This window comes from Sporolactobacillus shoreicorticis (assembly GCF_024125445.1).
GTDB lineage: Bacteria > Bacillota > Bacilli > Bacillales > Sporolactobacillaceae > Sporolactobacillus > Sporolactobacillus shoreicorticis.
The window spans coordinates 1-57,671 of the sequence record NZ_JAMXWM010000005.1 but is presented as its reverse complement, the minus strand read 5'-3'; the positions used below and the strand labels follow the sequence as shown (position 1 = coordinate 57,671).

Below are 57,671 nucleotides of genomic sequence, written 5' to 3'. Positions count from 1 at the left end.
GCGCCATACACCGAATTAATAAATGGTGTTGCGCTTGATTCAGAAAAAGCAGTAATTTCGCCAAACCGAGGAACATTTTTCTCAAGATAAGGAGTACAGTCAAAAGTTAGTGTTGCGCCTATATCTTTATAGGCCTGTCTCGTTCGGCGAATCGTTTGCTCGTCTTCTTTTGAAATGGTCGTAATGCATTGAAAATATTCCAAATTAAAACCTGGGTTCACCGTTGGAGATATTTTACATCTTGCTCCCGCATTTACGAGTTTTTCAACAAACCACAGGTCGGCTTCCTGATTACTCAGCGCTACATGTGTCCGGCTGACCGGGACCATTTTCGGCGCATCAAAAACTTCTCCGAGTGCAACCTGAATTTTCATCGCAATCTGTGTACCCTTGCCGTATTTCCCATCAAGCATTTCTTGTTCTTCAACGGTCAGCTGCATGAAATCGCCTCCTCAAAAATGTGTTTTCTGTATATTTATCTCGTTGCTCATGGTTTTGAAGCTTCTTTGTCAATACCATTCATAAGATTCTGAACTTGATGGATGATTTGTTCTTCATTCAGCGTTTTCAAATTGCCGTGATCAACGGTGCACGTTCCATTAACCACAACATAATCAATAGCAGTCGGCTGCATCGCGTAGACGATATTGGGAAGCACCTGCTCATGTGCATGCGAAATCGGCTGCATGGAAAGATCGTTTTGATTCAATGCCACAAAATCAGCACTAAATCCTGTTTTAAGCTCACCAATCGGTAGTTGTAAAATTTCCGCACCACCCTTCGTTCCCATGGTGAATGCCTGATGATAATTCACCGCAAGCGAGTCTAACTTGCTCACTTTTTGCAACATGGCACACATTCGCATCTCTTCAAAAACGCTGATCCGATTATTGCTGCAAGCGCCATCAGATCCTAGTCCGATCGTCACGCCTCCTTCTATCAATGCGGGAATGTCTGTAATACCATCCGCCAAGAACATATTGCTGGATGGACAGTAGACAAGCGACGCATGATTTTGAGCCATCAGTTGCTTTTCATGATTATCTAACCAGACACAATGAATAGCAGTCATTCGACCATCCGCCATGACGCCGATCTGATCAAGCAGCTCAACCGGCCTCATATGATGATCGCGCAGCACTTGATCCACCTCAAAGGGTTCTTCGGCAACGTGGATATGGAATTTACAATCTAATTCCTGCGCAAGACGATGACCGGCCTTGACCATCTCCACGGATGCCGCATGCAAGCTGTGCGGAGCTGGTACGATCGAAACCATTGAATCATGATCATATTTTTCAGCTAAATACTTTACATTTTTAACTGCCTCATCAATCGTCTCAACATAACCTGCCGGGGCACCGGTCCAGTCGTACATCGTACGCGCCAGTACAAAACGAATCCCCACATCTTTAGCCGCCTGAATGACTGCTTCATCACTTTCAATGCCCTCATTATGGACATAAAAATAATCGCTGACGGTCGTCGCGCCACATTTCATCATCTCACTAAAAGCAAATACAGCCCCGGTATATACATCTTTTGCTTTCAAGTACGGCGAGTACTTATAGAGTGCCTCATCGCGCCATTCCAGGAACGGCCGATCCGCTGCCAGCCCGCGCAACAGACTTTGAAAGGAATGATTATGCGCATTGACAGTACCGGGGACAATAATTTCATCCGGCCAGCTAATCATTTCTGCATCGGGATACTGCGCGACCATCGCATCGCATGCGCCTATGGATACTATTTTCCCTCCATCGGTCACAAGCGCTCGATCCGATTTAAACAGACCTTCTTCAAATAGTAAAAACGGTTTGTACAGCTTCATATCAATCGAGCTCCTTATCCAGTGCAATCACTGTTCGAATAAGCACATTTCCTGCCTTAACGATATCCTCAATCCTCGTCTCTTCCTCCGGACAGTGGCTCTTTCCTTCAATACTGGGAACAAACAGCATGCCTGTCTTTGCAATCGGCACCATATGCACCGAATCATGCCCGGCCATGCTTGGCAAATCTAAATAAAAATCACCGGATGCTTTAATCGATTGTTGTAAAGCCGTCCGAACCAGCGGATCCATAGGGACAGCCTTTTGATCCAGAATAGTCTTTCTCTTAATAATAATCTGTCTTTTGTTTTCGATTTCAGTGCACGTATCCGCTAACTGCGCCCGCAGTTCCTTGAATACTTGATCATTCGATGTTCTCATTTCGAGAATCAAATGAGCCTGACCCGGAATAATGTTCGCCGAGTTGGGGAAAATTTCAAAATGCCCTACGGTACCCACAACATCGGATCGTCCTTGCCCGATGACCGCCTGTTCAACGGCCAGACTTAACTCTGCACCCGCCAGCAATGCATCATGACGATTCTCCATCATCGTTGTCCCTGCATGGTTGGCCTCTCCATCGATCGTAATTTCTTCACGATAAATACCGGTAATGCTTGAAACAACGGCAAGCGACAAACCATGATCCGTTAAGTGTCGGCCCTGTTCGATATGACATTCAAGAAAAGCGCCTACATCATCGCTGGTTAGCAGATGGTTTGCCACGTTCCCCACATCACCCCCCAATCTTTTTAAAGTTTCTGATAATTTTTCATGTGTGTAGACATGAGTTGCTTCCCCAACCTGTTTACTGTCGAGAACACCGGTGATAAGCCGACTGCCCAGCGTTGAAATATTATACGGATTGGGTTCTTCAGCCGAAAATGAGACAACTTTTATCGGATGGCGAAGCTTGTAATTTGCTTCTTTTAAGGATTGAACTACCTCAGTGGCAAGCAGCACACCAACTGCTCCGTCATATTTGCCACCATTGGCAACCGCGTCATGATGAGAACCTAAAACAATCGGTTTTATTTTTTCTTTTCCCTTGCGCTCAGCCCACAGGTTTGCGGCCGGATCAACGGCAACTGCCGCCTGCAGCTCTGTTTTCCATAAGTTCTTAAGCCATTCCCTTGCCTGAATATCGGCTTTGCTGCCGAGTGATCGATCAATCCCCCCTTCCCTGTTCATTCCAAATTTCGCCAGGCAACGTATCCGTTCAGAAATTCGTCGTTCATTTATCCTGATTGGATGAAGACTTTGCAATGATTCATAGGTCACATCGACACCCTCCTTTCACTTCGCTGCGAGTCCGTTATGCTAACCGTTCTTTCATTCCAGTGTCGCGTCATAATGATACGTTTCATAATAAATTTGATCCCTTTTCTCCAAAGACTCCAATGCGGCCATTCGTTTATCTAATCCATCCGTGGCCGTCGCTACTTCTCGAAGCAGCAGATTTAAAAAGAGAATGGGTGTACTGTAAATATCGAAAATAGATGATGTCGTAATCGGAACACTCAGTACCGGATCAGCGACCGCATAAACAGGTGATGTAATACTGTCGGTGATCGAAGAAATTGAAAATCCTTTATGGTGCAAATTCTTTAATTTCTCAAGAAGCTGGTTCGGATATCTTGGAAAGACAAACGAAAAAATGTGCACTCGTGCCGGATCCATTAGTTCCAGTGTTTCCCACGCCGGGGTTCCCGGTGTGACTTGAACAACATTGGCTCGTATTTTGTTCAATATATAGTAGGTATAAGACAATAAAGTTGCCGACATCCGTGCAGATAACAGAATGACTTGATCAGCATGAATGATTTGATCAATCATCTGCTTATACTCCGGACGCTCAAGCAGCGGCTCCAGTGCGTCAATATTTTCATGCTCTAACTTGAGGATGTTTGAGATGTTCTTATTTGAATGCGTTGTAAACTGAAGCCGCTGAGGTGCCGTAATTTCCTTTCGGACAAACTGTTGTAGATGATGCAAAAAGTCATTATAGCCTTTATAACCCAATGCAATGCAGAAACGCGAAACGCTTCCTTGACTTACATCTGCCTGTTCGGCGACTTCTGATGCTGTCATAAAAATAATATGCTTATACCCTTTCTCAATCGTATAGGCTAGTTTTTCGTACGTTGGCGATTCATGGGCCACTCTGGCAATCTTCCCCAGCAGCTGCTGAAAGTCCTTACTGTTCGTCTTAAAATCCATAGTTATCACCGTACCAAATCTATTTAATTTCAATTTCTATGAATGAATCCATTCACAATAACTTTGTTGTGAATAATTATATTCTTGAAAATTAGTACTGTCAACGCGTTTTTATAAATTTTATTCATTTGACAATTTACTGACAAATTGGTATCCCAAAAGCGTATACACTCTCGCCGCCTCAATCACCTCATCAAGTGAAATAGATTCATTCGGCGCATGTGCGGCAGCAAGATTTCCCGGTCCGAATATAAGTGACGGCAAGCCATATCTAGCTAACAACTCCACCTCTGAATAACCGTTAAATCCTGTGTATGTTGCAGGGCGACCATATAGCAGTTTATGAGTCTCATGCAACAGAAGAGTCAAAACATCATCGTGACTAAGCTGCCAACCCGGGAAGCTCAGCGTCCGAACTAAATCCATATGAATGCCGAGTTCAGACGCCTTTTGATACAGCAGGTCCTTCATTTCATTTTCAACTTCGGTAATTTGTTCACCTGGAAGCAGCTGACGATCAAAAGCCAAATCACAGAATTCCGGAACCACTGTGACACCGTACCCACCTTCTATTCGTCCGATATTACATGTCGGACTGCCAAGCATAGGATGATGCCGACGCCTGAGACGATTGCTGTAAGTTTCAATAGCGCCAATCATTCTGGTCATTGAAATGATTGCATTGTCCCCTGTTGCCGCAACTCCTGTATGAGCGCTCCGTCCGTACACGCGAAGTGTAAATTCAATTCCGCCCTTCAAGCAGTCGGCAATATGCAAAGAAGAAGGCTCAGCGACCACGCCATAGATACAGTCATCAATCCAATGGTCATCAATTAAAGCCTGAGTGCCTTTAAACCCGACTTCTTCATCAACAACCGCCGTCAACATCATGCCACGTTTAAATGGAATACCGCTGCAAACCAGTGCCTTAAACGCAAAAATTTGCGCGGCAAGTCCACCTTTCATATCAGCCGTTCCTCTGCCGAACAGCTTATTTCCAATAATCTTTCCACTGAGGGGCGGATTGTCCCATCGCTCAACATCACCGCATAATACGGTATCCATATGGCCGTTAAATAATAGTTTTTCTTTTCTCATTCCTTCCCGCACGGCAATAACATTAAATCGATCATCTTCAACCGTGTGTTTTACTGTATCAATTCCAGAATGATGCAGCTCATCAGCAATTATTTGAGCGACGGTTTGTTCATTTCCCGGCGGATTTTCACTGTTTGTCTGAACAAGACGCTGCAAAAAACGAATCAACCCTTTTTCATCAAGACAGGAAAGCACGTGTTGCTGTTCCTTTGTCAACATTGCGCTGAAACACCTTCCTTATTTAGAGTGATGTACGTTTTTTTTCTGCTTCTTCAACTCCATCAGAATTTCTTTTTTATAGGTAATAAACGGTTCAGATAATTGAATACTCCAATCTTTATCGGCGGACAAATGGATATCGATTTGTTTTGCAATTCTACCCGGATTAGTAGCCATGACATAAACACGGTCAGATAAATAGACCGCTTCATCAACATCGTGCGTCACAAACAGAACGCTCGAACGGGTTTCTTTAAAAATAGTAACCAAAAGATCCTGCATATCACGCCGTGTTTGCGCATCAAGCGCACCGAATGGTTCATCCATCAGCAAAAGTGGCGGTTTAATGACCAGGGCTCTGGCAATGGCAACACGCTGCTGCATACCACCGGACATCTGTGACGGATAAATCTCTTCAAACCCGTTTAGTCCCACAAGATCCAAAAAATGATAAGCAAGTTCTTTTTTCTCAGCAGCGCGCATGTTCTTTTCTTTTTTAAGCGCAAAAGCCACGTTTTGCCAGGCAAGGAGCCATGGGAGCAAACTATATTGCTGGAAAACAACACCCCGGTCGCGCCCAGGTTTGTCGAGGTTGTTCCCATTCATTTGCAACGATCCGGAAGACGCACTGTCAAGGCCGGCTACCAAGCGCAGAAAAGTAGATTTTCCACATCCCGAGGGACCCAGCAAAGAAACAAATTCATGATTGCCAATCGTTAGATTAATATTATCAAGTGCGGTGAATGAACGCTGTTTGCTTACAAAAATTCTATTAATGTTCGTTGCAGTCAATAGATGTTCGTTCATGGTTTTCCTCCAAATTTTTGATGAATGGATCCAGATTCCGATTCTTAATTATTTATCTTTTCCTTTTCATGCCATGGGAACATCACTTTTGCCAGTAAGCCGAAAATAGTGTCTGTGATCAGCCCCAATAAGCCAATGGTTAAAATACCAAGAATGATGGTTTCGGTTGATAAATAGCGTTGTGCCTGCATAATTCTGAAGCCCAGACCGCTCGTGGCCGCAACTAATTCAGCAACAACAAGATAGGTCCAAGCCCATCCCCACACAGTTCTCAGCGTATCCCAGATACTTGGCATCGCTGCTTTGACCACAATATCTTTAATCACTTCAAATCGATTGAGTCCGAGAGTCAAACCGACTTCAACCACAGATTTCTTTACAGTTTTACAGTTGTCAGCCACCATAATGACCTGTTGAAAGAAAACACCGAAAAAAATAATGAAAAATTTCTGCATATCGCTTGTGCCAAACCAGAGAATAGACATCGGAATGAACGCTACAACGGGCATGTAACGTACAAACCCGACAATCGGTTCCCAAAAAGCTTTCCATGTTTTCGATGTCCCCATCATCACGCCAATCGGGAGTGCAAAAAGTGTTGCAAGCAAAAAACCAATTAAAATTCTGTAGAAACTGATCCATATATCTTGAAAGAAAATGCCATCTTCAACCTGCTTTTTCGCTTCAAGAATAACTGCTGTCGGTGTTGGCAAAAAGAGGCTGCCTACCATTCCCGTATAAGTAACAAACGACCAGACAGCAAGAACAAGAATAATTCCCGAAACTGATATTAGTTTAAATCGCATGATGTCCCTCCAAAGACACAGGGCATGTCCACAACATGCCCTGTGCCGCTTTTCTGCAAAGATTCTCATTTTTTTATGCCTGACATGGACTGTTTTCACAGTATTGCTGTTTTTGAAAACCGCCCGGTATGCATTCACTTAATATCAATTAATTCCTCAACATCAATTTCTTTTTTTAACTGTTTCTGTCCTTTAAGAATTTCTTTAATATTAGAGAGCCCTTTATTTAAATTTCCAGAATCGGCGTCCTCTTTTTGCTCATCAAGCGTAAAAAACTTAATTCCATCAAGAATAGTAGGCAGTTCATCGGTCGAGGTACCGGATGCTTCAGCCACAATTTTATTCCCTTCCTCAGGATGTTCTTTCCAATAATCCAATGCTTCATCCCAAACTTTTTGCAATGTAGCTTTAACTTTTGGATTTTTGCTTAGATAATTTGATTTGGCAACCGTCATGTCACTGATTAAGCCAGGTGAATCTTCGCCGGAATAGATACGGTGTACGGATTTATCTTTTTTTATAATTGTGGAAATATACGGCTCATAAGTAACTGCGGCATCTACTTTGTTAGAGATAAGTGCAAGTCCCGCGTCAGAAGCGGCCATGTAGACTACTTTAAAATCATTCATCGACAATCCGGCACTTTTCACCGCCTGGCGGAACAGAAGGTCGGAAGTTGTCCCTTCTTCATAAGCAATTTTCTTTCCTTTAAGAGAATCAAGACTTTTGTATTTACTCTTGGTAATCATTGCGTCTGCCGTTTTTGATTCATCTAGAAAAACAACACCCTTTAAGTTCAAATCGTTGTTTGCTTTCATTTTCATCGCTGTATGTGAAGCAATGTTCGCAAATTGAATTTTATCCGAAGCAAAAGCGGCGTTGATGTCCGAATCCTGTTTGAACATGATGATATTAATATTAATGCCGTTCTTCTTGAAAATTCCGGCTTTATCGGCGATCCACCAAGGACCGTACCCAATCCATGCCTCGGTTCCCATTTTGATATCTATAGACTTTTTACCCGAATCTCCTCCACTTTGACTTGAACTCGAACAACCAGCTAACATCAGAAACACCATGCACAGTGCGACAAGCAATCCAATTGTCTTTTTCATTCTTTTTTCCTCCTAGGGCTGTCCATTTTTTTTAGGCAAATTTAGATTGCCTCTGCTAACTTCTCAATACTTGCTGACAGTGACTGATCTTGCACAATGAAAGGAACCAAGGAACGAATTTTTTGATAAAAACCGTATGTTTCCGCTGCTAAAAGTTCCGGGCCGTGGAAATCAGCAGCCTGGGCAGCGCAAAGTGCCTCGATAGCTACAACTTTTCGTGTATTACCAATTATTTGCATGGCCTTTCGAGCAGCCGTTGTTCCCATGCTCACATGATCCTCCTGATTCGCTGACGATGGAATCGAATCAACACTAGCCGGATGTGCCAGAACTTTATTCTCTGAAACAAGTGACGCGGCAACATACTGAGTAATCATAAACCCGGACTGCAATCCCGGCTCTGCACTGAGAAATGCAGGTAAGCCGTTATTCAATTGTGGATTTACCATACGCTCAATACGTCGTTCAGAAATATTGGCAAGTTCTGCTGTCGCAATTCCAAGAAAGTCCATGGCAAAGGCAATCGGCTCGCCGTGGAAGTTCCCCCCCGAGATGACATGACCACTGTTCGCAAAGATCAACGGATTATCTGTCGCCGCATTTATTTCAATCAGCAAATCCTCCCGGACACGATTCAATACCCGCTGGATCGCGCCATGTACTTGCGGGATACAGCGGAGTGAATAGGCATCCTGTACGCGAAGTTCTCCCTGATGTGTCGTTAATTCGCTTCCTTTTAAATAACCCATCATCGTCTGCGCTACCTGAATCTGTTCGGGAAAAGATCGAACCTGGTGAGACTCACTCCAAAATGCTTCTTCCACACCACGCAGTGTCTCAAAGGTTAATGCTGCCGTTCGATCTGCAGCCGCCGTTAACCGAGTCATATCCATGAACGCCGCGCAGCCCGCAGCCGTCATCGCCTGAGTTCCATTAATAAGCGCCAAACCTTCTTTAGCCTTCAAATGAATGGGAGATAGCCCGGCGGCGTTTAATGCGTCGGCACCGGATAACTTTTTCTCCTTATAGACAGCTTTCCCTTCACCGATAAGTATAAGCGCAAGGTGGGCCAGAGGAGCCAGATCGCCACTTGCGCCTAAAGAACCCTGGCTTGGGACAACCGGAATGACTCCTTTATTCAGGCAATCAATTAAGGCCTGAATAATTTCCGGTCGGACACCCGAATACCCTTTGGCAAGCGCATTGGCTCTCAACAAGAGCATCAAACGCACCACCAGCTCCGAAAAAGCCTCACCAACGGCACATGCATGACTTCTAAGTAAATGAACCTGTAACGTCTCAACATCACGATTTGGAATCAATCGATCACTGAATTTTCCGAATCCTGTATTAATACCATAAATTACATCCCCGGCCAAAATATGCCGTTCAACCGCCTGCCTACTTGACATAATTTTTGGAAGTGCTTTTTGATCAAGCGCGACGGGCTCATGATGATTGATTATTTTATCAATCTGGGCAAAGTCTAATGATGCACCATTCAAATAAATAGTCACCTATTTTTTCTCCTTAACTTATTTTTCTGAAATTACAAATAATATAAGTCATTCACTTCCTTCCCTTTAATAATTTAAAATGCACATATTAATCATTCAATTCATAAAATTGATTATGTGAATAATTATATTCATGAATAGCAGCAATTGTCAACGGAATTTTTAGACAAAACAATCTTTTCAGTCATCAATGTGTGCACTTTTCTCCACCTGCACTATTATTAGAACACAAATAAAGGAAAAAACCATCGCCATTACCATAACTAACAGGACCTTAACCATAGAATTGGATAGAAAGGGAGCAAGCACAAACGGCACATAAGCAACTCCTCGCAGATTCAGCCAACCAACCAACATTCCACTAAAACCGGCAGATATCACTGTACTGATCAAGATCGCCTTGTTTTTGAAATACGGGTAGATTGATTCCACAAATGTGCCATAACATACATTCATAACCAATCCTTTTTTTGCTGCGATTCTATCCGGTTGAATCGTTACAAAAATCGCGGCATTCACGCCCGCCGCAATCGCCACCAAACAAATCAGATCAATAGCACCGAAAAAACTAGTACCCGTCTGAGCGATTTCGATTAAGATAAGCGGCAGGATAAGCGCATGATATCCCTTTTTCAATAGAGACAGCCAGATGAGCATGCCGGAAAGCGCGCCAACAAGCCAACCGTTCCAATTGACAATCATTTCAATGAATTGAACAAGTCCATTTTGTACAAGAGATAGGAATGGCGCGAACACAAGATTAATGATTGTACCGGGAATTAATCCTGATAGAGCACCGGCAATTAAATTACTTGTCGTAATCGGTACTTTCCAGCGGATGCAGATATCAAGTAAATATTGAGCGAAAACACCCGCAGCTAACCCCGCCACAATTCCACCCAATACACCAGAGCTGCTTGCAAAAAGACCGGCCAGCAAAGCAGCAATCAGTGTCACTTCATTTAAATCACTGATTTGCTTTGCAGAGAACATGGCAAGTAGGACGGGAATGCACATAATTGCCAGTTGAAGCAATTGAGACGTTTCATAAATGGGAAAATGTTCGGCAACCGCATAAACAATTGATAAAGCAATGAATGCCGGCAAACCTGCTGTTAAGATACCCGTCAGTTTGAGATTCTTCCATTGAATGTGAGCAGACTGAGTTCTCATTTTCCAATAAGAACACAGATATGAAATCAAGGTACGCGCGCGTGTTCGATTGGTTGTACCGGTGGTTCCCGAAGAGCCAACCACATGGCCACCGATTGATTCGACCCATGCCATTGACGTACCTCCTGTACCGACGATCGGGATCATTTTTTCAATGGCAGCCTTTACAGCCGAGCTATTGACTCCTAAAGGATCAGCACTAATTAAAATAAGGCCATCTATCTGTCCATTTCTGATATTTTTCGCGATTTCTTCATCTGAACACTTTGCTTCCTTATTGATGTGCTCCAGACGCGCATGATTTCCCACTATGATCTGCCCGTTTTTCAGCGTGTAGAGTGCTGCCCGTATCTCAGATTTATTTTGATCCAGCGATTCTTCAGCACCGATGTACTGCACAGCCGTTAAACAACAACCGTTTTGCTTGCATTGTTGGTCAAGTTCTTCTAATAAATTGAGCGGCTGATTTCCGCCCAGATAAAATAAATTCCCTCCACTGCTGCCAATAACTGCAAGTTTTTTCATCATCGCCCACCTTTCTCGCACTATGATTTATTTTCGATCATAAACAATAATTAGCAGAGAAACAATAGGAGCGGCTGAGAGTAAACCTTGTAACAATCAAACAGATTTTATTTCTTAACAATAACACAAAAAGGAATCTTTGCTCTCCGGCAAAAATTCCTTTTTCTGTATGTATTCCTTTGATGGAGCCTAGCGGGATCGAACCGCTGACCTCCTGCGTGCAAAGCAGGCGCTCTCCCAGCTGAGCTAAGGCCCCATAAATGGAGCGGAAGACGGGATTCAAACCCGCGACCCCCACCATGGCAAGGTGATGTTCTATCACTGAACTACTTCCGCAAAGCAAACAAATATAAAAATTAATTAAATGCGGATGAGAGGACTTGAACCTCCACGCCCCGTAAAGGACACTAGAACCTGAATCTAGCGCGTCTGCCAATTCCGCCACACCCGCAAAACTAAATTTTAAAAAATAATAATGGGCCATGAAGGTCTCGAACCTTCGACCCTCTGATTAAGAGTCAGATGCTCTACCAACTGAGCTAATGGCCCACAACACAAATTAATGAATTATGGTGGAGGGAGAAGGATTCGAACCTTCGAACCCGTTGGGAACGGATTTACAGTCCGTCGCGTTTAGCCTCTTCGCTATCCCTCCAGAGAATAAAAGCGTAAATCTAATGGTGCCGGTCAGAGGACTTGAACCCCCAACCTACTGATTACAAGTCAGTTGCTCTACCAATTGAGCTAGACCGGCGGAGTGGAGGATATAGGGCTCGAACCTATGACCCTCTGCTTGTAAGGCAGACGCTCTCCCAGCTGAGCTAATCCTCCAAAGTGACCCGTACGGGATTCGAACCCATGAACCCACCGTGAAAGGGTGGTGTCTTAACCACTTGACGAACGGGCCATGCTTGTCCGTCGCAATCGACGTTTTTTATTATATACAGAATACTATTCCTTGTAAAGCAAAAATAAGAAGCCATTTTATTCAGACTATTTATCAGTATATCAAAGTCAATATTTCAAATTCTTTTTAGAAAAGAAAACGTTCAGAAAAACCGCAAGCGAGCCTGACTATTCCTTTATCGAAACGGATTCATGGTTTTCCGTTTACTGATCTTCTCTGTTTGTGTTCATCATTTGCTCTTTTTCTGTGTCTTCATCATGACACAAAATCTGTTTTTTTATTCTTCAGTACCTGCTCAACAGAAACAAAATCCGATCACATCAGATCTTCTGCATTGATTTATCTTGCGTTCCTGCATGGATCTCACCTTTCGTGCATTGATCTGGCTCAAGACTTGCTCATATGAAACAGATCATTAAACAGACAATTTTCTACAGAACGATACATTTTCTTAAGTGAAAAAGGAATCCACTTATTTATGGGATTCCTTTTTCATTGAGTCAGTTGTTCTCAGGAAACATTTGTTTCTGATGCATCATTTTGTCCATTCTGCCTTTTACGGCATGACCGACCTTATTGTTCGGCTTCATCATCTGATAGCAAGCCGCACCGATGCCGATCGATGCGATCAGCGGCATGATTCCGTTTCCTTGTTTCATCAGTTTTGTCCACCACCATTAAGGATTTTGTCCTTTCGATCCGGACATACATAGCTTAACCGCTAAACCTGATTCAATGAACGCGAATCTTTACCAATTTATTACTAACAGGGATAGTATTCAAATACTCCTCAAGTGTCTGATCATCAGCCACCATTTTCTGCGCGGCGGGCAAGCCCACATAACGAAGATGCCATGCTTCATGCTCATATCCGGTGACGTTCTCCTTACCTTCAGGATAACGGATAATAAAACCATAATCCTGGGCATGCTTCGCCAGCCAGGCTGCCTCCGGCGTTTTGCCAAATTCCTGCGTGGCTGCGTACTTTCCATTAATTCCGGAGACATCGATCGCGAGTCCTGTCTCATGTTCACTTGTGCCTGGACGCGCGCTGTATTTCAATGCCTTCTTCTCTCCATCCCGCCGGACATAATAATTAAACAAGGCAACTTGCGTTTTATGCGAGCGGTAGGCTGACACGCCTGCCAGCTGCACGCCGTCCTGTTTCGCCGCTGTGAACATTTCTTTTAACGGATTTGCTGCCACAGCACGCATTTTCTTCTTTTCCGACTTCCCTGAAAAAGTAAATGGGACATCAAGATCAACAAGGTCTTTCGGTACATAATTGTCCGGAAGTTGGAAATATTTATTGACCAAAACAAGCGTACTCTCAGGATCGGCAACAACGTGCACACCGTTTTGGTTCATCGCGGATACCCTATTCTTCGATGAATTCGCATCGCTGTTTTTTTTCGGGGTCCCGTCCTGAGATGAGGATGATTTTTGTTTTTGCTGCTGCACTGAATCCGGTTCCGATTGATGCGTCCATGGCAGCTGCCCGCATGCAGACAGCCCTAATAAAGCTGCCATCGCACCTGCAGCATAGATTTTTTTATTCAATAGATTAACGCTCCATTATTGTATTTGATTAAAAGTTGAAAGAAGTGATTCATGTGGAATGGTGTCGAATTTTATATGTACACCTATTAATGTATTCGAAATGAGGCTGAAATATCAAGGGATATAGAAAAATATGGAACGAAGGAGGTCCATAACATGCGATGGAATGTTTCGCAGACAATAAAAAACAGATCCAATGTTGGATTCTGCAAGTAATTTACAGGGGTACGTCCTGAAGTATATAAAATCAGCCAAGGAAAAGCTTTACGTTAATGATAATAGACAACGCCAAGGCAATGTTGGTAAGCAATAATTTACGATTCAGCTTGACGGTTGCTTCGTTTTGGGAAAAATCATCCGATTGTTTAAAATCCATGATTTTCATCTCCTCAATCATTCCTTTTATTAATTTAATCATAGGACATTCCTATTAAGAAGATATGATGTCTTTTTTAAGATCATGTAAAGAAAAACCGAGTTCGACCAGGTCTTAGGTGATATCGCTAATTCTCGATCTTATTTTTTATTAAGAAAACCCGGGCAAAAAGCGCCCAGTCCTTACTTCTGCAGGATGCCGTAGCTTTCGCGTTGCGTGCAGGACGTACTTTCACAGGACGTTTCGCTCCAAATGCGGTTTTGAATCATCAGTCTTGAACAGATATTTTTATTTCATAAATCACTTTGGTTCTTCATTAAGTAACGAAGTAAAATTAAAATAAACGGAGATGTTCCGGTTATATGCATCATGGCGCTTCTTTCACGGGTAAATAAGGGTAATTTTTCCGCTTATTCAAAGAAAAACCCTCCATTTTCACGTTTTTCGATTTGATAAGCGGAATTTCTTCGTTTATTTAAGCGATTTTTTCATTCATTTTCGAATTAAGCGGAATTTTCCGGTTATTTCGCAGATTGGGCGCTTACCTGATCGCCCAACTGAGTCTTATGACCTTATCGTTGTATCAACAGGCCAAATGCTAAACTTTCTTATCTTATAAAAAAACGGAAATCCGACACATTCATCGAATTTCCGCTCCCATTCAGTCAGCATTTTTCTTTATATAGTCCGCCGTAAAATCGACAATCGCTCGTTGTGACAAAAGACGAGACGGTGCCTGACCGACGTGGTTCACGTGCAATGCGGCTGCTTCGGGATGACTTGCTTCGAACGCTTTGCCGATTACCTCAAAAGCTTCCTCATGGTACTCTCCGTCTTGGTACTTCACCCATTGCCGGTGTCCTTTTATACGCACAGGGCTTGACCGCTTGACCCTTTCGAGCCTACCAGACATATATTCGCCAAGATGCATTGACGTATTATTACCATAGCCGACGCCAAGCAGCAGCACATAACCATCTCGTTCATATATTTTTCCAAGCGGAGATTCCGTTCCTAATCCGTCGTCAAGCGAATGATGCGCAAGGATAACGTCGTGGCCCTCTCCCCAAGCGGTAAATGAATAGATCGGGTGATTGCTGCGGCGTACACCCGGAAACGAGCGAAAAGTCTCTGCGACCTTCCCCATCCCGAACGTCGGCGTCCGGCGCGGATCAAACGCCGGCATCTCCTGATAAATGCTGTGAAACCAAGTTGAAGGAACCGGAGGACTCTCCCAATCCGCCGGGTCCGATACATCAGCGCTATGGGCTGGCATAACAAGTGTACCTGCGCTTGTTAATACTTCTTGAAGCGCCATGATGAGCGTTACAGAGCCGCCGCATACCCATCCCATCCGACTCAGAGAAGAATGAACGATAACGGTCATTCCGGCATCCAAACCAATTTTCCGCAAATCCCTGATCAGCATTGAACGCGTGACCGCAACCTTGCTTTGCTGAATGACTTCCGATTCAGACATGACCGATAACCATCCTTTAAAGTTACTTTTTTTCTTTGCAACATGAAAAAACACTCCCTCTGCCAGAAATTCCCATAGGGAGTGTCTCTCTTTAAGATGAGCCTCTATTCGTTTCTAAAACAATGGTAACCAATTATTTAACGATCAATACAGGAACAGTCGAACGTTGAACAACTCCGTGGCTGACGCTCCCAAGGAATTCTTTGACCCCGCTCAAACCTCGGCTGCCGATCACAATGAGGTCGTAGCCGTTCTGGTTTGCGAAGTCAAGAATTGTCCGAACCGGCTGTCCCTCTTTCACGAATGTATGTGTCGCATTCGGAAGTGTGTCAAGAACGCTCTCGGTCCGGCTTACCACTTCCTGTCCATACTTGAGTGTTGACTCACGAACCTCGCGGTAAACATCTCCAACGATAAATTGATTCGTTGGAACCGTCACTACATTTAATACGTCCAGATCCGTACTTTCATCGAGCCGTGCCAGATCTGCTGCTCTTTGCAGCGCTTTCTTTGCCAGATCAGAATCATCGTAGGAAACCAGAATTTTCGAGAATAACATACCGGTCACCGCCCCTCTCACATTTAGACGCAGAGCTGCTCAAAAAGAGGGAATCGATGTGCCGCTCTTTGGAAAGCGACCATGAACCTTCATCATATAGATAACACGGTCACCCGGTTCTTGAACATTCCCTGCCCCTTATAGTTTACCACAAATTTCTTCATTTAAAAAAGTGTGACAGGGTGGTTCTAGCTAATAATCAGGTGCCCCTTTTTGCATTCTTCGCTTACCATTTTCTCATATCTGCGTTATATTAGTATGTGAAGAAACAAACGCAGCAAGTATTAATTGGTATCGTTTTCATTCCGTCCTGTGCATGCCGGTCTTTCGCGGCTCTTAGTAAAGCGATCAGATCACCTAAAGTAAACTTGACAAAGTCTAGCCTTCGGCGTGGACTGAGCTTGAGTTGCCTTACACTATTCTTTCTTAATAGTGTTAAAAATATGGTGAGAAATCGAGGTTTTATCATGAAAAAAGGTTTAATTTTTATTGCTTTCTCTACATTGTTCTTTAGCACGATGGAAATCGCCATCAAGCTGGTGGCTACCGAGTTTAACCCAATGCAATTGAACTTTTTACGTTTTTTAATCGGATCGATTATTTTAGCGCCGCTTGCCCTCCGTCATTTAAAAGGAAGCGGGTTTACGCTTGATAGAAGCAAGCTGCTCTACTTCCTATTTTCGGGATTTATGTGCGTTGTGGTCAGTATGACTTTCTTTCAAATGGCCATTGTCTATTCGAAGGCGTCAATCGTTGCCATACTCTTTAGCTGCAACGCTGTCTTCGTCATTCCATTTGCTTACTTCTTCTTGAAGGAAAAACTGACGAAGCTTTCCGTTGTGTCGCTGATTATCAGCTTAATCGGCATGATTTGTATCGTCAATCCGAAGAATTTGACGAATGTCACCGGCATCACTTTGTCGTTGATTGCGGCAGTGACCTTCGCGCTGTATGGCATCATTGGCCGCAAGGGTAGTCTGAAATACGGTTTTGACGGCATTGTTCAGAGCAGCTTTAGTTTCTTAACTGGAAGCATAGAACTGCTCGTCTTAATTCTGATTACCAAAATCGGGTTCGTTGCCAACTGGCTGCAAGGCGCGGGTCTCAGCCAGTTTGCCAGCATTCCGGTACTTCAGGGCATTTCATGGAGCACGTTTCCGGCGCTTATTTATTTGGGCGTATTTGTCACCGGACTCGGGTTCAGTTTCTATTTTCTCGCCATGGAGGCAACATCGGCATCAACCGCCTCTTTGGTTTTCTTCATTAAACCGGCTCTGGCTCCGATTCTCGCTTTATTCATTCTTGGCGAAGCCATCACGCTGAATGTTCTGTCAGGCATCGTACTGATCCTCGCCGGATCATGCGTTGAGCTGATCTCCGACAATCGTCAAGCAAAACTTGAGAAGAAATCGCGGCTCAAGACCGTCACCGGCGCAAGTACGGCACATGTCCGATAAGCATTTCTAAAAAAGATGCCGACCCATTTTTACGGGCCGACATCTTTTTTTATACTCAATCTTCCATTTCAACGCTTAAAATCCGACCATCCTTCGAGGCAATTTCCACCTCGTAAACAACGCCCTGATCAGTCAGCACATACACCTCGTATTTCAACAGATGATTATCTAATTCCAGATCAACATGGATAATTTGGCCGGAAATTCTGGCTACAGCGATCTCCGCCGCCTGTTGTGCCGTAATCCGCTGTCGATCGCCATTCGCGTATTGATTCGCATTTCCATTTGCGGGATTATTGCCATACATAAGAAATCGACCTCCTCATCGCTTCCGCCTCTCTAAGATATGATGTAGAGTCATTTCTCGTGACAACAGCCTAACAATATAGATTGTACATCACATCAGCAGACCGCATTCTTTTGTTTCTGATACACCATAGCAAGGATTCGGATGGCCTTGCGAATCTGCATTTCATCGCAAAAACTGAAGGCAAGTCGCAGATTGTTGGTCGGCTTGCGGTCTAAATAAAATGACTTGCCATCGACAAAGCTGACACCGGCTTCAACGGCGTCATGCAACAATTTCGTGGTATCAATTTCCGACGGGAAGCTCAGCCACAGGAAGAAGCCGCCTTTCGGTTTTTCGAACGATACCTCACTGCCAAAGAAGTCGCCGATCGCTTTCACCATCGCATCGCGGCGCATTCGATAGCCTGCAACAAGTGGTCTCAAATGGTCTTCGAAATCCACTTTTTCAAGGAAACAGCTAACTGCCTCTTGCATGAGGACACTCGTCAGCCCTTCCGTTTTCACAATTTTAATTCTGCTTAGTACTTCCGGATCACTGATCACCCAAGCCATACGAATGCCCGGTGCAACGATTTTTGAAAAGGTACTCATATAGATGACACGTTCAGGTCCAAACGAATAAATGGAAGGCAGGAAATCGCCGTCAAAATTCAGTTCTACATAAGCGTCATCCTCAATAATATAAAAATTATATTTGTAGGCAAGCGCAGCCAGTTTCTTACGTCGCTCAACTGAGAGGTTGATACCTGCCGGGTTATGGTAATTCGGCAATACATAAATGAATTTCGGCATCGGGCGTTTGCCGGCTGCTGCTTCAATCAATGCTTCTTCAACGAGATCGACACGCAGTCCGTCACCGTCGACCGGAAATGCAGACAATTCATTCTGTGCCAAATAAAAAGCGCGCAGCGCGCCAAAGTAGACCGGCGCCTCAACCCACACCGAATCACCGGGATCCGTCAAAGTTCGCGCAACCAGATCAATTCCTTGATTTGACCCGGAAGTAATCATAATCTGATCCGTTTCAACATCAATCGACCGCAGCCGCGAGCGTTCGCGAATCCACTTCAGAATTTTCTTTTGCCCCGGACCTCCTGAATATTGAAGCGCCTCTGTTCCTTCTGATTTCAGCGCGGCCACAACGGATTCAGCTAATTCATTAATTGGGAAAGAATTCGGGTAGGGAAATCCAAAAGCAAGCGGGATCAGCCCCGGATGTTCACCGGCAAAAGCTGATCCGATCAGCGGCACATCGTCAAAGCGTTTTGAAAAACGAAACGGTTTTAATTTCTCCATTAATTAATCCTCTCCTGCTCCCAAAGGTACTTCTGATATGCAGCAACCTGTCCGATTTGATTTCCGAACCTCTCTCTAATTGTATTTCTTCTTTATATGGCTCTATTATAATGAAAAACAATCTACCCTGGCTAGACGATAATCAAAAATATTTTTATTATAATAATTTTTCTTTATATAGATCGGATCGATTTTATTTTTTAACAAGACGATGTTAAACGATCATGCTTTTTGGCTCATTTGTTATCTGTTTGATAATTTTAACCTTTTCACCCTTCTGAAAGGCACGAAAAACCCAGGCTTTTCACGAATGAGCCAATAAATAGTAGCGAACAATAATCTTTTAACAGCTTTTACAAAAAAAGAGTCCTTTACAGGACCCAAACTCAGGGATAGAGATCATAGAACTACCCAAAATCAGTATACATGGCCCAACTATTCGCAATCTGAACAGCTGAGCCTGTATCAAGAAGTGACATTCCGCTATTAGGAAACTTGAATTCACCGAGCCCCCTGCTAGGGCGGCGGGGTCACCTATTCTTACAGTACAAAAAAAAGAGCCCGTAAAAAGGCTCAATACTCGGGGATAAAAGCACTTTCTTTATCCATTATTTATTTTAGTTGGCGCATCTATACACAAACTGAACAATCAGCAACATTTCTTATGAACGGACTTTGTTTTTAATTTTGAGCGACATAAATTCCAGAAGCATCGCGACAACCAGGATCAGATAGGTGATCACGCCCATTTCATGGAGATTATAATAGAATGCACTGTCCATGAACATGTCGTAGCCGATTCCGCCTGCACCGGCTGCGGCTCCCATAGCTACGGAAACACCGAAGTTTATTTCAAAGCGGATGAATGTCCAGGAAATAAGCGAGGTCAGCGAAGACGGCAGTACGGCTTGGCAAACAATCTGCCACCAGCTTGCTCCGCATCCTTCCAGCGCTTCAATGGTTCCTGCATCAAGTTCCTCAAACGACTCCGAGTATGCTTTGGTCAAATAGCTAATCGAGTGAAAGGACATACCGATTACAGCAGCCACACTGCCGAGACCGGCGGAAACGGCGAAGATTAATACCCAAAGGACTGTAGGAACTGCCCGGATCAGGGCCACAAATCCCTTGATCACGTTCGACACCTTTTTATTGGACAGGTTTTCAGCCGCAAAGATACCGAGAAATAAGGCGATGATTGCTCCGATTAATGTGGTCAGCACGCCAAGCGACAAGGTAACCAATAATTGATAAATGGCTTCAGAAAGAGAAAAATGTGCCAATTGCGGCTGAGCGAAGATCGTTTTAAAATTTGCAAAGGTACTCATTATCCCTTTTAACAGATGAACATCCCGGTAATCGAAGGTTAGAAAACCGACGACAGTCAGAATGGCAAGGGCAAGCATTGTCAGGCGAATGGCCAGTCTTGATTTGGACATCAAGCGGAGCTTTATTCTTTCCTTCTGAAACGAAGGTCCGCCTCCATTGATCAAGGTCGAGCGTGCTTGATTATCAACAGCCATTACAGCATCGCCCTCCTGACATAGTTGGAAATTTGTTCAATAAGAAGAATCGACACGACGAGAGAAAGAACGACCAAGCTTGACGCATGATAATCCATCTTCTTATAGTAAAGATCAAATAAAAAACCGATCCCCGACCCGGTAAGAATACCCACAAGAGTTGCTGCACGTATATTCGTTTCAATCATGAAAAGGACCCAGCTAATCAGCTGAGAAACACTCATTGGGATGATTGCTTGAAACACAATGGAAAAATAATTAGCTCCGGTTGCGCGCAAGGCTTCAGCCGTATCGGAACCCACCTCATCAATCGTTTCCATAAACGCGCGTGTTAAAAAACCGAACGAAGCAACGAATAACGCGAAATAGCCGGTTAATGAGCTTTGTCCGAATGAAAAAAGCAGCACAAGCGCCCAAATGCTGACATCAATGTTTCGAAAAACATTAGCGATGAACCGGCTCAGCGTGGCCAGAAAATTATTAACCTTCGTTATTCTTGACCCCATTAATGCGAAAAAAAGTGCGAAAATTGCAGCCACAGATGCGGCGGCGATGGAAATCAGCAGTGTTTCCTGCAATTTAAGCAAAATCTCCGGAAGCCTTGCGAATGAATCGCCTGCGGGATAAAAATTGCCGAATCCCCATTGAATCGCTTTTGGAATAGAAGCAAAGCATTTGGCAATGCTGAATTGCGTCATGGACATGGAACCAATTGAGATAACAACAAGAACCAAGAAAATGGCCAGAAAATAAAGACGTTTTTTCATTAAAAAATTGATCTTCATATTTTCTGCGCCACTTCTTTCGGTTCACGGACAACAAGGTTCAGTGCCTCACGATCCGACCCGTAGATCTGTTGAATATGATCGTCTGTAAGACTTGCCGGGTCTCCATCATAGACAACCCTGCCTTTGCTGATGCCGATGACCCGGTCCGAGTAGTTCAGCGCCACATCCAATTGGTGCAGATTGACCAAAACAGTGATACCAAGTGTGCTGCATATCTTTTTCAGCTGATCCATGATGACCTTTGAAGAACTAGGATCAAGTGAGGCAATCGGTTCGTCAGCGAGCAGGACGCGCGGCTCTTGAATGAGTGCGCGCGCAATGCCGACACGCTGTTTTTGCCCGCCGCTTAACTGATCACAACGTTTATAAATCTGTTCATCAAGTCCTAAAGATTGAAGAATTTTAATTGCCTGCTGCTTTTCCTCCTCACTGTAGAAGCCTAACGCACCAACCAAGGCTGATTTATAACCAAGACGTCCATGCAGGACATTTTCAAAAACACTGAGACGTTCTACCAGATTATAATTTTGGAAAATCATGCCGATTTTAGTCCGCAGCGCGCGCATCTTGCTCTTATTTTTAATCTGCAACACGTCTTTATCTTCGAAGATAATTTCTCCGCTTGTTGCATCAATGAGACGATTGATGCAACGAAGGAGAGTTGATTTCCCCGCTCCCGAAGGACCGATGATGGAAACTAACTCTCCCTCATTTACGGAGAAGCTAACGTCAGATAACGCCACAGTCTTCTTGTCATAGTGCTTCGAGACATTTTTAAACTGTAATAACGTCTTCATAATTAACTCCTCGATTCATTTTTTCGTTCAGAACAATGTGTCGATTATTTGGTCAGATTCCGGATTTCGTCAAACCAGGAGTCCTCGATTTTCAGAAAGCGTTCATCTTTTGTTTTAGCAAAGAGTGCCTTAGAACCTTCCGGAGCAAAAATTTCTTTATTATCTGCCACTTTGTCAGACGTCAGTGTATCAAGCAATTTCTTCTGATCCGCTTTGCTTAGCGTTTCTGTATTCATGACAACCGGCGCATTCAGTACCGGAGTAACTGCAAGAACAGTAAATTCCTTGCCGCCCAAATTGTTAAATGGTTCTTCGGCATGATCTTTCACTTTATATGTAGCGCCGACTTTATTAAATTCGCCACTCTTAAGATCGACATAGCGTCCCAACTCTGTGTCGCAGAATGCGGCGACATCCGCCTTGCCTGTCAGAAGATTAACTGCCGAACCTTGATGCGATTGACCGAACAGAACTTCTTTAAAGAACTTTCCGCCTTGCTGCAGATCATCCTGTGTCAGGTTGTCTGATTTAAATTGTGAAATGATCCGTGAGGTTGGAACGACAAATCCGGATGTCGAGCTTGTGGATACAAAAGACATTTTCTTGCCCTTAATCCCTTCGATCGAGTACTCGCCATTTGATTTATATTGATCGGCATCCTTTGCATTCACACCAATCCAGCTATAATAAACAGCATCCTTCAATGTACCGGAAGCCCCACTGTTAACGACAAGAGGCAATACTTTTTCATTTTTCTTATGGGCTTCAATATAACCCTGAGCAGCTAGAAAACCAATGTCGGCATTCCCGCTTGCGACTGCTTCAATCGCAATGTTATAATCGGTGGTCAGCTTATCCACGACTTTTTTACCCGTTGCTTCTGCGATCACTTTGTCAATGGATTCACGAGAGCTTTTCATGTCAGCGCCTGATTCATTAGGATACCAAACAACGGTGATTGTCTTCTTGCTGCTTCCTGAACCGTTCGATGATCCATTAGAAGAGCATGCAGCGGTCAAAAGAAGGAGTGTTAATACGAGAAATCCAATGATTGCTTTTTTCACTTTGTGTTTCCCTCCGAAATCATTTTGAGCGGTACGTATACTTGGTAACAAAGGACAATTGTTGTTTTGAAAATCGACAGTTAGTCAAAGGTAACACAACTTTTATTGAGATCACCGCGAATTCTGGAGATGCTGTATTCCATTAAATCCACACCGCGATGCGTCACAAGGCTCTCAATTTGCAGAATTGGCGCATGGTCGGCCATGTTCAGAATCTGTGCATCCTGCGGTTCCGGGAGCGCCGCACGCACGATGGACTTCAATCGTCTCGGCTGCAACCGATAGCTCCGTGACAGCAACGCATACAGGGAATGGAATCCGGTTAAATGAGCCTCTAATCCAGGCACCAAATAAGCTGGCATCACCGTGGTTGTTACCGACAAAGGCACATCGCCTGTGCTTCTCAAAATTTCTAAAGCATAAACGGTCTCATCGATATCCAGCGCCAGCTGATCTTGCTCATGCTGCTTGGCTGCTCTCTTTTCCCAGTGCAGGAGTGCAGCACGGGGAACCATTCCTTTTTCCTTCATGATCGAAGAAAATGCTGTTTTCGATGAAAGTTCATAGTCGATCGGCGCCTTCCTCGATGTGACAAAGGACCCTTTTCCCTGATGCGTTGTCACCCAACCGGTTTCTTCCAATCGTGCAACCGCACGGCGCAAAACCGACCGCCTCGCGCCAAACAAAACGTGCAATTCCGCTTCTGAAGGAATGCGATCTCCTTCTTGATAAAGCCCTTGACTAATTGCCTGGATAAAATAATCAGCAATCTCAATATGCCGCACATCCATAGAGACCAGCTTCGACCCCCTCTTCAGTTCCCTTGTCCCTACATAGTGTAATGCAAAACAACGTAAAGAAAGTTAATTCAGGTTTAATAAATTGTAAAGATTAAGAAAATTCAACAACTGCCGTTGCTTTTCTTCCCTATATGACGATAAATTATGATTAGGTAACCAGGCGACAGCCCATGTCGATCAAGGATTGGAGCGCTTGCTCAGATGAATAAAACTCAGGCGATTTGCGCAGACATTGCGCAAAAATTAACCGAACAAATTGAAAATGGCAGTGTTAAAAGCGGTGATAAACTGCCGTCCGAACGCGAGCTATGCGCGCAGTTCGGTGTCAATCACCATGTCATTCGTTTTGCACTCGCGCGACTGGTTCATCTCGGACTGGTTGTTTCTCATCAAGGAAAAGGGGTCTTTGTTTCTGAACGGGTTCACGAAATTTCTTATCCGCTTACCAATCGAACCCGTTTCACAGAAAATCTTCAGAAGCAGGATGTGCACGCCGATGGAAAATTGCTCGGATGGCAGATCAGGCAACCGAGTCAAAAGGAGTGCCTGACTCTGCAGTTGAATCCAAAAGATCAGATCTATGATCTGCACATCATCCGCTACGCTTCAGGACAGCCTGTCTCCCTAACCCAAACCATCCTTGCGGAACACCATGTTCCCGGACTCAATACCTTTTTAACGGATTTTCATTCCCTTTATCAGCTGCTTGAGGATCACTATAATATCAAACCATTGCGTATAAGTTCTGTTCTTCAGGCAGTCATTTCCTGCCGGCAGGATACGGAATGGCTGGGCATTCCGGAAAATGTACCCATTCTTGCAATCGAAAGTATCGCCAATGATCCGACTGCGGGAAAGCCGTTTGAAATCAGCTGTTCCCGTTTGCGTGGAGATATGTGCCGGTGCCTGATCAACTTTTAGCATTCAATCACTTGATGTATTCATGAAAATCAGGCTGTCAACACCTCCAAGCACTTAACATTTTTTTTACAATGGATTCATAATTCGTACTTATCGATAAGTTACAGTGCATTTGTAAGTGAAAAAGAAAGGGAGGTTCTTTCAATGGTGATCATGACCAAACAACACCTCAGCCGAATTATGAGCGCTTGCTCGCTCCCTCTATTAGAAGAAATCGCGCACAAAATCGAACAAGAACAGAGGCTACAGGTGGAGCGCGAGCCGCAAACCTCACTGATTATGACCAAAGCAAAGGACTCCGTTTCCAGTCAGCCCTTTTATCTTGGTGAAGTACTCGTCACTGAATGTACCGTGTCTCTCAATGGACAGTTAGGGGTCGGCATTGTCATCGGCAAAAAGCCGGTACGTGCCTATTGCATGGCTGTCATCGACGCAGCGCATAACGCGGGGCTGCCGGTGCTTGACCACTGGAACGCCCAATTCCATGAGGAAGAAAAGCGTATTCAGGAGAAGTATGCTTTAGAAGATGCACGCAACGCGCAATCGCAGGTTCATTTCAATACAATGGAGGAATACAATGACAAACGCTAACATTTTTCATCACGTGCATGATACGCGAAAACTGTATCGACGTTTGCTCGACAGTATGGCAAAACCGGGAAAGATCAATACTATTGCCGACCTTCTCCGCGGAGTCCCGGAATCGTGCCCCTGTTCATCCGGCACCTATGCGCTTGCCCAGACGCTGCTGGATCAGCAAGTCAGCTTCTATTACGCTTCGCAGGAATTAAACGCTGATGCTGCGGAGCGCGCGATCGAATGGACAACCGGGAGCCATCATACAGCTTCACATGCTGCTGATTATTTATTCATCGACACACCTCCGGAAATGGATGAAATCGATTCAATCATGCAGTCCGTCCGCATTGGCACGCTGGCCGAACCCGAAAAAAGCGCAACGATTGCCCTTCATGTCCGCAGGCTGTCCGGAGCCGATGATTTGGCACTGCCGATAATCCTGCGTGGCCCGGGAATCAATGGCTGGCACCTACTTTCCGTAGACGGAATGAATATGGAATGGCTGCGCTTGCGTTCTGAGCGCAATCGTGAATATCCGACCGGCTGTGATTTCATCTTATTCGATGATGATGGACAGATTGCTGCGCTGCCAAGAACAACGCTCATCGAAAGAAGGGATTTCTAAATGGGATATGTTGCGGTTACCGGCGGACAAAAAGCGATTGAAGCTGCCGACCGGATCAATCAATGGTACCGGATCAAAGATGCAGAGCGTAGCCTGGAGACTATTGAAATCGAAAAACAATTGCGTCATCTTACCGATCGCGTGATGAGTGAGGGCGGCCTTTATGCCCCGGAATATGCTGCACTTGCCATTAAACAGGCGGAAGGTGATCTCTGCGAAGCCGCCTTTCTGATGCGTGCTTATCGATCCACACTTGAGCGAAATTATGAATCAGAAATTATAGATCCGGGTCAAATGCGTATCATTCGCCGCATTTCTTCCGCTTTCAAGGATATCCCGGGCGGTCAAATGCTCGGCCCAACCATGGACTATACACATCGCCTGCTTAACTTTGCTCTTGAAAATGAAGACGTGCGTGCTCTGCAAGAGCTGTTAAAGGAACAAATACCGGAATTTAATACCGATCAGCCGCTCTCCTTACCAAAGGTTTCCAGTCTGCTTCGCGAACAAGGATTACTGTTTCCGCCAAAGTCATCAGACGTTTTGTTCGATATCACACGCGATAAATTGACCTTCCCGGCCCCGCGATCCGCTAAGCTTCAGATTCTGGCTCGCGGAGAGACCGGCGCCATGACGGCATTGGCTTACAGTAGCATGCGCGGCCATACTACGAATCATCCGACCGTCGGTGAACTGCGGGTCGGTTATGTGGAAGTCACCATTGTCTATCCGTTTGATTCCCGCGAAAGCCTCTGCCTTGGTGAGATCATGCTGACCGAAGTCGAAACCATCAATGCCTTTGAGCGTGACGATCAGGGCGATGTAAAGCTGAGACTCGGCTACGGACTGACCTTCGGACAGAACGAGACCAAAGCCATCGCCATGGCCATTCTCGAGCAAGGCCTTGAAACAAAAGGAACAACTCCGTCTCAAGATGAAGAATTCGTCCTTCTCCATGTCGACAGCATTGAAGCAAACGGATTCGTGTCTCACTTAAAATTGCCGCATTATATCACCTTTCAATCGAAACTTGATGTCTTGCGACAAACACAGAAAATAGCTGAGTCTGAAAAAACGGAGACGCTAAAGGAGTGACACAACCATGCAGCCACATTTGAAACAGACGTACAATTATGCCTTTCTCGATGAAGGCTCCAAAAAAGAAATTCGTCGCACAACGCTTAAGGCGGTGGCCATTCCCGGTTACCAAGTGCCGTTTGCCTCCAGAGAAATGCCGATTGGCCGCGGCTGGGGAACCGGCGGGTTGCAGCTAACTCTGTCACTGATCGGTGATCAGGATTGTCTTAAAGTAATCGATCAAGGAAACGACGACAGCGTCAATGCTGTTAGCATCAAAAAATTGGTCCAGTCCTGCACAGAGGCCGAGGTCACGACCGACTCCGAGCGTGCCACGCTCATTCAAACCCGTCACCGCATTCCCGAGGTGCCGATTCGTGCCGATCAAATCCTTATTTTTCAAGTACCGCTACCGGAACCGCTTCGGATGGTGGAAGCTAAGGAGCGCAAAACGAAGCAGCTGCATGCGGAAATGGATTACAGCGGGATTTGGCTGCGCTTATATGAAGACATTGTCAAATGGGGAAAAATCAGCATCGGTGCCGACTATCCGGCCCTCGCACACAAACGGCACATTTTCGCACCAAGCCCGATTCCCCGCTATGATCTGCCTAAGCTGAATCATGCGGATGGGCTGTTTCTGTTCGGCGCCGGCCGCGAGAAGAAAATCTATGCCATTCCGCCTTATACAGACATAGAGCCACTCGCTTTTGACGATTATCCATTTGAAACCGAACATTTCGACGGGTGCAACTGCCGGCTGTGCGGCAGCAGCGACACATTTCTTGATGAAATTTTCGATGAAAAAACCGGACAAAAATTTTACCAATGTTCCGATACCGGCAACTGCCGAAAAAGACAAGAAAAGAGGCATACACCATGATCCATGATGAAAGCCGCCCGCTGCTCAGCGTTCGTCACTTAACAAAACGGTTTGGCAAAGGCTGCACTGCCTGTAGTCATCCGGAACAACTGCCTGAAGGGAGCAATCATTGCCCGCACTGCGGTACGGTCTGGGCATGCAATGACATTTCCTTTGATCTCTATGAAGGGGAAATTCTTGGAATCGTCGGTGAAAGCGGATCGGGGAAAAGTTCGCTTGTCCAATGCCTTTATTTTGACAGTTCGATTACTGACGGATCAGCGCACATTGCCACCTATCAAGACGGGGCGGCTAATATCTTTCGCGAATCCTCTCAGCAAAAACGCTACATTCGCAATCATTTAATGGGGATGGTTTACCAAAATCCTTGGATTGGTCTGAGGATGCAATTCTCAAGCGGTGGAAATATTGCCGAAAAGCTGATTGCCGCTGGAACATTCAATGTACACGAGATACGCGCGCGTGCCAAAGAACTGCTTGATCATGTTGAGATTCCGGTCACGAGAATGGACGAGGTCCCGCTCCATTTCAGCGGCGGCATGCAGCAGCGCGTGCAAATTTCCAAGGCATTGGCCAATCATCCGCCGATTCTGCTGCTGGATGAAGTGACCACCGGCCTTGACCTGTCGGTACAAGCGCGCGTTCTTGATCTGATCCGTCGCATCCAGCGAGAAAGTCGGACGGCCATGATTGTTGTCTCGCATGATCTCGGTGTCATCCGTATGCTGTGTGATCGAACGATGGTGATGAAACAAGGACGCTGCATCGAAGCCGGATTAACCGATCAAATTCTCGAAGATCCGCATCATGCCTATACTCAGCTGCTCGTCCACTCTTTATTGTGAGGTGTCAAAATGAAAATCTATCATGCAAGAATTGTGTTACCCGACCAAGTCATTGATAACGGCTATGTATCGATTGAAGCGAAGCGAATCGTTCAAATTGAACAAGGTGAGCCGGATACTGTAGAACGTGCAGATCTTGATGCAGGCGGCAAATGGTTGATTCCCGGCTTGATAGATTCGCACAGCGATGCGATTGAAGTAGAAATTGAACCGCGTCCAACGAGCCGCTTTGCGGTCGATCTTTCTTTTGCCGAACTGGAAAAGAAGCTGGCCGCCGAAGGGATCACAACGATTTTCCACGCCGTTTCTTTAATGAAGCAGAATACCGTGCGCAAGGGGCGTGATAACGAAACCGTTTATGCTCTAATTGAATCGCTGAATCGTTTAGCGAACGGCCCGCACTTGATACGCCATAAAACGCATCTGCGTTACGAAATCGCCAACATTGATGCACTGGATTCGGTTTCCGCATTAATCCAAAATGGCAGGATCGATCAACTGTCCCTGACCGATCATACGCCCGGTCAAGGGCAGTATCGCGATTTAGAAGTTCAGCGGCGCCTACTAGTCGACCATCGCCACTATTCCGCGCAAGAAGCAGCGCAAATTATTGAAGAAACGAAAAAGCTGCCCAAACTTGATACGCAAAGCATTGAGAAACTGACAAAATTAGCCAACCTACATGGTGTGCCTGTTGCTTCGCATGATGATGATACGATTGAAAAGCTTGAAATTGTTCGTAGCTGGCAGGCAGGCATCAGCGAGTTTCCCATTACTATTGAAGCAGCACGGTACGCACGGCGACTCGGGATGCTCACCGTGATGGGCGCACCAAATCTTGTACTTGGAAAATCGCACAGCAATAACTTATCCGCTCATGAAGCCGTTAATGAAGGCCTTGTCGATATTTTCTGCTCGGATTATTATCCGGCATCGCTATTGCATGCCGCCTTTAAACTGCATTACGAGCTGGGAATGAGTGCATCACAGGCATTTAACACAGTGACACTCAATCCGGCCAAGGCGTTGCATCTTGACCCGTTAATCGGATCAATTGAATTAGGAAAAAAAGCCGATCTGCTCGTTGTCGGCGTCAGTGAGACCAGCAGGCCGCAGCTGGCCCATGTCTTTGTCGATGGCACAGAGGTCTGCCGCATGCATTATCTGACGCCCCAGTCACAGCAAACGATCAAAGGAAGGTGAGCCATTTGCCAGAACGAACACTATCTGAACAGCCGACGATCTCACTGAATGCAATCGTCATCAACAGCAAACTCGGCGCATGGACGGACATCGGACCGAATACCCGAATGGAAGAAACCTCCTTTGGCGATTACAGCTATACCGACAGTGACGCAAATATCATCTATTCAACCATTGGGAAATTTTGTTCGATCGCTTCACACGTCCGAATCAATCCAGGGAATCATCCGATGGACCGTGTCACTCAGCATCATTTGACCTACCGCCGTGTCCGCTACGGGCTTGCGGACACGAACGATCAACGTGTCTTCGACTGGAGGCGTACCCATTGGGTAACGATCGGTCATGATGTCTGGATTGGACATTCGGCAACCATTATGGCCGGTGTGACGATCGGGAATGGTGCAGTAATCGGTGCCGGCTCTGTAGTCACCAAAGATGTGTCTCCCTACACCATTGTCGCCGGTGTACCTGCCAAACCGATTCGGAAACGATTCAACGATGAACAGATCAAGGAAATCACAGAAAGCCGCTGGTGGGACTGGGATCGGCAAACGCTCAAGGAACATTATGAAGCATTGTGGGCTCCTCAGGATTTTATCCGTCTCATCCGTAAATGGAGGGAAAACCAATGACTGCACTGATTCAGGTCGACCAATTGGAAAAAACATTTCTTATGCACCAGTTTGGCGAAAAACGAATTACCGGCTGCCGCGGGATCGGTTTCACTGCTCATAAAGGCGAATTTCTTGGAATTACCGGCCAGAGCGGAAGCGGAAAATCAACCATTATCAAGTGCATTTATCGCACCTACCTGCCCAGCAGCGGTCACATCCGCTATCAGTCCGAGCGATTTGGTTTGCTTGATCTTGCCGACGCCCCAGACCGTACAATGCTTGCGATCCGCAAAGAAGAAATTGGCTACGTCTCTCAATTCCTCAGCATCATGCCGCGCATGACCGCTCTGGAATTTGTCATGGAACCGCTGCTTGATATGGGCAAAAATGAAACCAAAGCCCGATTGCGCGCACGAGATATGCTTGCTCATTTCAATTTGCGCGAAGCATTGTGGGATACCTATCCGAAAACCTTCAGCGGCGGCGAGAAACTTCGGCTGAATCTGGCACGAGCCATGGCCCGGCAATCCCGGCTGCTACTGCTCGATGAACCAACCGCTTCGCTGGACGAAGCATCTAAAGAAACGGTTAAAGAACGTATTAATGATCTTAAAAAATCCGGAACAACAATGATTGGTATCTTTCATGACCTAGATTTTATGGAATCGGTTGTTGACCGTACGTATAAGCTTGAACATGGATTGCTTGAGGAGGTCATGTAAGGTGACAGTTGCCATTCAAGAACTTACATTGGCAGATATCGACCGCTATGTACACTTGCTGCGACAGCTTGACGAACAGCATTCAATGACGATGAAAGACGCTCAATCGTTATTCAGGAAAATAGATCAGTATCCTTATTTTAAAATTTTCTGTGTTTGGTCCGAAAATAAGCTGCTCGCAACATATTCCTTGATTATCCTTGATAATTTCGGCCATGGCGGCCTAAAAATTGCCATTGTAGAAAATGTCATCGTGACACCCGAAGCACAAGGGTTAGGAATCGGTACCACAATGATGCAGGATGCCATGAAACGCGCATCGGATCAAGGCTGCTACAAATTGATGCTTTCCAGTGATTTGAAACGGCAAGGCGCGCACGCATTTTATGAACATCTTGGATTTCAGCAGCACGGCATCAGCTTTAGAACGGAGTTGAATTCATGATTATCGATCTGCACTGCCATACAAACTGTTCCGACAATTCTTACTCAATTGAAGATGTACTCAAGCTCGCCGCGCAAAACAACATCAGCAAGCTGGCCATCACTGATCATGACACAACAATCGGTCTTGAACGGGCAATTGCTCTTGGCAAAGATCTGAGTATTGACATCATTCCCGGCATTGAAATCTCCGCCTATGACTATAAACGAAATCGACGCACGCACATTCTCGGTCTCTTTGTCGCGTCCGGACACCCGGCACTTGAAGCACTCTGCCGCCCAATGCGCGAGGAACGGCACAACGCTTCCCGGCTCATGACACGAAAACTGATTCAAGCCGGATACCATATTTCTTGGGAGCAAGTATTAAGGCTGGCAGAAAACGGCACCGGCGTCTATAAGCAGCACATCATGCACGCACTTATTTTGAATGGCTATACCGATTCCATATATGGTCCGCTCTATAAAAAGTTATTTTTCAGGGGCGATCGTCAGACCCTGCCTGGGCTGGCCTTTGTTCCTGTTCACTACCTTGACGCAATCGACGCGATTCACGCGATTCGTAAGGCCGGCGGCGTTCCAGTTCTTGCCCATCCCGGCCAATTTGACAACTTCTCCGCAGTTCCCGAATTTGTCGAGGCTGGCCTGGGCGGCATTGAGGTTTTTCATCCGCTCCACGACGCAGCCGACGAGAAAAAAGCAATGCAATTAGCCGAAACCTATCATCTCGCCCAAACCGGCGGATCGGACTTCCACGGCTATTATACAGATACCGGTTCTGTTCCCGGCTCACGCAGCATTGACCGTGATCGGTTCGCTCTGCTCGAAGAAAAAAGAGACCAGACTGGCAAAAGCATTCAATCGTGATTTACCTCAACACATCCGGGCACCGGCCATTCGGTGCTTTTTTTCAAGTAAAGAAACATTCATAACCCGATTGAGAGGCAAGGGACGCCGCTTGGATGAAAATATAAAATGCCCTATTTTACGTATAAAAGTTTAGCGTTTTGGCTTGTTGGTACGACGATAAGCATCATGAGATTCGGTTCGGCAATCCGGTAAGCCCCCGATCTAAGAAATAGACGGAGAAATTCCGCTTATCAAATCGAACAACGTGAAAATGGAGGGTTTTCCTGTGAATAAGTGGAAAAATGACCCTTATATACCTGTGAAACAAGCGCCATGGTGCATATAACCGGAAAATTTCCGCTTATTTTGCTGAAGGACCAGAATGTTTCATGAAACAGAACTGTTTGTTCAAGCACATCACACGGTTGATGATTCAAAACGGCATTTGGAGTAAAGGTGCTTTCAATAACAATAGAAAAACTTTCGTATAAGGAGCTTTCGCTAAATGCGCATACGTCCTGTATGCAATGCGAAAGTCACCACATCCTGTGGAAGTAAGGACCGGGCGTTTTTTGTCCGATTTTTCTTATTTTGTTAAAAAATAAAGCTGATCGATTTCCACTAGACAGTCTTATCTGTCATTCCTGATTCGCAGACTTCCTGCGGCATATAGACACAATACGGCTCAGATGCTAAATAATCACCCGTAACCGCATAAACCCGTGCGCGCGAACCACCGCACATATAGCGAAATTCACAGATCGCGCATTTTCCTTTGAAACCATCCGGATCACGCAATGCCTGCAAAACAGGCGAATTCCGATAAATCTCTGCAAGTGTCTTATCTTTGACATTGCCGCACACAATGGGAAGAAAGCCGGATGGCTCCACATCACCGGTGTGACTGACAAAAATGAAACCATTGCCATCATTTGTTCCGCGCGGCGCCCGCACCAAATCATCGTGAAAACGTCCAATTGTTGTTAGGCCTTCATTGATTCTTGTCACATTCCCCTGATACATCACACGGCGATAAAACTGTCCTTCTGTTGTAGTAATCATATAAGGAACATGCTCCTGAAGCTGAAAAGCCCAGTGCATCACCGATTCATGCAGCTCCGGACTGATCGGCTTGAGTCGGTCGCCGCGTCCGGTCGGAACAAGAAAAAACAGGGTCCAGACAACTGCACCCAATCGAGCCATCAGTTCGGCAATCTCAGGCAGCTTGTCCACATTGTATTGTGTAACGGTTGTATTGATTTGAAAGGGCATGTTCAGCTCATTAAGCGTCTTGATCGCCTTCATCGTGCGCTCAAATGTGCCGCGGAATCCGCGGAAATAGTCATGGGTTGCCGCGTCCGGCCCATCCAGAGACAGCGCCCAGCGCGCGATTCCCGCCTCTTTCGTCCGACGCATTGCTTTGCGTGTCAGGCGCGGCGTTGCCGATGGCGTAATCGACACGCGCACCCCCTTTTGAGAAGCATGGCCGATCAGTTCATAGATGTCCGCTCTCATCAACGGATCACCACCCGTAAACACCAGCAGCGGATTGTCCATCCTGTAGATTTCATCAATCAACTTTTTCCCCTCTGCCGTTGTCAGTTCACCCGGATACGGATGCAATTGCGCCTCCGCGCGGCAATGCAGGCAGTGGAGCGGACACATACGTGTCACTTCCCAGATAACGATGAACGGGGTTTGGTTGTAATCTCGCATTTCAGCCACAATAAAGTGCCTCCTTCGCGTCATTTGTTAACATTCTACTCTACTGTGGCTGCCTCACCAGTGAGGTTTATCATACCTTTGGCGGTTGTTCATGACGCTAGATAAGTTTTAGGACGCGCCTTTTTCTAGATCTCCTTTCGAAAAAAACAGGGCTTTTTCCATTTACTTTCTCTGATTATTATGCTAAATTCATTGCTAAACACGAAAAGCGATGACGAGAAAAGTAAGCTATGTTTGCTCTTTTTAGAGAGATTCGATTGGTGAAAAGAACCAAGGGCACGCTGAAACAAGTCCCTGAGCCACGCATGGGAGTCAACGAGATGATCATGCGACAGCGCTCCTGTTATCGAGCACAGATAGTTGATACCTGACAAGGCAAATGCGGGTAACCGTTTTGCGAACTGGGGTGGCACCACGAAGCTGATCTCGTCCCCAAGACTTGATTCGTCTTGGAGGTGCGTTTTCTAATGAAAAAACGATGTTTCCTGCCCTCGATTAACCACATTGATTAAAGGTTAAACGGAGGTAGTCATTATGAAAATCAGCAAAAGGTTAACACTCTGGAAAAATTCACTGCTCCTATTACTTGGCATTGGCATTTCTAATGTCGGAGACTGGATTTACACCTAATTGCCCTCAATTTAATTGTTCTTGATATGACCCACTCACCACTAGCTGTCACTATCCTTTATATACTGAAGCCGGTAGCAACTTTGTTGACTAATTTCTGGTCGGGAAGCCTCATTGATCAGCTGAATAAACGTAAACTGATGATTGTACTCGATCTGACGCGCGCCGGATTCATTTTCCTTTTGCCCAGCATATCGTCACTTTTCTTTATATTTCTCATGGTCTTACTCATTAACATGGCAAGTTCACTATTTAACCCAACTTCTATGACCTACATTACAAAAGTTACGCCACCGGATCAAAGAAAACAATTTAATTCCCTAAGAGGTTTAATCGAATCCGGAGGGTTCTTAATTGGTCCGGCTATTGCCGGATTATTGTTCCTGATTGGTTCCCCGATGTTTGCGATTTATATAAACGGGCTGTCCTTTGTTCTATCAGCGTTGGTCATCCTGTCCCTGCCCGATGCGGAAAAGCATACCCGCTTTGCCATCACAGAGAAAATGTCTCTTCAGATCATTAAAATGGATTGGCAGGTTGTCATTCAATTCAGCCTGAAAAATTCACTAGTTATGACTGTCTATTTCTTATTCAGCTGCATGATGGTCATGGCAGCATCTGTTGATTCTCTTGAAGCAGCTTTTGCAAAAACCGTTTTAGCTCTTTCCAATACAAGTTACGGTTTTCTTGTCAGCATTGCCGGGGCCGGCATTGCTTGCGGCGCGTTTGTCACTTCACTTTTTGCCCGGAAGTTTTCGATTTCGTTCCTAATCCAAATAGGTTCTCTATTATTTTCATTGGGTTATATTCTTTATGCCGTTTCTCACTCGTTTTCTGTTGCCGCAACAGGGTTCTTTATTCTTTCCTTTTTCATGGCTTTCGCAAATGCCGGGTTCTTGACTTTCTACCAGCAGAGCATACCGACGCAAATTATGGGAAGAGTCGGCAGTCTTTATGATTTAATTGAAGCCATACTCGTGTCATTATGACAACGATCGTTTTTGGTCTGGCGACGCAATATTTTTCAATAAGAGCCGTCGTACTAACCGGAACGATCATCATGCTCGTCGTTGCCCTGCTGCTGTCCGTGTCCGCTTATTATTGGGCGAAAAGGAATGCCACCCGGTCAGGAAGCAACAAATAATAATGTCTGACAAGATAACTCTTTTGAGTAACTTAGAAATTTATGATATAAAGAGCGTTTTATATGTAATCAAAAGCCCTTCGCGGGCCAGTGCGGAGGGCTTTTGGCGCGGATCATTTTTTCATCTGACATCAATCCGTATCCATTCAAAACGCATCGTGATTACCTGAACTATTGCCAACTCCCAAAATCGGTATGGATGTCACTTTCCGCTTATGTGCTTCATCTATTGTTTGAATTGATTATTTCATGTTATGTCGAAGAACAATCGGAAACTCATCACAAACAAATAAATCTTATTCATATGCCCGACTCTACCGCACATGTTATGTTATACTATTTTCAGAATCTTTGTGATTATTGTGAGAAGGAATATAAAATGAAGCCGGTATTTAAAAATCAACTTACAGAAAAAATTTATTCTTATATTGATGCTTCTGATAAAGAGTTAAATTCATTTATCCAGCTACTGAAACCCATTTCTATTCAGAAGGGGGACTTCTTTATCCGATCAGGCGACACCAAACCATGGTTTGGACTTATAATATCCGGGCTGTTTCGAGGTTTTTATATTAAAGAATCCGGAGAAGAATTCACCAAGCACTTTTTTAGGGAAAACGATTTTATGTCCGCTCACAGTCGTTCTTTAGTAGACATAGACTATCTTCCTGAAGCTTCAGAGTATTATTTTCAGGCATTAGAGGATTCCATCGTTCTAAAAGTGGATGATATAAAAGAAGCAAAGAGGCTGTTAATGCATCCATGCTGGGTAGAGATGTTCTCTAAAGAGATTGAACGAATACATAAGATTGAGGAGGGCAGAATTCAATCCTTAATGCTGGATGACGCTACGCAGCGCTATCTTCGATTCAAGCAAAATTTTCCGGGACTAGAAAATCGTATAAAACAATTACAGATTGCATCCTACATTGGGATATCTCCTGTTTCATTAAGCAGAATACGAGCAAAATTGAAATCTCTTAACATAGGATAATGAAGGATTGGTATACCTTGTTAAAATGATTAGTGAAAGAATCATTCACGACAAGGAGATGATTTTATGTCTGACCGATTTATAAAAGGCTGGAAAACGATGCAACAAGTTGGTGGAAAGCAGAGTGAGGACACGATTAAGCGATTAGAGAGCATCGCACCCGGTTTTGGCAACCATATTGTAGAGTACGCCTTTGGCGATATTTTTGGTAGAGATGGCCTTGATTTAAAACAAAGGGAACTTGTATTAATTGCTTCGCTCACAACACAAGGTGATTGCAATTCATGGCTGCATCTTCATATAAATGCCGGTCTAAATGCAGGATTAAGGCCAAAGGAAATTGTTGAGGCAATCGTTCAGTGCTCTCTCCCCTGTGGACTCCCAAGAGTTTTGAACACGATGCGCATTGTTAATCAAGTATTTAAGGAAAGAAAAATTAATCCTTTAGATTAAGTAATTGTTTTACTGTGACTCAATAAGCATGTTTCCCAGAAAACAATTATTGCGAGATAATGGTTTTACTTCGAAACAGTTTGATATCATGATAAGTATTGATCCGGCAAAACAAGAACAAAATCTGATTAATTATATGAGGTGGTACCTTGACCCCTGTCATCGATCATATTCATATTACTGTATCCGATATAACAAGGGCAGAGGCATTTTACGATCAATTTTTGCCTCTAGTGGGATTTTATTTAAAAGATAAAGAAAAAGAGGTAATCCCTGAGTCTGAATACGAAATCATTGAATATTATCATCAGAATTTTTCACTGGGTATCGTCAGCCCACGTTCTGCATACAAGAATGAAAAAGTGAGCAGAAGAAGACCCGGAGCACTTCATCATCTTGCGTTTCATGTTCGTTCTCGCACAGAAGTCGACCGTCTGTTTGCACAGATAAAAGAATTTAAGATGACGATTGTTCATCCACCACAATTATATCCTGAATATTGTAAGGACTACTACGCCTTCTTCATCAAAGACTCAGAAGGCATCGAATACGAAATCGTCAGTTTCAATAGATCGAGTTATTTTAGTTGTTAATCAGCAAACAGGCTCCCGTGTTATAATTAATTCAGTTGATGCTTGGGGGACCGTTCGCACATGATTTCAAATAAAATATTTTTGGATTTTTTACTTAATGCAAAGAAAACGACCTATGCTTCTCAGGGTGATGAAGCATCCGTCATTCCAAAACTTGAAGGATCGCAACAATTAGAGTTTCAGAACGGGGACTTTTTTTATAGAGATATTTATTTTGGATTAAGTTATTTTGTCGGACAGGAAACGGTCTATTATCAAAAGACACCTTTATGGTCAATGGTGTATTCGGGTGGCGTTGACAATACGTGCGATCAGCAGGCAACGAAAGTTATTTATACCTTTTTGGGAAAAGCCCTGCGTCAAGTTAACTTGGAAAATCCATATCGCGGTCCGCAAACATTCGTTAACGGCGATTTTATCTACTCCGATTCAAACGAAGGCACGCTCGAAAAATTCAAAGGCATGGAAATAATTTCGTTAAAGGATAGAGAAGTCTACCGTCTCAACTATTCCGGAGGATTTATTAAATAACCCATTATTTTCATCTGTCAATCTACGTCCAGCCATTTCTGTCTCAGATAGCTAAAACCTCCGCTTATTGGGCGAAGGTTCTTGCATTTCAGTACAATGCAGCATGAAAGCACTAATCTTGAGTTAAAGAGCAACAGAATTTATTTATTTTTAGTAAATGCCAAATTTAACGCAAGTAGTCCTAAAACAGTTGCCATGAAATATTTTTGGATTTTTCTCCATATGGGTCTTTCTCTTAACAGTTGGGACACTTGTCCGGCGAAGAGCACGATTAACAAGTTTACGGAGAAGCTGATGATAACCTGTGTGGTTCCAAGCACTCCGATTTGCAAAGCCAACGAACCATTTTGAGAATGCTCAAATTGTGGTAACAGAGAGATGTAAAGAACCGCTATTTTCGGATTTAATAAATTCGTCATTAATCCGTTCCAATAGAGTTTTTTCAGAGTATGATGAGGAATATTATGCGGTTCAAAAGCCGACTGACTGCCCGGCTTTACGGCGTTCCATGCCATCCACAGCAAATAAATGATTCCCGCAATCTTGATTGCCGAATAAAGCAAAGGCACCGTTTTAAAGATAAAATCAAGTCCCAAGATTGTTGCGATAATATAGACAATAAACCCTGTAACAACACCTAATAAAGATATGAAACCGGCTTTCTTGCCTTGAGTCAGAGAGCAGGAGACAAGATACATCATATTTGGTCCAGGTGCACAGACAATTCCCGATGCTACAAGTGAAAAACTGATTAAGTAACCGAATCAACCACAGTCTCATCTTCCTCATAAACTATTTTTCGTTAAGCTTAGCACATGATCAAAAATAAATATATTTTACAGCCTTACGTTAATTATTTGTTACTTGATGCGCGGGTTCAACACTTAAAAATGATATAGATATCATAGCACTGCGTAATAATTTTCACTTATCATCTATGAAGTTGTTTGAGAACACCTTTTACATTATTAACTAATCCATTTTCATAACTTCCCTAACTTTAAACATTATTTCAAGCTTTTTGGGTTCCCCTTCCTCACCGAGAAGGTTTGATGTTATCCTGTCTAAAAGAGTTGTCCCCCTTGCTGACATGCAGACCCTATGCGTCCAAAGTTTCATTATATTGAAAAAGATCCGGCAGGAACAAATTGCTTATCCTTATTCTGTTAAAAGGAGTATTTCTATACCCACATTTTTAGGCATGAAATGTCGGCATTGATTATCTATTATGTTTTAAAGTAACTACTGAAAGAAAGGGAGTGAATTTATGGATTGGCTGGCAAGAATGAACGATGCATTGGACTACATTGAGAATAGTCTGGATGAAGAAATAGACTATAAAGAGATTGCGAAAGCGGCTCATTGCTCTGAGTTTCATTTTTCAAGAATGTTTTCTTCAATCTCGGGTGTATCGCTTTCAGAATATATTCGACGAAGACGTTTAACACGCGCGGCGTTTGACATCCAAAAAAGCGATATTCGGATCATTGATGTGGCAATCAAGTACGGTTATGTTTCTTCCGATACGTTCTCACGCGCTTTTCAAAAAGTGCATGGAATAACCCCTTCCCAGGCGCGCAATAATGGGGTACAGTTAAGAGCCTTTCCGAGAATTTCCTTTCAAATTTCGATTAAGGGAGATACCGAAATGGCGTACAGAATTGAAAACCTTGATTTTGAATTAAAAATTGCAGGAAAAAGTAAGCCGGTAAAAACAAGCCGGGCATTCAAAGCAATCCCTACACTTTGGAACACTGCGAAAAAAGATGGATTCTTGCAGCAGCTAAAAGATATGTCATGGGAAAATCCAAAATGCAAAATCGAAGGTATTTTGGGAGTTTGCGGCAAAGAAGCCGCCATAACAGATGAAGAATTTTCTTACTTTATGGGTGTGAGATACGATAAGAAAGCCCCGGCAGGTATGGAACCGTTGGTTATTCCCGCAAGTACATGGGCCGTTTTTCCAAACGTAGTCGACGCATGGCAACGTTTATATTCAGAATGGATCCCCACCTCCGGATTTGAGCTCGCAAATCTACCGTGTATCGAATGTTATTACGGTCCGAAGCATAAACCAAGACATGAACTCTGGGTGCCTGTTTTGCCAAAATGAACCGCATTGGCTCCTTCGTAACGGCGTATATACAATCTGTGTTGTTTTTCTCTATCTGCCGAAGGAGCACATTCTATTTTTGCGGATCTGATGTATATCGGTTATCATGCAGCTTTCAGGCAGGGCGATGCCCCATCAATGGATAAGGATATTTAAACAAGTTAAAACATTGAAGATCAAGAATGTCGTCTCCGCCAAGAGGGAACGTGCAAACAGTAGATGACAACGTTTGCCGAAACCGTTCGTCCATAAGGTGAAGAAATTTCCCCCTAAAAAGCCTTCATCCGGTGAAAAGGATGAAGGCTTTAACTGTCGTGGGCAAACTATTTTGACCTAATGGTTGCTTGAAAATGATCGCTTCGTTGTCTTTACAGCATACAGCGGATCAGCACCTGCTTTGCCCGGATTGATGATGTCCATTTCGTATGCGCTATGTCAATCATCTTAAATCGAGATTATCCAATTTTTCTGGAGAACTTTTTGAAATGAAATAATTCATTGATGCGATTATAATAGTCATTTGGAATTTGAAGATCCAATGCTTTTAAATTACTATTTAACTGTTCCGGTTTGCTGGCACCGGTGATCAAACTGGTAATCCGTGGATCGTGAAGCGCCCATGCCAAGGAAAATGTCGCAAGATCCGTGTCCAGTTCAGCAGCCATCTTGACCAATTCCTCTACCTTGTCTAAATTACTTTCAGTCAATAGATCTCTTATCTGATCCTGATAAGTGGCACGTGATCCGGCCGGAATTTTGTGACCCTTTCGGTACTTACCGGTCAGCAATCCCTGTGACAATGGTGAAAACGGTACAACCCCTAACCCGAGCTTCTCACATACATCCAGTAATTCGTGTTCAATGTAGCGGTCAAACATATTATATTGCGGTTGGACAACCGACATCGGGTGAAGGCCGCGTTCCTGAATGACTAGCTGAGCTTCTAATAGCTGAACCGGCCGCCATTCACTGACCCCGTAATACAAAACTTTTCCTTGGTCAACCAAATCACTCAGCGCCTGGAGGGTTTCCTCCAGGGAAGTTTCAGGATCAAATCGATGGCAGAAATAAAGATCCAAATAATCCGTCTGCATATTCGCTAAAGACTGATCAACTGATTCCATAATATGTTTTCGGGACAGGCCACGATCATTGACACCTTTACCGGTCGGGAAAAAAACTTTACTTGATAAAATAATTTCTTTCCGAGGATAGTCCTTTAATACTTTACCCAAAAATCTTTCGGCGGCACCCCCACTGTATGCGTCGGCACAGTCAAGAAAATTAATGCCGTTTTCATATGCCAGTTTAATACTTTGGGCAGCCAACTCTTGTTTGTCCGGTTCACTGACATCCGTCATCCAACTGCCTAATGCAAGTTCACTAACTTTTACCCCTTGCTTACCTAAACGACGATAGTTCAAAATCAACACTCCTCATATAGTTGTGACAGCTCAAACTAGAAAAATTTCTGATTCGTGAAAATGGCTCCGTATACCCTTGGGCAAGTACCCGGAATCTCTGTTATGTGAATGCTCTAGTTTACTAAACCATACCACTTCAAGTATACTTGAAGTAAATACTTAATTTGGAGAAAAATATAATATGAGTGCTTATTCCATAACCGAAGTTTCAATAAAATATAACTTGCCCGCATCTACTTTGAGATATTATGAAGATATCGGCCTAATCAAAGATGTCAAACGCGAGGGAAATAAACGAATTTATAGTGACGATAATCTGAGCCGTTTAGACGCAATACGCTGTTTTAAAAATACGGGCATGACCATCGCGGAGCTCCAGACTCTTTTTCGTTATGAGAATCAGGAACATAATCTTGACAAAGTAATCGATTTGCTCGAGAATCATTGCGACCGAGTGGCAAATCAGCTGGAGTTGCTGCAAAATAACCAACGCCATATAAAAAGAAAACTTAACTATTACCAAGATATCAGAACAGCTAAACAGCAGCACAAGTCACCCCCTAAGTGGGAAGACTACCATTTGGATATGTTTTAACAGCTTGAGGCAATTGAGAACCATGCATCCTTAAACCGATAATTGAGAGAGCACAGCACATTGAGATTTACATGTACTAAAAGCATAACAAACCGTTACATTAACACTTCCGGCATCCCCCTCCCATCAATTGATGAAATTTCATAACTATTTTTCTGAGTCCTCAAGGGCTCATTTACTGGTGCACTCATTTTTTCATGTAAACACCTCCTTACTTTGTGGTTATTCTAATATTTCAAAATCATTTATTATAACAAGTACACATTATTGTCAACTAATTTTTTAATGCCATATTTCCATGTGCTTTTTCTGAATTTTAAAATCCGAAACGCGCAAAAGGGCGAAGCATTTGTCAATGGGCGCTTGACAAAAGTTCGATATAGAACTATATTTGTTCTATATCGAACCAACTAATTGGAGTGACTCAATTGAAAAGCAGAGAGGGTGGTTTCCTTATTTCGAAAGTAAAACAAGTATCAAGCAGAATTTTTGATAAAAAACTCAAAAGTTATGCTGTTACCGATTTGAACTCCGCACAAGGAAGAATAATATTTGTTTTATGGAAGCACGATGACCGATCAATCAGCGATCTCGTCACGGATACCGCATTAAGTAAGGCAACGTTATCAAGTATGCTGGTTCGATTGGAACGAGCGGGACATGTCAAGAGAACCATTGATAAGAATGATAAAAGGAAAACAATTGTCTCGCTGACAGAGAAAAGCAAACTTTTGAAGAGAACGTACGCAGATGTTTCTAACGAAATGATTGATTTGTTTTATCAAGGATTATCCGAAGAACAAATTGATGCATTTGAGCGCACGCTGCAACATATTTTAAGCAATTTGATAAAATTCGAGGAGGACGAACCATGAGCAGCGATGTAATCAATCTCGCCTTAAAGCTGGTAAAAAAGACAAAAAATATTGTTGTCGGCTCCGTGGATGAATCGGGCTACCCCAATGCGAAAATGATGTTTAATGCCAGGGTGCGTGACGGGATTAAACTCTTTTATCTCACAACAAACACATCGTCTTTAAGAGCTGCACAATTTAGAAAAAATCCGAAAGCAAGCCTCTACTTTTCTGACACTCGGTTTTTTAAAGGGCTCATGCTTACCGGCGAAATGGAAGTACTTACAGACGAGAAAAGCAAGGAATTGATATGGCGCAACGGCGATGAAAAGTATTATCCACTCGGCGTAACCGATCCTGATTACTGTGTTTTGAAATTCACTGGTAAACGCGGAAGATATTACTCAAAGTTTATCTCATCTGAATTTACCATCGAGTAAAATCATCAGAAAGATATCCCTTTGCTTCATTAATTCAAAAGCCCAGTTTTTCAAAACCCTCCGCTTGTCTTGTGGAAGTGATTGGTGTTGAATAAAATTAATTCTTCGAAAAAGATCCAAGCAGGGGGAACGCGCGATGAATGCTAAAGAAAAATCGCTTGTCGGCAAGGCAGCCGTCATTACCGGAGCAGGCCGGGGAATCGGCCGAGCAATAGCATTGGCCTACGCCCAAAACGGAGCCTCCGTCGTTTGCGCTGCGCGAACACAAAAAGACATTGATGAAGTGGTCCGGGAAATACAGACGGATGGCGGCACTGCTTTGGCCATCCAAACTGATGTTACTGATTTAAATGCCGTTACGCAACTTTTTCGTAAAGCAGCTGAACACTTTGGCAGCGTCGATATTCTCGTTATCAACGCGGGTATCAATAAGGACAGAAATTTAGTTGAGGAAAGCGAACCGCAGAATTGGTTTGAAACGGTTAATGTAAACCTCATCGGCGCATATAATTGTGCTTATTCAGCAATTCCCTATATGAAACAGCGCGGCGGAAAAATCATAACAATCGGCTCCGGTGTCGGGCACAAGGGGCGCCAAGGCAGCTCTGCATATGCATGTTCTAAAGCGGGATTATGGATGTTGACCCGTGTCCTCGCCCAGGAATTAAGCAAATTTAAAATCAGCGTTAATGAACTGATCCCTGGGCCTGTCAACACGACAATGGACAATGACTCGAAGGACAGTGTCTTTAAAATAGATGGAGAATGGGTGAAAGAGCCTGAAGATGTGACCCCCTTAGCCCTATTTTTAGCATCACAACCGGAGATTGGTCCAACCGCACAGAGCTTCAGTCTGATGAGGCGGGACAATTAGGGTAGCAGTTCACTCTCACCATTAAAAAGAACTGCTAATAGCACGGAACGAACTTTAACAGGCCGCAATGAACGAGCAAATAACCGATACAGAAATCTACTGATGATTTCCTCTGTTTTTCAAAGAAATCCTTAGCGGTGTGAACGTTCACTCTTTTTCACGCGTCTCTGATCAATAATCATCTCAATCCGATCCAAATCATGCTTGCTATTCAAAATCTCTCTTTTGTTGCTTTGAATCAATTGACGATACCTCAGTTTCTTCCTCATGTCATCCATCCCCTTTTGTTTGTAGTTGTCATTCATTTTCTTATCATGCCCGCATTCACCGTATAAAAAAGTTTCCCTGCAAGGGTGCAGAGAAGATGGTGAGTTTATTTTTAACAGAAGGATTCTTATTCACACTATACCACTATGTTTAATTATATTTCAAGTGTTTTTTTATGTGGTTTGGTCAGAAAAATAAAATAATAGAGATCCGCGCGACGTTCAATGGCTATATAAAAAGCCACCTCTCACAGTGGCTTTAATGATCACTGTCTTGGGTAGCGCCACTTTTAGTGCATTGCCCGCTATCAGTACGGTTAATTTGACTATTTTGAGCAACAAGGGTTATCCATGCCTTCCGAATCACGAAACTGGTTTCCTATTCTTTTTCTAAAACATTTCTCTGTTTCCTATATAAATTATTGAACTGCATTGTAACAAAAAGCCTTGAAAGACGTATAGCTACTAAAGGTTAAATAATTACGCAACATTCACTGAAACAAATGTTGTTTCATCACTTGGAAAGTCTTCAGGGAATGCACTGCATATTAATTCTTTCGGTCATTATTTGATATAAAAATTTTACCATTGTAAGTAAGTATCATGATCTGGTGATCTCGATTCATACACTACAATTTTCCATTCATCAGGCTTTCCATCTGTTAACCAGTACAATTCGTCACCATTATCAGTGTATGCCCATGGGAGTATTCCCCCACTTGAAGGGTAAACATCATGTTTATAATATTGTGGAAAATTTTTCATACATTGAATTATCTTCTTCCTTCTTCTCTTTGCCATTTCAAAACTTTATTTTGGAAAGTGGTAACCTGCGTATGTTGTGGGTTCGCAGGCGTATGTGCATTTAAATAAAAACACTTGTTGCCTTAAGTTCAATCAAGTGCTTTGTTCTTTACTAAATCAATACTCATGTTGATTTCAACGTGTACCCTATTTGGTTCCTATTCAAGCATCTTTTAAAAAATTTCTAGTTAAATCCTCCCCATTCGCCTTATGTACTACATGATATCCGAATTCAGAAACCTTGACTGAGTGGGGAGCACCCGATAAAAGTTGATTTGACCAAAGAATCAATCTGTTAAACTATTTAGAAATTCTTCAAAGTTGTCACTTGTACTATATGTGACAGGATCCAAATCAGAGGATTCTTCGTGATTCCAAACACATACATTAGGCTACCCCCTGCCTGGTGGCGTTGACCAGCTCCCCGTAAAGTGACGCGATGTACGGTATATCTTCATTGACCTGCTGATATTCATTCGTCAAGCCTTGATCGAGATCCTGAACATCCAGCACCATTTTAACTCGCTTTTCTTCAGCTGCATCGAGCGCTTGATCAACCTCATGAGTTGAGAACACGTTCATGGACACAAGATCCGAGATGCTGCTTAAAACTTTGGCGAACGCGTCACCTGCTCACGTATCATTTCTTTTGAGCGTGCGTACCCTTGAGATAAATCTTCATTCAGAAAAGGGATCTGAACGCGAGTATCTCCGCCAAGATTTTTATCCTCAATCGTACCGGCCACACCATGATAATAGGCAATCTTCTTATCAATCATCCGTAACCAGGCATCGACGACATTCACCTGCGCCGCATAGAAATTTTTGATCGCGTCCGCGCCTTTTCCTTGAAAATCAGCGCCTGGATTGACAATTTGGTTAAACGCCGCTCGCAACGTATGGAATTGACTGCGGAGAGTTTGGTAATGGTTCATCCAAGCCTTTGCGGCAGCTATAAGTGATTCAGCATCATAGGTTTTGGTGTCGCTCGCTGAACCCGCACTGCCTGAATCCACTCTCATTGGATCACCTTCTCATATAACTTGCTTGATTAACTTGATTGACCTTTGTTCATGAAGTTCAAATTGTTGGCTGGAAAGAATCGTGATGATTTTCCTTCTGGTGCAAATGTGGTGAAACTGAATTCTAGTTTGTCTCTAGTGTATAAAATGTGACCAATCGTTGAACACGGCCGAAACTCCCAAAAAATCAGTGAACTTTTATGAAATGGCGATGGAACGACAATACTCGACAGGGAATCCCCTGCCATTATGACTAGAGCATCGATTGCAAATTTTTAGAGGCATCTGCGATAAATTGTTTAAATTACTCCAAATTGAAAAACAGCGGCAAGAAAATTAAGGGAGCAGAATCACTTCATCCCTTAATATAGGGCGTTCAACTGAATAAGTCATGAATTCTTAATCACTCCGCCAGCTTATTAACTTGATGTTATGCGCGACTCTTTTTGATACTTAAAAACCAAGCAGGAATAACTGCAACTACTGTGCTGACAATCGACCAAATAAATGCGACATTGTATGCATCGGAAATATGGGTGATCGTCGGTACGGTGCCCGACAGATGATGCTGCACAACGGTGGCAAGAATTGCCGTGCCGAACGCCCCGCCGATATTTTGAAGCATCCGTGTACTGATCGTCGCTTCCGGAACTTGTTTCTTTGATAATCCTGTGTACGCATCTGCCATAATCGGAATCATCATCGCGCCCTGTCCCGCGCCGCGAAAGAAAAGGGCGAGCAGCAGCATCCATTGAGAAGTGTGCTGATCGGCAAATGCGAACGGAAGTGTGGCGAGCACCGATATCAAAATACCTGACATGACCACCCACCGCGCGCCGATACGGTCGGTAATCTTTCCGACTTGAGTTCTGGTCAGCAACATACCGATGCCCTGAGGAATTAAATAAATTCCCGTCCAGACAACACTTGCCCCCCTAATATTCTGATAATAGAGCGGCAGAAGAAGCATCGCCCCATTGATGGTAATACCCGACATTAATAATAGAAGCGAGGATGCCGAAAAACTTGGCAGCTTAAAAAGACTGAGACTGACCAACGCGCGCTTCGGCCAGATCCATGCATAAAGAATATAGAGAATCAATAGGCTCGCACCGATCGAAAGTGGCACCATCACCTGACGTTCAAAGAAGTTGCCTGTTGTGCTGACCTTAGTAATCCCAAGAATCAGTTCGGTAAACGATCCGGCAAATAAGATGATGCTGATCCAATCCAGACGTTTCCCCCCTTTCTCTGGTGCAAATTTCGGCGATTTCCAAAGCAGAAGAATAATAGAGAAAAGGGCAATCGGGATATTGATATAGAAAATCCAATGCCAGTCTAGGTGATCAATAATCAAACCTCCGATTGTCGGTCCGAGTATCGGGGCGAAGACAGCAGGAAGGCCAACGATTGACATCAAATTCCCAAGATTTTCACCACTGGCAGCACGTACAATTAATGTTGAAAGAGCCGACATAATCATTCCCGCTCCGGCTCCTTGAATCACTCGGCTGAGGACAAGCAGCCAAATACTCCCGGAAAAACCGGCGACTGCCGAACCCAGTAAAAATAAAATCAGAGCGCCTAAATACAATGTTTTACCGCTCACCCAGTCGATAGCCCATCCCGCAATGGGTACGGCAATTCCAATAGCCAGTACATAAGCGGTCACCACCCACTGAACTGATGAAACCGTGGTGTGGAAATCCACAATAATTGAATTAACGGCAATATTGACCATAGTGGTATCGAGCATAGGCGCCAATGCGCCAAGCACCAAAATGAAACTGATTGCGATCAATTGATTTAAATTTTTTGTTTCACTTTTTCCATTATTCATAAGTTGTTATTCCTTTCGTTATATTAAGATACTTCCGTATCTAATATAGATTATGCTATAATAAAAAATAAGAAAAAGCAAGTTTATTTTGGGAGAAAAAAATGGAGCAGCAAAAACGTAAATCACGACGACGCGGCACCGAACTTGAAGACGCATTATTAACCGCTGCCTGGCAGCAGCTTCACGATTTGGGCTATCAAAAATTAACCATTGAGGGAATTGCCGCAGCTGCAGGAACCACCAAAACCGTTTTATATCGGAGATGGCCGAAAAAGGCACAGATTGTTGTTGCCGCCTTTAAACGATTCGGCCCAAAGGTAGACATAGCAACACCGAACACCGGCGATTTACGTACCGACCTCCTTACTTTGTTATCTTCTCCGGTGGTGGCCTTTTCTTCACTTGGCCAGGAAACCATTCAGGGACTGATCTCAGAGCAGATTGGGGAGTCAATGGATAAAATTTTTGCGGCAGTGAATTCAAATAATATGATTCGTCAATCCATTGACAAAATTTTAACAAGCGCCGCAGCGCGAGGAGAGGTTAATCCGGACACCGTCACTGAGCGTATGAAAAATCTGCCTACGCTACTTTTTATTAATGAACTCCTTACCCATGGAACATTGACAAAAGCTACGGTTGCCGAGATTGTGGACACCATTCTCATGCCCTTGTATCAAATCAATGGGAAAAGCTAGGAACATGAAGAGGACTCCGGAATTCATGTTATCCCTTATTGGTATTCTTATTTTTTCACTAATACTCTTGGTTCGCGGTTTGGTGTCTTTTTATCAAACGGAAATGGAATCTGAATTTCTGATTGCGAAACTTCCCTACATCGTTGGCTATCATTCCATTCATCTGGCTATGTGCGTACTCATTTAAATAAACGATATTTGTATGTAACAATAGTGACAATTACTTTCTTATTTTCAGTTTCCCTACAGTATATTTTCACGAGTACCAAATCAACACGACGATCATGATCGACGATATGCGTACATTAAAAACACTATGATAAGAGTGGGAGCAAATCCTAATCTAATTTTCATCTTTATCTCTCCGCATCATTGTCTCTCATTTCAAAAATCTTCTGCCATTTGATTCTTGTTAAATAAAATGAAGTATGAATTTATCTGCCGGCTTGGTTTGGAATGGATGCTATCAAGGAATGCTTCTCTATCTCATGTTGAAGACACCCTACATTATATTAAAATCATTGCGCTGCCGATGTCATTGTTTTCGATAAAATTACGTATAAAACCAATACCTGAAAATTAAAAAGTGGGTCTGCATTCCCAAATATATAAATCCTTACTATATTTCTTTTTTCTGTCATATCTTTGAGATAATGTCATTGTCAAAGAGAGACAGCGCACATTTTTCCAGGTGCCCTTACCTATTTGTTCAATGATTATTGTTGTAAAATTCAAGCAAAGGATGCCCACTATCCCTATAACTCCTAGGATGCTGATTTGTCTCGGCAATGAATGGCCGAGTTTTTTCAGACTGATCTAATCAATAAACCTTTTCCCTTTTTTGATCGTGTTGTTTCAAATTCTGCACATGCAACCACCGGTTGACAGATTGACAGTTTTGGTTGATTGCCCATTCTCCCACTGTTTTGTACGCTTGATTGGAGGTGATCTTCATGAATTTTCAAGATAAACTGCTGAATTTAAGAAAACAAAAAGGCTGGTCTCAAGAAAAGCTGGCCGAAAATCTCGGCGTTTCGAGACAAGCCGTGTCGAAATGGGAGTCCGGACAATCTCTGCCGGACTTGGACAAATTGATCGCTCTCAGCGACTTGTTCGATGTGAGTATTGATTCGCTGGTCAAGGATCAGGACGCTAGTGAAAGTCGTTCCGCCCAAGTACAACGATCCGTCAATTCGTCGTCAATGCGCCGCCATTATGAGTATAAGAGCAAGCGGACCCTGTTTGGCCTTCCTTTGGTTCATATTAACTTTCATTTTAATGGTATCCGTGTCGCCAAAGGCATACTCGCATTTGGGAATATTTCATTTGGGGTCTTGTCTCTTGGTGGTCTTGCCTTTGGCGGTTTGTGTATCGGCGGGGTATCTCTGGGAATCATCGGAATGGGCGGAGCAGCTCTGGGGCTGCTCGCTGCCGCCGGCGGACTGGCGATCGGCAGCCTCGCCATTGGTGCAATCGCCATCGGCTTTGTTACTTTAGGCGCCCTATCTATGGGCATGTTTTCGATCGGCGCGGCGGCGATCGCCTCACATGTCGCCATCGGAGACTATGCGAACGCACACCTTGCGATTGGCCATACCGTAAGAGGGGGCGAAACGCTTGTCACTCATTCTGATTTTAACAATCTTTCAGCCGAACAGGTCAGACAGCTGATTGATAAAGAATACCCGCGTCTATGGAAACCGATTATTGACTTTTTAACCTTCTTTTTTAGGTGATCCGTAAGCAAGATCGGCACACATTCTCATGCTTGGAAGGATGATGGAATTTGAAATTAAGAACCAGCCTTTTATTGTGTCTATGCTCCGTACTATTAATCGGAATCTTGAGCAGTTGCAGAAGCGACGGAGGGAAAGAAACGAGTTACACAGACACTAATAAAATCGTTCAAGAAGGTGACAGCTTTACTTTTAAAAGCAGGAATGACTCCGAAGAAGCAAATCATAAAACGAACACAAAATATAGCGGATTCTCCGGAACTGATACCATTTGGACTGTAGAAGCAACAAAAAACATCAATTTGACCGTTAATTATGAATCCACGGTTACTCACGGAGATTTTAAAGTGGTTTTGATCAGCCCGGACAAGAAAATCACAACGGTACTAACTGGAAATCAGCAAGGCCATAAAAAAATAAACGTGAACAAAGGAACGTATCGAATCAAAATTGTTGGCAGAAAAGCTTATGGTAAAATTAACTTTTCAATTAATAAACAGAAGCATTTAAAGATATCTAAAATAAGAATGGACTTCTGATCACTGCCGCTAACTTTTTCATAACAGATGCATTTCTCATCATTTTTTCATCGGACCAGCGGTTTTCTGTATAAGAAAGCCTTTTTTTGTATCCTTCACCCGACTACTTATTATGTGAAAAGCTCCCTTTGAACCATTGTCCTAATCAACGAAAATATCTGGTTGTCCGGCAGTGGTTTTTAATGTTAAGTTAAAGCAAGTAAACGTGTATATTTAAAAAAAATAATTCGAGAGTGGGAAAATGGATGAAACTATCTAAATTCGATTTTTCTGTTATTAGAAACTGGATGTATCGCCATGCTCGTCCTTTGGATCTGGCAAGATGGAAGTATCACTTTGAAGACGGTTCCCAAGAAAATGTGTTAAATACATTATCCGTATATCAAAATCAAGACGGCGGATTTGGCCATGCATTGGAGGCTGATTCATGGAATCCTCATTCCACACCCATTCAAACAACCACTGCCATGGAAATTCTAAGAGAGATTGAATTTGATGAGAAAAATCATCCAATAATCAATGGAATATTAAAGTATTTAGATAGTGGAGCTGATTTTAAGAATGGTAAATGGGAAAATACAGTTTCATCGAATAACGACTACCCTCACGCTCAATGGTGGCATACTGATTCAGACAGTATGCCACGCAAAGAGTATAATCCAACTGCCACTATAGCAGGTTTTATTTTAGAATATGCCGACAGGAACAGTAACCTCTATTTAAAGGGATTAACCATCAGTCAGGAACTGTCACAATTATTTTTGCACAATCCCCACCTGGAAATGCACCCACTTTTATGCGTCCAGCATATGCTTATGTCCATTGATAAAATGAAATTACATGACCAATTTGATTATGACCATTTAAGCCGCCTGCTCTCTCAACAGATAAGCTATCTAATTAAAAGAGACGCAAATCGTTGGAACGACTATGGTTGCAAACCATCTATGTTTATTCAATCACCTTACAGCCCGTTTTATAAAGCAAACGATAAATTTCTTACTGAAGAACTTAACTATATCTTAGACACAAGAAGTGCGGAAGGTGTCTGGGATATAACATGGAGTTGGAATAACTTTATTAAAGAATTCGCAATTAGTGAAAACTGGTGGAAAGCGAATATAGTTATTAAGAACATGCGACTGCTGCTAGCTTTTGACAGCATTGAAGATTAATGATTCATTTACCGGCACCGCAAGAATGTACTGGTTTTAGTTAAGGTAAATACACCTAGCTAATCAAGTATCGATTTTACGCAAACAATGATAAGAAAATCGGTTTGAATTTTTTTAGAAAGAAAAAGGTGTCGTTATGGATAAAGTTATTTATCATCATACAAAATTGAATTGCTGTATCGACACGGCTTTCAAAATGTTTACTGAAAATAATGAACTTCAAAAATAGCTTGTTGAATCTGCCGACGTTCAAGCGCGCCTGAGTGGGAACTATGAACTGTTTTGGAATAGCGCAAATCACACAATAAATAGTACACTTGGTTGTAAGATTACTGCCATCGAAAAAAACAAATTGCTCGCTTTTGAATGGAAAGGTCCCGTTCAGTTTTCATCTTTCATGAATACTTGTGAGCCTTTAAATCATGTACTGAGGTCTTTTTAGTCCATTCAGGATGGAAAAATGACGAAAATTGGCAACAGGCAAGAGCATGGTTTGATTCTGTTTGGAAAAATGCCTTAGAAGATTTACACAGGTTACATCTTGGAACATCCAAATAATTTCATCACAAAAGTATACCGTTACAAATCAATATTGTGCGCTTTCTTATACCTTGAATTGTCAAAACTAAGGCAATGTCTGATTGTAAAGGGAACTTCTCTGTTGAAAAAACCTATCCAATCGGGCGTAAGAAGCAGAGCACGGGGAAGTTATCTCGCTCGTAAGGGAGCATACAAAAAAACTCCGCTGATTGACGAGTTTTTTTGTACTCGTTATTTCAGATCAAACGAAAATAATTCTTTAACCCCTTTTCTCCTTTCTAAAAGGGCATTTCCTAATGTTCCAGCAAGATGATAACGCCTTTCATTCCAATCCAAAGATTTGTGTGAGGAAGAACGGCACTTTTTCTGTGCATCGTAGCTACACATTTGCTTAAGAGATACAGCAAGGTAATTCGATTCGTTCTTCAGCCGCAGTGAAGGGCCAGCTAGATCCTATCGATATGCAAGAGCGGCCCTTCGTCAAGACAGATGAACGGCTTTTGTAGATCATAGTTTGATCGTCACTTCTGTATCAGGACCATCATTAAACATTGCTTCCAGTTACCATGGCTCATGAGATTGTCGCGTACAATCTCAACTTCCTGCATTAATCACATCAATCAAGAGAAGCTAAGAAATTCAATTATTTTTTATGTCTTAGATAAATTGCACTAGGTACAAAGCAGAGCTCTTCTTAATTTATAAATAATCTTTTCCCCAACATCCTAACTCATAGAACACCGAAAGCAGTGCCTTTCCCTGTTCTGTCAGAGAATACTCAACATGAGGCGGTATCTCATTGTACTGAACCCTTTTAACGATATTGCTCTGCTCCAACTCTCTCAATGTAGCTGTCAACATCGTATTTGTAATCTGTGGTATTGCTTTTTTTAATTCTCCAAAACGCATACATTCATTTTTTAAAAGGAAAAAAATTACTTTTAAAGTCCATTTTCCTTGTAACAACTCTAGTGATTTAAATACAGGACAGTTCGAATCACCTTTGTAATCCTCTAAACTTTTAGTAAATGCATCATATCGTGACATATGCTGTCTCCCTATGGTATCAGCTACCATACCTTGTATTAAAATACTGCGTACTTTAAATAAATTTTATACAAAGTATAATAAAAATACCATGATGAATCAATAGTAAATTGAGGAGGAGCTTTATGATTATTAAAACAGAGCAGTTATGGAAAAATGATAAAAAAACGGACTATGTTGCCTATTTAATGGATAATTCAACGGATATTGAACCCAATCGAAAGCATTCTGCTATGATCATTTGCGGTGGTGGAGGATTTATGAGAATCACAGATAGAGAAAAAGAACCCGTCGCATTGTATTTTCTAAATCAAGGTTTTCAGTCTTTTGTGCTCAATTATACGACAGATTCATCTGACAGCGGCGTTTATCCCAGTCCCGTTTTTGATTTAGCGAAACTGGTTCTTACAATACGGGAACATGCAAAAGAATGGAACGTTGATTCGGATAAAGTTTGCGTGATTGGTTTTTCTGCTGGCGGTACAATTTGTGCTTCTTTAGCTACACAATGGCATGAATCTTTTCTCTCGGAGAAACTATCGACAAGTAATGAATTTTTAAAACCAAATGCCGTCATTTTATGTTATCCACTATTGGACTTTCACTACCAAAGTCAAAAAATTGCGGAGGACGAAAATAAAGATCAACTATTAAAACTTGTCGGTATGAAGAAAAAGGACTTTTTAGACATGGCTATGCAAGCTGCTTCGGGTAAACATCCATCTGAAGATTATTTAATGCGCATTAGTCCGATTAATCACATCTCTCCTGCCACACCACCTATATTTATATGGGGTACAGCCGATGACAACATGATTTATGTTGGACAACTCATTAAATTTGTTGAGAAATTGAACGATAACAAAATTCCTTATGAATTTCATATGTTTGAAAGTGGAAACCATGGTTCATCTTTGGGGAATTATAATACTGTCGAAAATGGAGAATTGCTAAATTTCGACATAGCCATCTGGACTGAATTGGCTATTTCTTTTTTAACCAGGCACCTAAATACGGCCGTTGTTCATCCGCCTACTTTATAAATAGAAATACAACCTCATATTGATTTTATAATTTTTCTCATCAGTATTTGCTGATTAGGTACAATTAAGGAAAAAGGAACGTAAAATAAAATCGCCGGCGGTGAATACTGACGGGATGGCAATATCCGCGACAAGAATGGATGCAGCACAATAGAAATTTAACACGTTAATATGATAATGGTCTGCTTCAATCAAACCCGCCGGGAATGTCATATGAAGCAAATCATTTCTTTTTATCTGACAGCATCAGTATTGGCACTACAAGACTAATCATCTTAATCAGTTGTCGATAAAAATAAAAAACACATCAAAGCCCATTTACTAGAGGCCTTGATGCATCAACGCTTTATAGGTAAGCTTCCAACTGGACTTGAACCAGCGACCCCTTCCTTACCATGGAATTTTGGGTGAAAGACACGATTGGACAATAGACATCTATAGTTCTCTATTATCACTAATTTTATTAATTGATTGGATTATTTTGGACAATGTTTATCCGTGTTGTCCATAGTTCGGTCGGTAACTTAGTCGGTAATTTAGAATTCCCCATGCAGATCATCTAGTTTCCCCGACAAAGAGTCTTCCGGTACTAATCATTTTTTATAACGTACTCCTACTTATTTAATGGGAGGCGATAATAATGCAAAACACATTAATTACGGTAAGTGAAATTTTGAATAAAGATTGGTTTACGGAATGGGAACTGGAAGATATTGTACTGGATTCTGCCGATCAGTGGTTTCTTATCTTTGAAGATGTAGGCTATTTGAACAAACTTACCGAATCCGTCTACATTTGCCACGATCCGGAAATCAAGCAGAAATTACTCGCACCGAAAAAAAGACGCGATCTTTCGAAAAAGTTCGGATCTGCCGGCGAGAAAAACAATACGCCCGGATGTATTGGTCGGAAACGGAAATGACGCGAATACGTCTCTTCGTAAATTTACCCAATCTGTCCTGATAAATAATCACAACAATGTCCCCTGGGCGCATACTTTTTCACTCTCCTTTTCCATAAATTATATCGAACATTCATTCGCAAAACAATGCATAATAAGAATAAACGTTCGTAAATTATTGGTAAAGGATGATGCATATGCTCTCTGATTTTGAGCGAAAACTTCGGCGGATTATTTTAAACGACCAGAACTTCGGTCGGACAATCAACTTGAACGATTTGGAGCAACGGACCGGTCATGATCGGCAGGAGATTGAACAGATAATCAAGAAGTTAAAGCAGGTACCAACACGAGAAGGTGGATTAGGATGAACAAGTTGACCGAAGGATCAAACATGCGGTGGGAATCGATGCGGATGATGTTGCCGGAACATATAGCACGGATACGCGAATAGTCACTTAATGAACAAAAAATACCGCGTCCTATTTTGGCAGAGGATGAGTTGGAACAGATCGGCCATACGTTGCAGGAAGCGATTGAGAAAAGAGGTCCAATTGATAAAACTGCGATTTGCACGATTGACGGAGATTATGGATAATGATATTTGTGGGGGAAACGCAGGCTTAACATAATAAGAAAATATCCATCCATGTGATGTGAACCCCAAAAGTTGGACATAGTTTTAAACTACTTGCTT

The 57,671-nt window shown here is 43.2% G+C and carries 57 protein-coding genes, 8 tRNA genes and 2 pseudogenes (1 of these 67 running past the window's edge); 30 read left to right on the top strand and 37 right to left on the bottom strand.

Annotation, left to right across the window (positions count from 1 at the left end):
• The 23 genes from NIE88_RS05855 to NIE88_RS05750 form a co-directional block, all read right to left on the bottom strand.
• Positions 1–440, bottom strand: partial view of an aconitase X catalytic domain-containing protein gene (locus NIE88_RS05855; protein ID WP_253060143.1) — the start only. Its footprint begins 766 nt before the window's first position; the window shows 440 of its 1,206 coding nt (coding positions 1–440); its start codon is at positions 438–440; its stop codon lies off the left edge, out of view.
• 47 nt (positions 441–487) lie between these two features.
• Positions 488–1,831, bottom strand: a complete 1,344-nt coding sequence (locus NIE88_RS05850) for an amidohydrolase family protein (RefSeq protein ID WP_253060141.1) — start codon at positions 1,829–1,831, stop codon at positions 488–490.
• A 1-nt stretch (position 1,832) separates the two neighbouring features.
• On the bottom strand, positions 1,833–3,113 hold the full coding sequence (locus NIE88_RS05845; RefSeq protein ID WP_253060139.1) for a hydantoinase/carbamoylase family amidase: 1,281 nt from the start codon (positions 3,111–3,113) through the stop codon (positions 1,833–1,835).
• Between the two features lie 51 nt (positions 3,114–3,164).
• Positions 3,165–4,052: a MurR/RpiR family transcriptional regulator gene (locus NIE88_RS05840; RefSeq protein ID WP_253060137.1), complete on the bottom strand. Its 888-nt coding sequence runs from the start codon at positions 4,050–4,052 to the stop codon at positions 3,165–3,167.
• Positions 4,053–4,172: 120 nt separating this feature from the next.
• Complete coding sequence (locus tag NIE88_RS05835; RefSeq protein WP_253060135.1) at positions 4,173–5,369, bottom strand: M20 family metallopeptidase; 1,197 nt, start codon at positions 5,367–5,369, stop codon at positions 4,173–4,175.
• Between the two features lie 18 nt (positions 5,370–5,387).
• A complete protein-coding gene (locus NIE88_RS05830; RefSeq protein ID WP_253060132.1) occupies positions 5,388–6,176 on the bottom strand; it encodes an ABC transporter ATP-binding protein in 789 nt (262 codons plus the stop codon).
• A gap of 44 nt (positions 6,177–6,220) precedes the next feature.
• Positions 6,221–6,982: an ABC transporter permease gene (locus tag NIE88_RS05825; protein ID WP_253060130.1), complete on the bottom strand. Its 762-nt coding sequence runs from the start codon at positions 6,980–6,982 to the stop codon at positions 6,221–6,223.
• A gap of 134 nt (positions 6,983–7,116) precedes the next feature.
• Positions 7,117–8,097 carry an ABC transporter substrate-binding protein gene (locus NIE88_RS05820; protein ID WP_253060128.1) on the bottom strand — a complete coding sequence of 327 codons (981 nt, stop codon included), beginning with the start codon at positions 8,095–8,097 and terminating at the stop codon, positions 7,117–7,119.
• Between the two features lie 41 nt (positions 8,098–8,138).
• The gene (hutH, locus tag NIE88_RS05815; RefSeq protein WP_253060126.1) at positions 8,139–9,614 is read right to left on the bottom strand and encodes a histidine ammonia-lyase; all 1,476 of its coding nucleotides are present in this window, start codon (positions 9,612–9,614) and stop codon (positions 8,139–8,141) included.
• Between the two features lie 180 nt (positions 9,615–9,794).
• A complete protein-coding gene (locus NIE88_RS05810) occupies positions 9,795–11,312 on the bottom strand; it encodes a PTS sugar transporter subunit IIC (protein ID WP_253060124.1) in 1,518 nt (505 codons plus the stop codon).
• A 183-nt stretch (positions 11,313–11,495) separates the two neighbouring features.
• Positions 11,496–11,568: transfer RNA gene (locus NIE88_RS05805), tRNA-Ala, on the bottom strand.
• Positions 11,569–11,573: 5 nt separating this feature from the next.
• A tRNA-Gly gene (locus NIE88_RS05800) sits at positions 11,574–11,648 on the bottom strand.
• A 29-nt stretch (positions 11,649–11,677) separates the two neighbouring features.
• Positions 11,678–11,763, bottom strand: a tRNA-Leu gene (locus NIE88_RS05795).
• A gap of 25 nt (positions 11,764–11,788) precedes the next feature.
• A tRNA-Lys gene (locus NIE88_RS05790) sits at positions 11,789–11,861 on the bottom strand.
• Between the two features lie 21 nt (positions 11,862–11,882).
• Positions 11,883–11,967, bottom strand: a tRNA-Tyr gene (locus NIE88_RS05785).
• A gap of 23 nt (positions 11,968–11,990) precedes the next feature.
• Positions 11,991–12,066: transfer RNA gene (locus NIE88_RS05780), tRNA-Thr, on the bottom strand.
• A gap of 4 nt (positions 12,067–12,070) precedes the next feature.
• Positions 12,071–12,143 (bottom strand) — tRNA-Val (locus NIE88_RS05775).
• A 4-nt stretch (positions 12,144–12,147) separates the two neighbouring features.
• A tRNA-Glu gene (locus tag NIE88_RS05770) sits at positions 12,148–12,219 on the bottom strand.
• 500 nt (positions 12,220–12,719) lie between these two features.
• Positions 12,720–12,878: a hypothetical protein gene (locus NIE88_RS05765; RefSeq protein WP_253060122.1), complete on the bottom strand. Its 159-nt coding sequence runs from the start codon at positions 12,876–12,878 to the stop codon at positions 12,720–12,722.
• 73 nt (positions 12,879–12,951) lie between these two features.
• Entirely contained in the window at positions 12,952–13,779 is an 828-nt protein-coding gene (locus NIE88_RS05760; protein WP_253060120.1) for a M15 family metallopeptidase, read from the bottom strand.
• Between the two features lie 247 nt (positions 13,780–14,026).
• The gene (locus NIE88_RS22350) at positions 14,027–14,155 is read right to left on the bottom strand and encodes a hypothetical protein (protein ID WP_290446328.1); all 129 of its coding nucleotides are present in this window, start codon (positions 14,153–14,155) and stop codon (positions 14,027–14,029) included.
• 661 nt (positions 14,156–14,816) lie between these two features.
• Positions 14,817–15,635 (bottom strand): AAC(3) family N-acetyltransferase, encoded by an 819-nt coding sequence (locus NIE88_RS05755; RefSeq protein WP_253060118.1) that lies wholly within the window; start codon positions 15,633–15,635, stop codon positions 14,817–14,819.
• 133 nt (positions 15,636–15,768) lie between these two features.
• Positions 15,769–16,194: a universal stress protein gene (locus NIE88_RS05750; protein ID WP_253060116.1), complete on the bottom strand. Its 426-nt coding sequence runs from the start codon at positions 16,192–16,194 to the stop codon at positions 15,769–15,771.
• Between the two features lie 467 nt (positions 16,195–16,661).
• On the opposite strand from NIE88_RS05750, the gene NIE88_RS05745 reads away from it, so the two are divergent.
• Positions 16,662–17,651: a DMT family transporter gene (locus NIE88_RS05745; RefSeq protein ID WP_253060114.1), complete on the top strand. Its 990-nt coding sequence runs from the start codon at positions 16,662–16,664 to the stop codon at positions 17,649–17,651.
• A gap of 55 nt (positions 17,652–17,706) precedes the next feature.
• Here the strand turns inward: NIE88_RS05745 and NIE88_RS05740 are convergent, their stop codons facing one another.
• From NIE88_RS05740 to NIE88_RS05710, 7 genes are all read right to left on the bottom strand, one after another.
• The gene (locus NIE88_RS05740; protein WP_253060112.1) at positions 17,707–17,958 is read right to left on the bottom strand and encodes a PepSY domain-containing protein; all 252 of its coding nucleotides are present in this window, start codon (positions 17,956–17,958) and stop codon (positions 17,707–17,709) included.
• 95 nt (positions 17,959–18,053) lie between these two features.
• Entirely contained in the window at positions 18,054–19,256 is a 1,203-nt protein-coding gene (locus NIE88_RS05735; protein WP_253060110.1) for an aminotransferase-like domain-containing protein, read from the bottom strand.
• A gap of 662 nt (positions 19,257–19,918) precedes the next feature.
• Positions 19,919–20,779, bottom strand: coding sequence for a PhnE/PtxC family ABC transporter permease (locus tag NIE88_RS05730; RefSeq protein ID WP_253060108.1), 861 nt, complete (start codon positions 20,777–20,779; stop codon positions 19,919–19,921).
• Entirely contained in the window at positions 20,779–21,564 is a 786-nt protein-coding gene (locus tag NIE88_RS05725) for an ABC transporter permease subunit (RefSeq protein ID WP_253060098.1), read from the bottom strand. The genes NIE88_RS05730 and NIE88_RS05725 overlap by 1 nt, the downstream gene beginning before the upstream one ends.
• Entirely contained in the window at positions 21,561–22,364 is an 804-nt protein-coding gene (gene phnC, locus NIE88_RS05720; RefSeq protein ID WP_253060096.1) for a phosphonate ABC transporter ATP-binding protein, read from the bottom strand. Before phnC ends, NIE88_RS05725 begins: the two co-directional genes overlap by 4 nt.
• 44 nt (positions 22,365–22,408) lie before the next feature.
• A complete protein-coding gene (locus tag NIE88_RS05715) occupies positions 22,409–23,428 on the bottom strand; it encodes a PhnD/SsuA/transferrin family substrate-binding protein (RefSeq protein ID WP_253060086.1) in 1,020 nt (339 codons plus the stop codon).
• An 80-nt stretch (positions 23,429–23,508) separates the two neighbouring features.
• Entirely contained in the window at positions 23,509–24,219 is a 711-nt protein-coding gene (locus NIE88_RS05710; RefSeq protein ID WP_253060084.1) for a GntR family transcriptional regulator, read from the bottom strand.
• 210 nt (positions 24,220–24,429) lie between these two features.
• Between NIE88_RS05710 and NIE88_RS05705 the strand changes: the two genes are divergently transcribed.
• From NIE88_RS05705 to NIE88_RS05655, 11 genes are all read left to right on the top strand, one after another.
• Positions 24,430–25,149, top strand: coding sequence for a GntR family transcriptional regulator (locus tag NIE88_RS05705; protein ID WP_253060082.1), 720 nt, complete (start codon positions 24,430–24,432; stop codon positions 25,147–25,149).
• A 144-nt stretch (positions 25,150–25,293) separates the two neighbouring features.
• Positions 25,294–25,740 (top strand): phosphonate C-P lyase system protein PhnG, encoded by a 447-nt coding sequence (gene phnG, locus NIE88_RS05700; protein WP_253060080.1) that lies wholly within the window; start codon positions 25,294–25,296, stop codon positions 25,738–25,740.
• Positions 25,727–26,353, top strand: coding sequence for a phosphonate C-P lyase system protein PhnH (phnH, locus tag NIE88_RS05695; RefSeq protein WP_253060070.1), 627 nt, complete (start codon positions 25,727–25,729; stop codon positions 26,351–26,353). The genes phnG and phnH overlap by 14 nt, the downstream gene beginning before the upstream one ends.
• Positions 26,354–27,448, top strand: a complete 1,095-nt coding sequence (locus tag NIE88_RS05690) for a carbon-phosphorus lyase complex subunit PhnI (protein WP_253060068.1) — start codon at positions 26,354–26,356, stop codon at positions 27,446–27,448.
• A 7-nt stretch (positions 27,449–27,455) separates the two neighbouring features.
• On the top strand, positions 27,456–28,313 hold the full coding sequence (locus NIE88_RS05685) for an alpha-D-ribose 1-methylphosphonate 5-phosphate C-P-lyase PhnJ (RefSeq protein WP_253060066.1): 858 nt from the start codon (positions 27,456–27,458) through the stop codon (positions 28,311–28,313).
• Positions 28,310–29,158, top strand: a complete 849-nt coding sequence (locus tag NIE88_RS05680; protein ID WP_253060064.1) for an ATP-binding cassette domain-containing protein — start codon at positions 28,310–28,312, stop codon at positions 29,156–29,158. Before NIE88_RS05685 ends, NIE88_RS05680 begins: the two co-directional genes overlap by 4 nt.
• A 9-nt stretch (positions 29,159–29,167) precedes the next feature.
• Positions 29,168–30,361, top strand: a complete 1,194-nt coding sequence (locus NIE88_RS05675; RefSeq protein WP_253060062.1) for an alpha-D-ribose 1-methylphosphonate 5-triphosphate diphosphatase — start codon at positions 29,168–29,170, stop codon at positions 30,359–30,361.
• A 5-nt stretch (positions 30,362–30,366) separates the two neighbouring features.
• Positions 30,367–30,996, top strand: coding sequence for a DapH/DapD/GlmU-related protein (locus tag NIE88_RS05670; RefSeq protein ID WP_290446327.1), 630 nt, complete (start codon positions 30,367–30,369; stop codon positions 30,994–30,996).
• Positions 30,993–31,700 carry a phosphonate C-P lyase system protein PhnL gene (gene phnL / locus NIE88_RS05665; RefSeq protein ID WP_253060060.1) on the top strand — a complete coding sequence of 236 codons (708 nt, stop codon included), beginning with the start codon at positions 30,993–30,995 and terminating at the stop codon, positions 31,698–31,700. Before NIE88_RS05670 ends, phnL begins: the two co-directional genes overlap by 4 nt.
• A gap of 1 nt (position 31,701) precedes the next feature.
• Positions 31,702–32,145 (top strand): GNAT family N-acetyltransferase, encoded by a 444-nt coding sequence (locus NIE88_RS05660; protein WP_253060058.1) that lies wholly within the window; start codon positions 31,702–31,704, stop codon positions 32,143–32,145.
• On the top strand, positions 32,142–33,011 hold the full coding sequence (locus NIE88_RS05655) for a PHP domain-containing protein (RefSeq protein WP_253060056.1): 870 nt from the start codon (positions 32,142–32,144) through the stop codon (positions 33,009–33,011). The genes NIE88_RS05660 and NIE88_RS05655 overlap by 4 nt, the downstream gene beginning before the upstream one ends.
• 603 nt (positions 33,012–33,614) lie before the next feature.
• Here the strand turns inward: NIE88_RS05655 and NIE88_RS05650 are convergent.
• The gene (locus NIE88_RS05650) at positions 33,615–34,709 is read right to left on the bottom strand and encodes a TIGR04053 family radical SAM/SPASM domain-containing protein (RefSeq protein ID WP_253060542.1); all 1,095 of its coding nucleotides are present in this window, start codon (positions 34,707–34,709) and stop codon (positions 33,615–33,617) included.
• A 549-nt stretch (positions 34,710–35,258) separates the two neighbouring features.
• Here NIE88_RS05650 and NIE88_RS05645 point away from each other — a divergent pair.
• The 5 genes and pseudogenes from NIE88_RS05645 (at position 35,259) to NIE88_RS05625 (ending at position 39,063) form a co-directional block, all read left to right on the top strand.
• Positions 35,259–36,492: pseudogene (locus NIE88_RS05645) on the top strand (MFS transporter).
• A gap of 379 nt (positions 36,493–36,871) precedes the next feature.
• Complete coding sequence (locus NIE88_RS05640) at positions 36,872–37,486, top strand: Crp/Fnr family transcriptional regulator (RefSeq protein WP_253060053.1); 615 nt, start codon at positions 36,872–36,874, stop codon at positions 37,484–37,486.
• Between the two features lie 66 nt (positions 37,487–37,552).
• The gene (locus NIE88_RS05635; RefSeq protein ID WP_253060051.1) at positions 37,553–37,939 is read left to right on the top strand and encodes a carboxymuconolactone decarboxylase family protein; all 387 of its coding nucleotides are present in this window, start codon (positions 37,553–37,555) and stop codon (positions 37,937–37,939) included.
• Positions 37,940–38,088: 149 nt separating this feature from the next.
• Positions 38,089–38,532: a VOC family protein gene (locus tag NIE88_RS05630; RefSeq protein WP_253060049.1), complete on the top strand. Its 444-nt coding sequence runs from the start codon at positions 38,089–38,091 to the stop codon at positions 38,530–38,532.
• 60 nt (positions 38,533–38,592) lie between these two features.
• Positions 38,593–39,063, top strand: a complete 471-nt coding sequence (locus tag NIE88_RS05625) for a DUF5680 domain-containing protein (RefSeq protein ID WP_253060047.1) — start codon at positions 38,593–38,595, stop codon at positions 39,061–39,063.
• A 140-nt stretch (positions 39,064–39,203) separates the two neighbouring features.
• Here the strand turns inward: NIE88_RS05625 and NIE88_RS05620 are convergent, their stop codons facing one another.
• Positions 39,204–39,815 (bottom strand): LysE family translocator, encoded by a 612-nt coding sequence (locus NIE88_RS05620; RefSeq protein ID WP_309247020.1) that lies wholly within the window; start codon positions 39,813–39,815, stop codon positions 39,204–39,206.
• 515 nt (positions 39,816–40,330) lie between these two features.
• Here NIE88_RS05620 and NIE88_RS05615 point away from each other — a divergent pair.
• Positions 40,331–41,176, top strand: coding sequence for an AraC family transcriptional regulator (locus tag NIE88_RS05615; protein ID WP_253060043.1), 846 nt, complete (start codon positions 40,331–40,333; stop codon positions 41,174–41,176).
• Between the two features lie 455 nt (positions 41,177–41,631).
• Here NIE88_RS05615 and NIE88_RS05610 read toward each other — a convergent pair whose 3' ends face one another.
• Positions 41,632–42,600, bottom strand: a complete 969-nt coding sequence (locus NIE88_RS05610; protein WP_253060041.1) for an aldo/keto reductase family protein — start codon at positions 42,598–42,600, stop codon at positions 41,632–41,634.
• A 181-nt stretch (positions 42,601–42,781) separates the two neighbouring features.
• On the opposite strand from NIE88_RS05610, the gene NIE88_RS05605 reads away from it, so the two are divergent.
• From NIE88_RS05605 to NIE88_RS05590, 4 genes are all read left to right on the top strand, one after another.
• Positions 42,782–43,195 (top strand): MerR family transcriptional regulator, encoded by a 414-nt coding sequence (locus NIE88_RS05605; RefSeq protein WP_253060039.1) that lies wholly within the window; start codon positions 42,782–42,784, stop codon positions 43,193–43,195.
• 428 nt (positions 43,196–43,623) lie between these two features.
• Positions 43,624–44,070, top strand: a complete 447-nt coding sequence (locus NIE88_RS05600) for a MarR family winged helix-turn-helix transcriptional regulator (RefSeq protein WP_253060037.1) — start codon at positions 43,624–43,626, stop codon at positions 44,068–44,070.
• Entirely contained in the window at positions 44,067–44,489 is a 423-nt protein-coding gene (locus NIE88_RS05595; RefSeq protein ID WP_253060035.1) for a pyridoxamine 5'-phosphate oxidase family protein, read from the top strand. Before NIE88_RS05600 ends, NIE88_RS05595 begins: the two co-directional genes overlap by 4 nt.
• A 136-nt stretch (positions 44,490–44,625) precedes the next feature.
• Entirely contained in the window at positions 44,626–45,363 is a 738-nt protein-coding gene (locus tag NIE88_RS05590; protein ID WP_253060033.1) for an SDR family NAD(P)-dependent oxidoreductase, read from the top strand.
• Positions 45,364–45,494: 131 nt separating this feature from the next.
• Here the strand turns inward: NIE88_RS05590 and NIE88_RS05585 are convergent, their stop codons facing one another.
• The 3 genes and pseudogenes from NIE88_RS05585 to NIE88_RS05570 form a co-directional block, all read right to left on the bottom strand.
• Positions 45,495–45,632: an FbpB family small basic protein gene (locus tag NIE88_RS05585; RefSeq protein ID WP_253060018.1), complete on the bottom strand. Its 138-nt coding sequence runs from the start codon at positions 45,630–45,632 to the stop codon at positions 45,495–45,497.
• Positions 45,633–46,820: 1,188 nt separating this feature from the next.
• Positions 46,821–47,368 (bottom strand): annotated as a pseudogene (locus NIE88_RS22345) (T7SS effector LXG polymorphic toxin).
• Between the two features lie 517 nt (positions 47,369–47,885).
• Positions 47,886–49,295: an MDR family MFS transporter gene (locus NIE88_RS05570; protein ID WP_253059998.1), complete on the bottom strand. Its 1,410-nt coding sequence runs from the start codon at positions 49,293–49,295 to the stop codon at positions 47,886–47,888.
• A gap of 101 nt (positions 49,296–49,396) precedes the next feature.
• Here NIE88_RS05570 and NIE88_RS05565 point away from each other — a divergent pair, with 101 nt between their 5' ends.
• The 5 genes from NIE88_RS05565 to NIE88_RS05545 all read left to right on the top strand — a co-directional run bounded on the left by NIE88_RS05565 (position 49,397) and on the right by NIE88_RS05545 (position 53,443).
• The gene (locus NIE88_RS05565; RefSeq protein ID WP_253059996.1) at positions 49,397–49,993 is read left to right on the top strand and encodes a TetR/AcrR family transcriptional regulator; all 597 of its coding nucleotides are present in this window, start codon (positions 49,397–49,399) and stop codon (positions 49,991–49,993) included.
• Positions 49,994–50,018: 25 nt separating this feature from the next.
• Complete coding sequence (locus NIE88_RS05560) at positions 50,019–50,180, top strand: hypothetical protein (RefSeq protein WP_253059994.1); 162 nt, start codon at positions 50,019–50,021, stop codon at positions 50,178–50,180.
• A gap of 766 nt (positions 50,181–50,946) precedes the next feature.
• Positions 50,947–51,729, top strand: coding sequence for a helix-turn-helix domain-containing protein (locus tag NIE88_RS05555; protein ID WP_253059984.1), 783 nt, complete (start codon positions 50,947–50,949; stop codon positions 51,727–51,729).
• A 50-nt stretch (positions 51,730–51,779) separates the two neighbouring features.
• Positions 51,780–52,268 carry a hypothetical protein gene (locus NIE88_RS05550; RefSeq protein WP_253059982.1) on the top strand — a complete coding sequence of 163 codons (489 nt, stop codon included), beginning with the start codon at positions 51,780–51,782 and terminating at the stop codon, positions 52,266–52,268.
• 245 nt (positions 52,269–52,513) lie between these two features.
• A complete protein-coding gene (locus NIE88_RS05545; RefSeq protein WP_253059980.1) occupies positions 52,514–53,443 on the top strand; it encodes a hypothetical protein in 930 nt (309 codons plus the stop codon).
• Between the two features lie 1,239 nt (positions 53,444–54,682).
• Here the strand turns inward: NIE88_RS05545 and NIE88_RS05535 are convergent.
• Positions 54,683–55,030, bottom strand: a complete 348-nt coding sequence (locus NIE88_RS05535) for a winged helix-turn-helix transcriptional regulator (protein ID WP_253059978.1) — start codon at positions 55,028–55,030, stop codon at positions 54,683–54,685.
• A gap of 125 nt (positions 55,031–55,155) precedes the next feature.
• Between NIE88_RS05535 and NIE88_RS05530 the strand changes: the two genes are divergently transcribed.
• The 3 genes from NIE88_RS05530 (at position 55,156) to NIE88_RS05520 (ending at position 57,345) form a co-directional block, all read left to right on the top strand.
• Positions 55,156–56,073: an alpha/beta hydrolase gene (locus NIE88_RS05530; protein ID WP_253059976.1), complete on the top strand. Its 918-nt coding sequence runs from the start codon at positions 55,156–55,158 to the stop codon at positions 56,071–56,073.
• A gap of 640 nt (positions 56,074–56,713) precedes the next feature.
• Positions 56,714–56,995, top strand: a complete 282-nt coding sequence (locus tag NIE88_RS05525; RefSeq protein ID WP_253059973.1) for a hypothetical protein — start codon at positions 56,714–56,716, stop codon at positions 56,993–56,995.
• A gap of 176 nt (positions 56,996–57,171) precedes the next feature.
• Positions 57,172–57,345, top strand: coding sequence for a hypothetical protein (locus tag NIE88_RS05520; RefSeq protein WP_253059967.1), 174 nt, complete (start codon positions 57,172–57,174; stop codon positions 57,343–57,345).
• The last annotated feature ends 326 nt before the right edge of the window (positions 57,346–57,671 follow it).

Bases quoted from the DNA above. Each gene is read 5' to 3' on its own strand.
- NIE88_RS05625 (WP_253060047.1), top strand. From the start codon at position 38,593: ATGATTTCAAATAAAATATTTTTGGATTTTTTACTTAATGCAAAGAAA.
- NIE88_RS05680 (WP_253060064.1), top strand. From the start codon at position 28,310: ATGATCCATGATGAAAGCCGCCCGCTGCTCAGCGTTCGTCACTTAACA.
- phnH (WP_253060070.1), top strand. From the start codon at position 25,727: ATGACAAACGCTAACATTTTTCATCACGTGCATGATACGCGAAAACTG.
- NIE88_RS05830 (WP_253060132.1), bottom strand. From the start codon at position 6,176: ATGAACGAACATCTATTGACTGCAACGAACATTAATAGAATTTTTGTA.
- NIE88_RS05595 (WP_253060035.1), top strand. From the start codon at position 44,067: ATGAGCAGCGATGTAATCAATCTCGCCTTAAAGCTGGTAAAAAAGACA.
- NIE88_RS05530 (WP_253059976.1), top strand. From the start codon at position 55,156: ATGATTATTAAAACAGAGCAGTTATGGAAAAATGATAAAAAAACGGAC.
- NIE88_RS22350 (WP_290446328.1), bottom strand. From the start codon at position 14,155: ATGGATTTTAAACAATCGGATGATTTTTCCCAAAACGAAGCAACCGTC.
- NIE88_RS05725 (WP_253060098.1), bottom strand. From the start codon at position 21,564: ATGAAGATCAATTTTTTAATGAAAAAACGTCTTTATTTTCTGGCCATT.
- NIE88_RS05570 (WP_253059998.1), bottom strand. From the start codon at position 49,295: ATGAATAATGGAAAAAGTGAAACAAAAAATTTAAATCAATTGATCGCA.
- phnG (WP_253060080.1), top strand. From the start codon at position 25,294: ATGGTGATCATGACCAAACAACACCTCAGCCGAATTATGAGCGCTTGC.
- NIE88_RS05750 (WP_253060116.1), bottom strand. From the start codon at position 16,194: ATGTTATTCTCGAAAATTCTGGTTTCCTACGATGATTCTGATCTGGCA.
- NIE88_RS05655 (WP_253060056.1), top strand. From the start codon at position 32,142: ATGATTATCGATCTGCACTGCCATACAAACTGTTCCGACAATTCTTAC.
- NIE88_RS05525 (WP_253059973.1), top strand. From the start codon at position 56,714: ATGCAAAACACATTAATTACGGTAAGTGAAATTTTGAATAAAGATTGG.
- NIE88_RS05730 (WP_253060108.1), bottom strand. From the start codon at position 20,779: ATGGCTGTTGATAATCAAGCACGCTCGACCTTGATCAATGGAGGCGGA.
- NIE88_RS05840 (WP_253060137.1), bottom strand. From the start codon at position 4,052: ATGGATTTTAAGACGAACAGTAAGGACTTTCAGCAGCTGCTGGGGAAG.
- NIE88_RS05690 (WP_253060068.1), top strand. From the start codon at position 26,354: ATGGGATATGTTGCGGTTACCGGCGGACAAAAAGCGATTGAAGCTGCC.
- NIE88_RS05835 (WP_253060135.1), bottom strand. From the start codon at position 5,369: ATGTTGACAAAGGAACAGCAACACGTGCTTTCCTGTCTTGATGAAAAA.
- NIE88_RS05825 (WP_253060130.1), bottom strand. From the start codon at position 6,982: ATGCGATTTAAACTAATATCAGTTTCGGGAATTATTCTTGTTCTTGCT.
- NIE88_RS05765 (WP_253060122.1), bottom strand. From the start codon at position 12,878: ATGAAACAAGGAAACGGAATCATGCCGCTGATCGCATCGATCGGCATC.
- NIE88_RS05650 (WP_253060542.1), bottom strand. From the start codon at position 34,709: ATGCGAGATTACAACCAAACCCCGTTCATCGTTATCTGGGAAGTGACA.
- NIE88_RS05520 (WP_253059967.1), top strand. From the start codon at position 57,172: ATGCTCTCTGATTTTGAGCGAAAACTTCGGCGGATTATTTTAAACGAC.
- NIE88_RS05565 (WP_253059996.1), top strand. From the start codon at position 49,397: ATGGAGCAGCAAAAACGTAAATCACGACGACGCGGCACCGAACTTGAA.
- NIE88_RS05740 (WP_253060112.1), bottom strand. From the start codon at position 17,958: ATGTATGGCAATAATCCCGCAAATGGAAATGCGAATCAATACGCGAAT.
- NIE88_RS05615 (WP_253060043.1), top strand. From the start codon at position 40,331: ATGGATTGGCTGGCAAGAATGAACGATGCATTGGACTACATTGAGAAT.
- NIE88_RS05675 (WP_253060062.1), top strand. From the start codon at position 29,168: ATGAAAATCTATCATGCAAGAATTGTGTTACCCGACCAAGTCATTGAT.
- NIE88_RS05590 (WP_253060033.1), top strand. From the start codon at position 44,626: ATGAATGCTAAAGAAAAATCGCTTGTCGGCAAGGCAGCCGTCATTACC.
- NIE88_RS05710 (WP_253060084.1), bottom strand. From the start codon at position 24,219: ATGGATGTGCGGCATATTGAGATTGCTGATTATTTTATCCAGGCAATT.
- NIE88_RS05810 (WP_253060124.1), bottom strand. From the start codon at position 11,312: ATGAAAAAACTTGCAGTTATTGGCAGCAGTGGAGGGAATTTATTTTAT.
- phnC (WP_253060096.1), bottom strand. From the start codon at position 22,364: ATGAAGACGTTATTACAGTTTAAAAATGTCTCGAAGCACTATGACAAG.
- NIE88_RS05850 (WP_253060141.1), bottom strand. From the start codon at position 1,831: ATGAAGCTGTACAAACCGTTTTTACTATTTGAAGAAGGTCTGTTTAAA.
- NIE88_RS05535 (WP_253059978.1), bottom strand. From the start codon at position 55,030: ATGTCACGATATGATGCATTTACTAAAAGTTTAGAGGATTACAAAGGT.
- NIE88_RS05640 (WP_253060053.1), top strand. From the start codon at position 36,872: ATGAAGCCGGTATTTAAAAATCAACTTACAGAAAAAATTTATTCTTAT.
- NIE88_RS05685 (WP_253060066.1), top strand. From the start codon at position 27,456: ATGCAGCCACATTTGAAACAGACGTACAATTATGCCTTTCTCGATGAA.
- NIE88_RS05735 (WP_253060110.1), bottom strand. From the start codon at position 19,256: ATGGAGAAATTAAAACCGTTTCGTTTTTCAAAACGCTTTGACGATGTG.
- NIE88_RS05545 (WP_253059980.1), top strand. From the start codon at position 52,514: ATGAAACTATCTAAATTCGATTTTTCTGTTATTAGAAACTGGATGTAT.
- NIE88_RS05745 (WP_253060114.1), top strand. From the start codon at position 16,662: ATGAAAAAAGGTTTAATTTTTATTGCTTTCTCTACATTGTTCTTTAGC.
- NIE88_RS05555 (WP_253059984.1), top strand. From the start codon at position 50,947: ATGAATTTTCAAGATAAACTGCTGAATTTAAGAAAACAAAAAGGCTGG.
- NIE88_RS05820 (WP_253060128.1), bottom strand. From the start codon at position 8,097: ATGAAAAAGACAATTGGATTGCTTGTCGCACTGTGCATGGTGTTTCTG.
- NIE88_RS05605 (WP_253060039.1), top strand. From the start codon at position 42,782: ATGAGTGCTTATTCCATAACCGAAGTTTCAATAAAATATAACTTGCCC.
- NIE88_RS05560 (WP_253059994.1), top strand. From the start codon at position 50,019: ATGTTATCCCTTATTGGTATTCTTATTTTTTCACTAATACTCTTGGTT.
- NIE88_RS05755 (WP_253060118.1), bottom strand. From the start codon at position 15,635: ATGTCTGAATCGGAAGTCATTCAGCAAAGCAAGGTTGCGGTCACGCGT.
- NIE88_RS05585 (WP_253060018.1), bottom strand. From the start codon at position 45,632: ATGAGGAAGAAACTGAGGTATCGTCAATTGATTCAAAGCAACAAAAGA.
- phnL (WP_253060060.1), top strand. From the start codon at position 30,993: ATGACTGCACTGATTCAGGTCGACCAATTGGAAAAAACATTTCTTATG.
- NIE88_RS05705 (WP_253060082.1), top strand. From the start codon at position 24,430: ATGAATAAAACTCAGGCGATTTGCGCAGACATTGCGCAAAAATTAACC.
- NIE88_RS05635 (WP_253060051.1), top strand. From the start codon at position 37,553: ATGTCTGACCGATTTATAAAAGGCTGGAAAACGATGCAACAAGTTGGT.